Here is a 57,671-nt window from a genome sequence, read left to right as displayed (position 1 = left end):
TCGACGCCGTGAGCGCGCCGGATGTGGAAATCGCCCGCGCGGTGCAGGCCTCGTGCGCTTTGCCGTTTCTGTTTCGCCCTGTTTGGCTGGATGTACCCACCGCGCCGGGCGACTACTTCGATGGGGGCTGCACGTTGAATACGCCAAGCCCGAGCTTGCTCGCGCCGGCCGATGCGCTGACCGCGTTTCCCGATGGCGGCGAGCTGGTGTTCCTGTTTGAGCCGCCGTCAAAACGGCGCTGGCTGCAAGCATGGTTGGGGAAGTTATTCGACTGGGCGAGCGGCACCGCATCGGCGACGGCGTCGGCGTGGCTGCGTGCTCAACTGGCTCGGCCGGTGACCGGCCGGCAAGTGGTGCAGATTCCGCTACGTTTGCCGCAGGGCGATTACACGACGGCGACCACGCGCCTCACTTTGCGCCAAGAGGAGCGGGGCTGGCTCCGTGACAGCGCGCGCCTGGCGGTGGCGCGGTTCTGGCGCGGCTACCGGCGGACGCGGGAGTGGCGCGACTACGATAGCGTGTTCCAGGCTTTGTTGGCGATGCGTGACGCGGATTTTTCCCGTCTGCTTCGGCATGGTTTGGCTGGGAGGGAACACGAGGCGCTGGCGTCGGCCGCGATGTTGCGCGAGCGCGTCGCAGCGGCCTTGCGCGAGGTCTGCCAGTCGCCTGCGGGGAGCATGGGGTGGCATCATCTGGAGGCGCTATTGGTGCCGTTGGACGATGGCGATGATGCCGACCGACGGCGCTATCTCTTCGATCGCTTGCACCGGTTATCCTGCCGCGCCGCGCGGCAAACGCTCGATCTGGCGCTCTTTCGTCCGCCGGCGGCGCGCAGCCGGCTGGAGCGGGGATGGCTGGTCGATCAGGAACGCCGGGTCGTGCGCCGCCTGACATGGGAGATCGAACGGCAATGGCCTTATCCCGCGGCGCGCCGGCTCGCGCGCCTGTCGACATTGCCGGCGTTGCAACACGAACTGGAGAGCCTGTTGGGACAGCATCGCGCGGACGTTATCCGCCGCTGGCGGCACCACGATGCGGTGCGTCAAGCCGAGCGGTGGATCGAGGAGATTCGTCGTCTGCGTCAAGGGCGCGGCCATATCTGGAGCGGAGTGACGACCTTTGCGCAACAAACGGCAGGAAATGACGACATGTAACTTGGTTGTCACTTTTTAGGCATAGAGTCTGAAACCGATTTCTAATGGGTTAGGTTTTGATGAATATGTCATTAACCGCGGAAATGAAATCGGCGCTTTGCGAGGAAGTCAGCTGCGACGAGCTCGACAGCATTATCCGAGAGCGTCGCCTTTTCCCGGTCTATCAACCGATCGTCGACTTGCATAGCGGCGTCACGTTGGGGTACGAGGGGTTGATTCGCGGTCCGGCTGACAGCTTGTTGCATATGCCGGCCGATCTGTTTCGGCAGGCGGCGCACTGCGGTCGGTCGGTCCAGCTCGACCAATGCTGCCGACGCGTCACCATGGAACGTTTTGCCGAGCTGCAATTGCCGGCCCGGCTGTTCCTCAATATCAATCCCGAGTCGCTGTTGTCGCCGGATCATCGTCCGGGACGCACCTTGGCCTATCTGAAGCAGATCGGGCTCGAGCCGGAACGCATCGTCATCGAATTGACCGAAACGCTGCCATTCTCCAGCTACGATGCGCTGCGCGAGGCGGTGGACTATTACCGCCGCAGCGGTTTTCACATTGCGCTCGACGATCTGGGCGAAGGTTATTCCAACCTGCGTTTGTGGTCGGAGCTGCGGCCGGACTTCGTCAAACTCGACAAGCATTTCGTGCAGAACATCCAGCGCGATCCGTTTAAAGAGCAGTTCGTGCGCTCGATGGTCGACATGGCGCGCCAGGCCGGCACGCTGTTGATCGCCGAGGGGATCGAATCGGCCGCCGAATTGCGCCTGCTGCGCAATTTGGGCGTCAAATACGGACAGGGCTATTTGATTGCCCGGCCGGAAACCGCGCCGGACACGCCGTCGCAGCATTCGATCGGCGGTATTGTCTGGAGCGGGGAGCGCCAGCGCGCCAGCGCGCGCCAGATTGTCGCCCGCGATCTGCTGATCGAGGTGGCACCGCTCACGACGGTGGACACCAACGAAACGGCCTACCGGCTGTTTGCCGAGGATCAGGACTGCTTTGCCATTCCGGTGGTGGATGCGGGGCGCCCGGTCGGTTTGCTGCGGCGCAATCACTTTCTGGAAAGCTTTGCCCGCCCGTTCAACCGCGAGCTGTATGGCAAGAAAAGCTGTACCGTGATGATGGAAAAGCACCCGCTCATCGCGTCCGCCGATACCGATATCACTACGTTGTCTTCGCTGGTCTTGGCCGGGGGCAAGGATTATCTGGCCGATGGCTTCATCCTGACGGAGGATGGCGCTTATCTTGGCATGGGCACTTGCTACGATCTGATGCGCAAGATCACCGACATGCAGATCAGCGCCGCGCGCTATGCCAACCCGCTCACCGGCCTGCCCGGCAACGTGCCGATCAACGAGGCCATCGACCGGCTGATCGATACCAGCCAGGCATTCGTCGTGGCCTATGCCGATCTGGATCATTTCAAGCCCTTCAACGATCTGTATGGCTATGCCGCGGGCGACGAGCTGATCGAGCTGGTGGCGAACATTCTTTCCGAGGAGGTGGACGAGTCCGTCGATTTCGTCGGCCATGTCGGCGGCGACGATTTTGTGGTGCTCATGCAGTGCGCGGACTGGGAGCATCGGCTGCGCAAGGTGTTGTCCGCGTTCGACCAGGCCGTGCCCTATTATTTTTCTCCTGAGCATTTGAGCGAGCAGGGGTTTTATCTGGCCGATCGCCGCGGCGAAATGACGTTTTTCCCGCTGACGTCGTTGTCCGTGGGCGTGCTCAAGGTGTTGCCCGGGCAATTCCGCAGCCATGTGGAAATCGGCGCCGCCGCCGCCGAGGCGAAGAAGATGGCTAAAAAGCAGAGCGGCAGCAGCCTATTCATCGAACGGCGTCAGCCGGGGATGCCCTTCACCGTGGCGGATTGAGGGCCGTTCGCAAACGACCCTCGGCCGCCCGCGTCTCAGCCTTGCTCCGCTTGTGCCGTCAACGTGTGTCCGGCATGGGCGGGCAGCCGCCGCGTCGGCAATACCGACAGCAGGGAAAACAGGCCGATGATGACGAACGCCGGCCAGAAGTCGCCGCTGACGAGCGTCGCGTGACCTTGCAGCCGGCTGCTGCCCTCCAGCACCAGGCCGGCGATGGTGACCCCCAGCCCCAACGACAATTGCTGCATGACGCTGGTCAGGCTGGTCGCCTTACTGATGTCCTGATCGGTGATATCCGCATAGATGATCGTGTTGAGGCAAGTGAACTGCAGCGAGGGGAACAGCCCGCCGAACAGTACCACGGCCATCATCAGCCACAGCGGCGTGGCGGCGGTGAACAGGCCGTAGCCCGCCAGCACCAAAGCGCTCAAACAGGCATTGACCATCATCACCCGCCGGTAGCCGAAGCGCTGCAACACCGCCGCGGCAATGGTTTTCATCGTGATGGCGCCGACGGCGGAGGCGCAGGTGACCAGCCCGGCGACGAAGGCGTTGTGTCCCATACCCACCTGTAGCGATAACGGCAGCAGAAAGGGCGTGGCGCCGAGTCCCAGCCGAAAGAACGACCCGCCGAGCACACTGGCGCGCAGGGTGGGGATGCGCAAGAGGCGCAGGTCCAGCAAGGGCTCCTCGGTCCGTTCCGCATGGCGCCAATAGCCGATAAGCAGTGCCGCGCCGCCGGCGCATAACAACCCTATCCAAGGCGCGGGCACGAGGCCGGTGCCGACCAGCGCGAGCCCGAGCATCGCCAGCGCGCTGCCTATTCCCGACAGCAAGAAGCCGGGCCAATCGAGCGGCGGACAGTTTTCCTCGCGCCAGGCCTGCAGATAGCGGCTCGATAGCCACAGCCCCAGCCCGCTCAATGGCAGATTGATCAGAAAGATCCAGCGCCAGTCGAAATACGTGGTGATGAAGCCGCCGACCGGCGGGCCGATCACCGGTCCCAACAGCGCGGGAATGGTCAGGTAGCCGATGGCACGGATCAATTCCGATTTGGGTACCGTGCGGAAAATGACGATCCGTCCCACCGGCACCATCATGGCCCCGCCGATCCCCTGTAGAAACCGTGCCAGCACGAAGCCCGTCAGCGTCTGCGATACGGCGCAGCCGAGCGACCCCGCCATGAAGACCACGATCGCCGCGCTGAATACGCGGCGCGCGCCGAAGCGGTCGGCCATCCAGCCGCTGATCGGAATGAAAATGCCGAGTCCCGCGACGTAGGCCGTCAGCGCGAGCTTCAAGGTCACGGGGCTATAGCCGAGTTCGTGGGCGATCGCGGGCAACGATGTGGTAATGACGGTGGCGTCCATACTTTCCATCAGCATGGCGCAAGCGACGATCAGCGGGACGAGCATGGATGACTATGTAAGTGTTTTCTGACGGCAGGCGCACAGTCTGAGCTTGCCGTGCGGGTTTGGCAATGTGAAAACCGTGTGCAAAGTTATTTTATGCTGTTGTCAAAAATATTAAGCATGCGCTAATCTTTTTAGACACCCATCGATCAGCGAAAGGTCTTTATGCTGCAATGCGCCCGCCAGCCTCACGTCGATTCTTATTACGCCGCCACCGCCACGCCCTGGGTGACGCGGCCGCCGCTGGATGGCGATGCCCGTTTTGACGTCTGCGTGATCGGCGGCGGCCTGGCAGGGGTGTCGACCGCGCTGAATTTGGCCGAGCGCGGCTTCAAAGTGGGATTGCTGGAGGGGTCGCAGATTGGATTCGCCGCCTCGGGCCGCAACGGCGGGCAGGTGATCAGCGGCTTCGCCTGCGATATGGATACTTTGCGCCGCCAGGCGGGCGACGAGTATGCCCGGGCTTTCTGGGATATGTCGGTCGAGGCGGTGGAAATCATCGACGCGCGCGTGAAACAGCACGCGATCGACTGTGATTGGACGCGCGGCTATTGCACCGTGGCGGTCAAGCCGCGTCAGCTGCGCGCGCTCGCCGCCTGGCAGCGGGAAGCGGAGACCCGCTACGGGTATCGTCAGTACGATTTCTGGGAGCGGGACCGTCTGCGCGGCGAACTGGCCAGCGAGCGCTACGTCGGCGGCTTGTACGATCCGCTGGCGGGGCATTTGCACCCGCTGAACTACACGCTGGGTCTAGCGCGCGCAGCCGAAGCGGCCGGTGTGACGATTTTCGAGAACACGCCGGTGCAGTCCATCGTGCGTGCACCGTCTCCGCAGGCGGTTACGGCGAGCGGCACCGTCAGCTGTCAGCATCTGGTGCTGGCGTGCAACGTGTTCGGCGGTCGTTTGGCGCCGGAATTGGCGTCGCGCATCATGCCGGTGGGGACCTACGTCATCGCCACCGAGCCGTTGGGTCCGGCGCGGGCTCGCTCGCTCATCGCCAACAACATGGCCGTGTGCGACAGCAACTTCGTGCTCGACTATTATCGGCTGTCGGCGGATCAGCGCGTGCTGTTCGGCGGCAAGGTCAGCTACACCGGCCGCGAACCGCGTCAGCTGGGGCAGGCCATGCGGCAAGACATGCTGCGGGTGTTCCCGCAGCTTGCCGATGTCCGTATCGACTACGCCTGGGGCGGTTTCGTCGACATCACGATGAGCCGGGCGCCGGATTTTGGCCGACTGGACAAGTCGATCTACTATTTGCAAGGTTTCTCCGGCCATGGCGTCAACATTACCGGCATCGCCGGCAAGATGCTGGCTGAGGCCATCGCGCAGGAAAGCACGCGTCTGGAGCTGTTTTCCCGCTTGCGCCATCGGCCGTTCCCGGGGGGCACGCGGTTTGCTGCGCCGGCATTGGCGTTGGGCATGCTGTATTACCGGCTGATGGATTACTTGTAACCGCTGAAGTCTGTCGTGGCAGTATCCCTCCTATTATTGTGGTTGCGACTTTCCATGCTGTAGGGATATGACGGATAATCGACAGCAAACTTTAATGTTGGCGGAGAAACCATGAAGAACACGATCCAAGCCCAGCACACGACGCCATGGTACCGGCAGCGTTGGCCATGGCTCCTGATGTCGATTCCCTTTGCCTCGATCTGTGTGGGCAGTTATTTCGCCTACATCGCCACGCATGGCGCCGATCCGATGGTGCAAGAGCAGTATTATGCCGCGGGCCAGGCGATCAACTCGGTGATCGACGCGGGCAAGGCCGCGCAGCAAATGGGACTGTCCGGCCAACTCACTTTGCAGGGAACGAGCGTTTCGCTGACGTTGACAGCCCGCGGCGCCGAACCGCTGCCGCCCGTATTGACGCTGCAGCTCTCGCACCCGACCATCGCCACCCTGGATCAAACGCTCACGCTGGTGGCGGGCTCTCCGGGCCATTACAGCGGTGAACTCAAACCGACCAGCGCCACGCGTTGGGATCTGACGCTGACGCCGCAGGACAAGCGCTGGAGCTTGTCGGGCGAATGGAACCGCGACGAGGGCAGCCAAACCGCGTTGACACCGACGGATATGCGCGAAGCGCAAAACTGACGCAAGGCGCACGGCGCATGGGCGACATCGAGAAGGTACCGGCCTTGGTGGTTTGCCACGATTGCGACCTGGTGCAACGTCGCGGCAAGCCCTCCCGCGGAGAGCGTGCGCAGTGCGCACGCTGTGGCGCGGTGCTTCAGCGCGGTCCGGGCATGAGTCTGCAGGCGCGCGCCGCGCTGGTGCTGACAGGGCTTGTGGTGTTCGTTCTTGCCAATGTCTTCCCCTTGGTCGTCATGAGCGCGCAAGGCGCGCGGACCGCCACGACGCTCGTCGGCGCGGCGTTGGCACTCTGGCGGCAGGGCATGGCGCCCGTCGCCTTTCTGGTGATCGCCACCGCGTGGTTCGTGCCGTTGGCGGAGCTGCTGGTGCTCGGCTATCTGTTGTTTCCCCCATTGTGGCGTAGGGCGCCGCCCGGCTTCGAACGCATTTTGCGCGTCTTGCATTATTTGCATCCGTGGGGCATGGCGGAAGTCTTTCTGATGGGCGTTCTGGTGGCGCTGGTCAAGCTCGCGCATTTGGCGGACGTCGTCATCGGCCAAGGTCTGTGGGCTTTTTGCGTGTTGATTCTCTTGTTGGCGCTCAATGCCAGCCAATTCGATTCCGAGGGGTTATGGGCATGTTGCCGCGCGCTGAAAACAGCCTAGCAGGCACGACGCTCCGTCTGCTGTCCTGTCCGGTCTGTGGTCAAACGACCCGTCATGACGGCGCGAGAACGCTGGCGTGTCCGTGCTGCGGCACATCGCTGGCGGTGCGCAAGCCCGACAGCTTGAGCCGAGCCTGGGCGTGGCTCGTTGCCGCCACGCTGTGCTACATCCCGGCCAACGTGCTGCCGATCATGGAAACGCGCACGCTGTTCGGCCGGCAGGACAATACCATTCTCAGCGGCGTGGTGTACCTATGGTTGGACGGCTCCTGGCCGTTGGCGCTGGTGGTGTTCATCGCCAGCATCCTGGTGCCTTTGCTGAAAATTCTCTGTCTGAGCTTTCTGATGCTATCTGTCCATTTTCGCTGGCGCTGGGCGCCGTTGCAGCGCACGCGGCTCTATCGCCTGCTGGAAGCGGTGGGGCCGTGGTCGATGTTGGATATCTACGTGGTGGCGCTGTTGGTTGCCTTGGTGCAATGGCAGAGCTTGGCGATGATACAGGCCGGACCGGGCGCGCTGGCCTTTGCCGCCGTGGTGGTGTTGACCATGCTCTCCGCGCATGCCTTCGACCCCCGCTTGATTTGGGACGCCGCCGAGGAGGACCGTGCATGACTGAACCGCCGATGAACGATCTGCCGGATGCCCGCGTGTCGCCGCGGCGGCGTTTCCACCCCTCGCTGGTTTGGCTCGTCCCGTTGGTGGCGGCGCTCATCGGCGGATGGCTGGTGGTTTCGGCGGCGCTGTCGCGCGGGCCGGCGATCACCATTGCCTTCGATTCCGGCCAGGGGCTGGAAGCGGGCAAGACACGCATCAAATTCAAGGACGTGGACATCGGCGAGGTGACGTCGGTCACGCTCAGTCCCGACCGGCGTCATATTTTGGTCGAAGCCCGGTTGGTGCGCGAGGCCGCGCCTTATCTCGTGACCGACAGCCGGTTTTGGGTTGTCCGGCCGCGAATCAGCGGCGGCACGGTTTCCGGGTTGGATACCTTGTTGTCGGGCTCGTACATCGCCATGGACGTCGGGCACTCGACGCGATCCAGCGACACGTTCACCGGGCTTACCGAGGCGCCGATCGTCAGCGGCGACAGGCCTGGCCGGCAGTTCACCTTGGATGCGGAGGATCTGGGTTCGCTGGAGGTCGGTTCGCCCGTCTTGTTTCGGCGCGTGCCGGTTGGTCAGGTGGTCGGTTATCGCCTGACGCCGGATGGCCGCAGCGTGGCCGTCACCGTGTTCGTCAACCAGCCCTACGACCGCTATGTGACCGGCAATAGCCGCTTCTGGCATGCCAGCGGGATCGACGTCAGTCTCGACGCCACGGGTATCAAGTTGGCGACGCAATCGCTGGTGGCGGCCACCCTGGGCGGTGTCGCGTTCGACACGCCGGATATCGACGCGCAGGCGCCGGAAGCAGCGTCGGACCACTTGTTTGTGCTGGCGCGCGATCATGAGCAGGCGTTGCGTAGCGGCGAGGCGGACGTCAAACGCATTCTGGTTCGCTTCAGCGATTCGGTGCGCGGGCTGGCGGTGGGGGCGCCGGTGGATTTCCGCGGCCTGGTCATCGGCGAAGTCGCCAGCATTGCGTTGGATGCCTCCACGACCATCGGCCGCCCGCAAATGCTGGTCGGCATGCAGATCTACCCGGGCCGGCTCACCGCGGCGGCGGGCGGCCGTCCGGTCGCGCAGCGGCTGGACGACGCGCAGGTGGCGCGGGCTGTGGCCAAGGGCTTGCGCGCCCAGTTGCGCACGGCCAGCCTGCTGACGGGGCAACTGTATGTGGCGCTCGACTATTTCCCCGATGCGGCGCCCGCAGCGCTGACGCATGTCGGCGGCGTGGCGCTCCTGCCCAGCATGGCTGGCGACACGAGCGAGCTGCAACATAGTCTGACCCGCATCGCCCGCAGCATCGACCGCATGCAGCTGGACGTCTTGTCGGCCGATACGCGCCGCACGTTGCACACGCTCGATGGCGCCTTGCACCAAGCCGACGGACTGATGAGCGACGTGCGCGGCCAGGGGTTGCCGCAATTGTTGAACACGCTGCAAGCGCTGCAGCAAACACTGGATAGCGCGCGTCAATCGTTGCGCCCGGATGCGCCGCTACAGCAAGATTTGCGCGATGCCGCACGCCAAGTGGCCGCTGCGGCGCAGAGCGTCCGTCACTTGTCCGATACCCTGCAGCGCCACCCTGAGGCCTTGCTGCGAGGGAAACCTGGAGATGCGCCATGACCTTCGTGCGGGTCTTGCTGTGTTGCCTGCTGTTGTCGGCCTGCGCCTCGGCGCCGGTGGACTATTATCGCTTGCAAACGCATGGCGACGTAGCTGGCGGTCATCCCGCCGCTGGACCCGTGCTGCAGGTGGGGCCGGTGTCGCTACCGCCGTGGCTCGACCGGCCCGAGCTTGTGCGTACCGATGCCAGTGGGCGGGTGGTGCTGCTCGCGCGCGCCGAGTGGGCGGCGCCGCTGCCGCAGTTGATTGCCGCGGCGTTGGCGCAAGGCATTGGCGCGGATCTGCGCTGGGGCCAGGCGCGCGCCTGGCCGTCGACGATGCCCTATGCCGCCGATTGGCTGGTGACGCTCGACGTGCGCGACTTGACCGCCGGCGCGGACAGCTTGCGGCTCGATGCCAGTTGGCGCGTGCTGCGTGACGGCCGGGTGCTGGCCTCGGGTTCGCTGACGCGCGAGGAGCCCTTGCACGGTGGCGACGCCGCCGCGCTCGTGGCGGCGCACGATCAGGCGCTGACCGATCTGGCGGCGGCCATGGCCGCGTCTCTCAATACGATTTCACCTTGAAGCTGTTTTGTTCCTGGCGCCAATCTCTTACAATACGGGCCTATTCGATTGTAAGAAAGGCGATCCTGTCGGCGTCACGGGTCGCCTTTATTGTTGGGAGTTCAGATGGAACCGGTACGTCTTTCCAAACGCCTTGCCGAGTTGGGTGTTTGTTCGCGCCGCGAGGCCGACAGCTATATTGAGCAAGGGTGGGTCAAGGTCGATGGGGAGGTGGCCGTACTCGGGCTGAAGGTGCTGCCGCATCAGAAGATCGAGGTGGACGCGCGCGCGCGCGCCGCGCAGTCGGCACGCGTGACGATCCTGCTCAACAAGCCGGTCGGTTATGTGTCCGGCCAGGCGGAGAAGGGGTACCCGCCGGCGGTGACGCTTGTCACCGGCAGCAGCCGCTGGGTGGGCGACACTGCTCGCCAGCGCTTTACGCCCGGGCATTTGAAAGGGTTGGCGCCGGCCGGTCGGCTGGATATCGATTCGGTGGGTTTGCTGGTGCTGACTCAGGATGGGCGTATTGCCAAGCAGTTGATCGGCGAGAACTCCCAGGTGGAAAAGGAATATTTGGTGCGGGTGACCGGCCAGCTGATTCCCAATGGCCTGGCGCTGCTCAACCATGGCTTGTCGCTGGATGACGAGCCCCTGATGCCGGCGGAAGTCGGCTGGCAAAATGAAGATCAGCTGCGGTTTGTCCTGCGTCAGGGAAAGAAGCGGCAGATCCGGCGTATGTGTGAACTGGTTGGCCTGCGGGTAACGGGTTTGAAGCGGGTGCGCATCGGCAAGATCATGCTCGGCAATCTGCCGCCGGGGCAATGGCGCTATCTGCGCGACGACGAATCGTTTTGACAGGGTGGCGCGGCGGCGGGCCGCGCTCTAGCGGCCTTTTCGGATGGGCAAGCAATGCTGGGCGGGCTGATACGCAAGGTATTCCAAACCGGCGCGGTGCCAAGCGCCGACGAGGCGCAAGCGATCGACCGGGTGGTGGCGGCGACGGATGCGCGGCTCGCGCTACTGCCTGGATTTCGCAAGGCGCTGCTGCCCGGTGTGCGTATCAGCAGGGATTACGTCGCGTCGCTCGTCCGCGACTGGCCCGCGCCGATGGCGCTGTCGCTGTTGTCCTTTACGCTCGATCGCCGTATCGGTTTGTTTTTCTCTTCTCCTGCCAGTCTTCGGGCGGCGCTCGCGCGCAGCGAGTCGCTGTTGGCCTTTTTTCACACCCCCTCTCTCGGCGACGAAGCGGTGGCGCTGTTGGTGATGCAGCGCACCGATACGCAACGCTACGGGCTGGAAAGCCACAATGGCGAATTGCGCGGCGACGTGCCCCAGGTCGTGGTGAGCTTCGATCATCAGCGCGTGGTGCTGCCCGCGGCTTCCTGGGACGCGCTGCGCGCGCAGGCGGTGCTGCGCGGACAAGACATGATTGCGCATGTCATTGCCCGCCGGTTGTCGTTGCTGACCCAGGAGCGCAGCGAACTGGAGAGCGAGTTGACGCGTATACGTCTGCGGCTGGCCTCGCTGGCGCATCCCGAAGCCTTGCTCATCGACGCCATGCCCGCCGACGATCCGTTGCCGCACGATCAAGCCGGGTTGCTGGCGCGGCAGGCGGCCGCTCAGACGCGGTTGACCGAGCTCCGTGGCGTGACCGAGTTGAGCGGCCTGTTGGAATTGGTGGCGCACATGCTGACCCATCCCCAGGATTATTTCCGCCTGGAAAAGGAGACGCTATGCCTCGACCGCATGGGCGTCTTGCGGACGGGGCAGGGCGAGGATGCGGGTACAGAGATCTGTATGGAGACGCTGCATCTTTCCGCCGGCGAACCGATGCGCCAAGTGGTGCTGCCGGTGCGGATTGACCGTCGGGCCATGGATGAACTCATGCGCAGTACGATGGCGGAATAGGGTTTGTGTAAGAATATTCTGCTAATTGGGTAAGATTTAAGTGTTTCCTCGGCGGTTCGCTGTTCCGGCCCGCCGGATATCGCCATGATGACACCCCTGTCATTTTTACCGGGGAAGTCATGCTCTTGCTGGATCGGAACGAAAACCGCCTTGGCCTGGCCCCTGCGACGCGCGCGCAAATGATTGGCGCGAGCCGCGCAAGCTGGCGTTATCCAGAACAGGAGACTTGGCGCTTGCAACAGGCGCTGGCCAATGTTCACGGGCAGTCGCCGGAGCGTGTGCTGCTTGGCGCCGGCTCGACCAGCGTGCTGCTCGCCGTTCTGGCGGACCGGTTGCAGTCGGGCCGAGCCACGTTGTTCCATCCGTTGCCGGTGTATGCGCCGGTATTGGCTTTTCCCTCGCCGCTCAAGGCCTATCCGGTCGGGCCAACGGCGGACGGACGGATCGATTTGCCCCGCTTGCGCCAGCGGGTCGAGCAGCATCAAGGCGACGCGGTGGTCTATTTGAGCAATCCGGATTGTTATTCGGGCGAGGTCTTGCCGCGCGAGTCGTTGCTACATTGGATCACCCAGTCGGGACCGCGCGTCTTTTTCATCATCGACGAAGCCTATATCGAATTCATGCCCGACCACGGCCAGCGCTCGCTGATCCGTCGGCAAAGCGCGCTGCCGCGCAATCTGCTGGTGTTGCGTTCATTTTCCAAGGCCTATGGCATGGCCGGTTTGCGCGTCGGCTATGCGGTAACGCGCAATGCCCGTCTGGCGGCGCAATTGCGCGTGCCGCTGGCCACCGGGATGAATCTGCCGGGGGTCATGGCGGCGTGCGACGCGCTGGAGGATGCCGCCTGGCTGGAGCACTCGCGCTTTTTGCTTGAGGTGGCGCGTTCGGCGCTGTTGGAGGGGTTGTCCGAACTGGGGATCGCGACGCGTCACGGACCGACGAATTTTGTCCTGCACGAGGTGCCGTGCGACCTTTCGGTTTTTCGCGCACGGTTGCATGAGCAGAGCGTGCGGCTGGCATTTCCTCAAGGCGAACTGTCCAGCTGGTGTCGGGTCAGCGTCGATTGTTTTGCGTCGGTGCAGGCGTACCTGACGCTGCTGCGAAGCGTTTGCGGTTGAAGATGCCGGCATGCAATAAAAAAACGCCACATGGTTCACGTGGCGTTTTTTCTGGTGACAAAGTCTTAGCCGGCGCTTTGTTGGCGCGGCGCGCGCTTGTTGTAGCCGCTGCCGCTGCCACTGCCTGACTTGCGCGGGCCGCCGTAGCCGCTGTTGCCTTGGCCATGCTGGCGACGCTGTCCGTTGTTGCCGCCGTTGCCGTTGCGTCGCTGACCGTTACCGCTCTTTTGCGGGCGGCGGGTCGGCTCCAGGCCCTCGATGACGCCTTCGGTGATGCGGCGCTTCAGGTATTGCTCGATGCGGCGCACGCGGTGGAATTCCTTGGTTTCCGACAAGGTGATGGCAACCCCGTCGCGACCGGCGCGGCCTGTGCGGCCAATGCGGTGCACATAGTCTTCCGCTTGTTTGGGCAGGTCGTAGTTGACCACCAGGTCGATGGTCGGCACGTCGATGCCGCGCGCGGCGACGTCCGTGGCGACCAGCACCTTGATGCGGCCGCGGCGCAGATCGTTCAGCGTGCGGTTGCGCCAGTTCTGCGGCATGTCGCCATGCAGGCAGGCGGCGGAGAAGCCTTGGTCGGACAGCTTGTCGGCCAATTCCTCGGCGCCGATCTTGGTGGCGGTGAAAATCACGGCCTGATCAAAGCCGGCTTCGCGCAGCACGTGATCGAGCAGGCGATCCTTGTGGGCCGTATTGTCGGCGTAGAGCAAGTGCTCCTCGATGTTGCCGCCGCTTTCCGCGCGCGCGATTTCGACGCGGCGGGCATTGCGGGTCAATTTGGCCGCCAGCTTGCCGACCACGCCGTCGAGCGTGGCGGAGAACATCAACGTCTGACGAGACTCCGGTGTGGCGCGCACGATGGTTTCGATGTCTTCGATGAAGCCCATGTCCAGCATGCGGTCGGCTTCGTCGAGCACCAGCACTTCCAGGCGCGAGAAATCGACGCGGCCCTGGCGCATGTGGTCCATCAAGCGGCCCGGGGTGGCGACCATGATGTCGACCGGACGCGCCATGGCGCGGACTTGATAACCGAAGGAGGCGCCGCCGACCAGGCACACGGTGCGCAGCCAGCGCAGGTGCGTGCCGTATTCGGTGGCGTTCTTCTCAACTTGCTGCGCCAATTCGCGCGTCGGCGTCAGCACGAGTACGCGCGGGCCTTTGCCGGACGCGGCGGAGCGTTGGGCGAGTTTGACTAGCGACGGCAGCAGAAACGCCGCGGTCTTGCCGCTGCCGGTCTGTGCCGAGACCAACAAATCTTCGCCCGCGAGCGCCGCGGGAATGGCTTCGGCTTGAACCTGGGTGGGTTCGGTATAGCCGGCCTCGTCGAGGGCGCGGAGAATCAGGGGCGAAACGCCCAGCTCGGAAAACGTCATGATGTCCTTTCGATCCGGAGGTGTCCGGATGTCACTTGGCGGTTGTGCGGCTTCACTTGGATGTTTGAATAGCCGCGCGGCTCATCGGCACCAACCTGGCAAGCGGCGAACAACAACGGTCCTAGAGCGGGACATCTCGTGGACGAAGCCTGGAAAACGGTTAGGGACGATGAATACAGCAGAGTTCACCGCGCAGAAGCTTGAAACGAGATGCGCGGCGAAATGCAAGGAAAGGGAAGATACGCTAAATAAAACCGTCTGGCAAGTAAAACGGTAAAAATTGCTTTATAAGTGTTTGATTCTATATAGTGTGTGTCGCATTGGCGTTAAAGCCGTGCGCGATTTGCGCACGGCGGCGCCTCATTCGCGGTTGGCCAACAGCTGGCCGGCCAGCTTGCGCACCACTTCAATGCCGAAGGGTTTGTCGCAAATCGCGGATACCCCGGCGGCTTCCACCGCGGACAGCCGGCCTTGGTTGTCCTCGCTCGACACCATGATGATCGGCACCGAACTTTGCATGCTTTCCTTACGGATAAACTCGACGAGCGCGCGGCCGTCCATTTGCGGCATGTTGTAGTCGGTGAAAACCAGGTCGAACAGCTGCGCGTTAAGCATCGGCACCGCTTCCAGGCCATTGTTGGCTTCGTAAATTTTTTCAAAGCCGATCTTTTCCAGGATGGTGCGAATGTGGTGCCGCGCGGTGCTGCTGTCGTCGACCAGCAAGACCGCGAGGTCGGCGAAGTCGGCGCCGACATCGATACCGAGATCGAGCGACTCGGCATTGAGAAAATCCAGCGTGTTTTCCAATGCCATGGTGAGCTGCGCTTGGGTGAAAGGCTTGGGCAGGATGGCCATGGTGCCCGCTTGTCGGACCGGGTCGAGGTAATAAGGGTTGGTTTCGCTGGAAATCAGGATGTAGGGCAAATCCGCCCAGGCCGGCGTGTCGCGCAGCGTGTAGACCAGATCGGTGCCGGTCATGTCGGGCAAGTAGAGCGCGCTGAAGATCAGGTCGGGTAGTTTGGTGCTGAGCGCGTCGAACAGTTTGGCGCCGCTTTCATACACGGTGACCTGGTCGATGCCGCGTTCGGCCAGCGCGGCCTTGATGATTTGCGCCTGCACGTGCGACGGTTCGACCAACGCGGCAATTAAGTTCTCCACTTCCAGCATGGCCAGTTCCCTTCATCGCTTGCTTTAAAATGAATTTAGACCAGCATACTGCAAGCGCCAACCGCGATACTGATTTAAGTCATGGTCGCGGCCGGCGAGAGAAGAGGGTGCCGGCCCGGATTGCGGGCCGGCGGAAGGCGGAGCGGACTTAGGATTGGTGGTACGCGGAGACGGTTTCGACTTCCTCGCGCGAGCCGAGGAACACCGCCACGCGTTCGTGCAACGCGCTCGGCTGAATGTCCATGATGCGCTGATAGCCGTTGGTGGCCAGACCGCCGGCCTGCTCGATGACGAATGCCATCGGGTTGCCTTCGTACATCAGTCGCAGCTTCCCTGGTTTTTCCGGCTCGCGCGCGTCGCGCGGGTACATGAAGATGCCGCCGCGCGTCAGGATGCGGTGCACTTCGGCCACCATCGAGGCGATCCAGCGCATGTTGAAGTCGCGGCCGCGCGGCCCGGTCTTGCCGGCCAACAGCTCCTCGACGTAGCGCTTGACGGGGGCTTCCCAGTGGCGCTGGTTCGACATGTTGATGGCAAATTCGCCGGTCGTTTCCGGAACGCGCATATCGGGATGGGTCAGGACGAAGCTGCCCTGCTCGCGATCGAGGGTGAAGCCATGCACGCCGTTGCCGAAGGTGAGCACGAACATGGTTTGCGGGCCATAAATGGTATAGCCGGCGGCGACCTGCGCATTGCCGTTTTGCAGGAAATGGGTTTCGCGCGGCGCCAGGTTGCCGTTCGGATTGTGCAGAATGGAGAAAATGGTGCCGACGGAAATGTTGACGTCGATATTGGACGAGCCGTCGAGCGGATCGAACAGCAACAGATAGTCACCCTTCGGGTATTCGCCCGGGATGTGATACGGCAATTCCATTTCCTCGGATGCCATGGCCGCCAAGTTGCCGCCCCATTCGTTGGCGTCGAGCAGATAGTCGTTGGCGATAACGTCCATCTTCTTCTGTGCTTCACCCTGGATGTTGCCGGTACCCGCTTCGCCCAGTACGCCGGCCAGTGCGCCCTTGTTGACGGCGAAGCTAATGGCCTTGCAAGCGCGGGCAATGGTTTCAATCAGGAGGCGCAGATCGGGCGGCAGCGAGCCCGCCTTGCGTTGTTGCTCGATGAGAAAGCGGGAAAGTGTAATGCGGCTCATGGCATTCCTTAGTTTTGTCGCGGCGGAAACATGCCGTGTGGCCCCGATTATAGCGCAGCCGGCGCTATTGCCCCATATCCTCCAGCCAGCGGCAGAAGGCCGTGACCGTGGGGTCGTCGCTGCCGGCGCGCGGAACGATCCAGCAGAAGTCGCGCACCGGGACCACGGGGGTTGCCAGCGGGGCAAGCAGCAATCCCTGATCCAATAGCCGCCGCGCCATGGGGAGCGGGCCGAGTACGACGCCCAGGCCGTCGCAGGCGGCCTGCAGCGCCAACGAGAAGCGGTCGAAGTGCATGGCGCCGGCCGGTTTCAGTTCGGCGACGCCGGCGAGCGTCAGCCAGCGCGGCCAGGCGGTCGGACGCGTGTCGGCATGCAGCAGCGTGTGCGCGGCCAGGTCTCCCGGCGCGCGCACCGGCAAGCGGGTGAGCAGCGCCGGGCTGGCCAGCGGTAGCTCCCATTCCTTGAGAAACGGGCGGGCGATGTGGCCTGGCCAGTCGCCGGGGCCGCGCCGGATGGCGATGTCGAATGGCGCGTCCAGACGGCGGATGTCGCGATCGGACGTGACCAGGTGCAGTTCAAGATCGGGGAATTGCTCGCGAAACGCCGCCAACCGCGGCAACAGCCAATAACTGGCAAAGGTCGGCGTGGCGTTGATCGACAATCGGCGCTGGCGGTCCGGCTGCTGTAACTGCGCGGTCGCGTTGGCGATCAGATCGAGACCGTCCTGCACTTGGACGAGATAGCGCCAGCCGGCATCGGTCAGGCGTACGCGCCCACCGCTGCGTTCGAACAGCGGCTGGCCCAGCCACTCTTCCAGTTGCTTAATCTGTTTGCTCACAGCGCCATGGGTGACAAACAGCTCGGCGGCCGCGGCGGAAAAGCTTTCCAGCCTAGCGGCGGCCTCGAATACGCGCAATGCGTTGAGCGGCGGATAGGTGTTCATATTGTGATTTTATCTCACAGTCCATGTGGCGAATACTCGTTTGAATGCCGGCCATGAAAGGCGTAATCTTCAAAACACTACAAAAGCATAAAAAGGGGTGAAGAATCCCTCCTTATGCAAAACAACGGATATCCCGCCGGATGCCCAGCGTGCCGGCCAACCCAGCAAAGAAGGTCCATGTCATGTTAGAAGCCTACCGTCAGCATGTCGCCGAGCGCGCCGCGCTGGGCATTCCGCCCCTGCCGCTGTCCGCCAAGCAGGTCGAAGAACTGGTTGAGCTGTTGAAAAATCCGCCCAAGGGCGAGGAAGTCGCGCTGGTCGACCTCATTACCCATCGCGTGCCGCCCGGCGTGGACGACGCCGCGCGCGTCAAGGCCTCGTTTCTGGCCGCGGTGGCCGAAGGCAGCGTCAAATGCCCGTTGATTGCCCGCGCGCGCGCGACGGAACTCCTGGGAACGATGCTCGGCGGCTACAACGTCAAGCCGCTGGTCGATTTGCTCGACGATGCCGAGGTGGCGCAGGTGGCCGGCGAGGCGTTGAAGAAGACCTTGCTGATGTTCGACGCCTTTCATGACGTGAAGGAAAAGATGGACCAGGGCAATGCCGTGGCGCGTGCCGTGGTCCAGTCGTGGGCCGACGCCGAGTGGTTCACCTCGCGGCCGGAGGTGGCCAAGAAAATCACCGTGACCGTGTTCAAGGTGCCGGGCGAGACCAATACCGACGATCTATCGCCTGCGCCGGATGCCTGGAGCCGGCCGGATATTCCGCTGCACTATCTGGCGATGCTGAAGAATACCCGCCAGGGTGCGGCGTTCGTGCCGGAAGAAGACGGCAAGCGCGGCCCGATCCAATTCATCGAAGACTTGAAGAAGAAGGGTCACTTGGTGGCTTACGTCGGCGACGTCGTCGGCACCGGCTCGTCGCGCAAGTCGGCCACCAACTCGGTGGTGTGGGCTACGGGCCACGATATCCCCTTCGTGCCGAACAAGCGCTTCGGCGGCGTGACGCTCGGCGGCAAAATCGCGCCGATCTTCTTCAATACGCAAGAGGATTCCGGCTCGCTGCCCATCGAGGTCGACGTGTCGAAGATGGACATGGGCGACGTGCTCGATATCTATCCCTACGACGGCAAGATCGAGAAGAGCGGCGCCGTCGTTGCCGAATTCAAGCTCAAGAGCGACGTGATTCTGGACGAGGTGCGCGCCGGCGGTCGTATCAATCTGATCATCGGCCGCGGATTGACCGCCAAGGCGCGCGAAGCGCTGGGCCTGGCGGCCTCGACCGTGTTCCGCCTGCCCAAATCGCCGGTCGATAGCGGCCGCGGCTTCACGCTGGCGCAAAAGATGGTCGGCCGCGCCTGTGGCTTGCCGGAAGGACGTGGCGTGCGTCCGGGCACGTATTGCGAACCGCGCATGACCACGGTGGGCTCGCAAGACACCACCGGGCCGATGACGCGCGACGAGCTGAAGGACTTGGCTTGCCTGGGCTTCTCCGCCGACATGGTCATGCAGTCGTTCTGTCATACCGCCGCGTATCCGAAGCCGGTCGACGTCAAGATGCACAAGGAGTTGCCGCTGTTCATCACCAGTCGCGGCGGCGTATCGCTGCGTCCGGGCGACGGCATCATTCACAGCTGGCTCAACCGCTTGCTGTTGCCGGATACCGTCGGCACCGGCGGCGACTCGCATACCCGTTTCCCGATCGGTATTTCGTTCCCGGCCGGTTCCGGTCTGGTGGCGTTTGCCGCCGCGACCGGCGTGATGCCGCTCGACATGCCGGAGTCGGTGCTGGTGCGCTTCAAGGGGCAGTTGCAGCCTGGCGTTACCTTGCGCGATTTGGTCAACGCAATCCCGTTGTATGCGATCAAGCAAGGCCTGCTGACAGTGGCCAAGGCCGGTAAGAAGAACGTTTTCTCCGGTCGCATCCTGGAAATCGAAGGTCTGCCCGACTTGAAGATCGAACAGGCCTTCGAATTGACCGATGCCTCGGCCGAGCGTTCGGCCGCCGGCTGCACGGTGCGGTTGAACAAGGCGCCGATCGTCGAGTATCTGCGGTCCAACATCACGCTGATGAAATCGATGATCGCCAACGGTTATCAGGATGCACGCACGCTGGCGCGCCGCATCAAGGCGATGGAGGATTGGATCGCGCATGGCGTGTTGCTGGCGCCGGACGCCGATGCCGAATATGCGGCGGTCATCGAGATCGATTTGGCGGATGTCAAGGAACCGATCGTGGCCTGCCCGAACGACCCGGACGACGTGAAGGTCATGAGCGACGTGGCGGGCACCAAGATCGACGAGGTATTCATCGGCTCATGCATGACCAATGTCGGCCACTTCCGCGCCGCCGGCAAGCTGCTGGAGGGCAAGGTGGACATTCCGGTCAAGCTGTGGGTTGCGCCGCCGACCAAAATGGACGCGCAGCAGCTGACGGAAGAGGGCTACTACGGCATTCTCGGCCGTGCCGGTGCCCGGATGGAAATGCCCGGGTGCTCGCTGTGCATGGGCAACCAAGCGCAGGTGCGCGAGGGGGCGACCGTCATGTCGACCTCGACCCGGAATTTCCCCAACCGTCTCGGCAAAAACGCCAACGTCTTCCTGGGCTCGGCCGAATTGGCGGCGATTTGTTCCAAGCTGGGGCACATCCCGACGGTGGAGGAATATCACGCCAATATCGGCATCATCAATCAGAAGGCCGGGGAGGTGTATCGCTATATGAACTTTGATCAACTCTCCAGCTATGCTGACGAGGCGGAATCGGTCAAGGTCTGAGCTGCACGGCGGTAATGACGAAGGCGGGGGAAACCCCGCCTTTGTTTGCGCCTGGCTCGTTCCCCGCCGGGGGTGGACATGGGGAGGAGGGGCGGGGGAACGAGTCATGGCGGTTGATGGCGACCTCAGCCTGCCATGCCTGACGCGGAGGACCTCGAATACGCGGTCATGGCGGATCGGTTGCGGATGCGATGAGGATCGTTGCCATTGGTTTACCTTCTGTGGGTGAGTGTGCTTGTAATCGATTACATTCAAACTATATCGCCTTGTTATCCCAGGGAGTAGGGGGCGGCGGCGATTCAAGCTTAATCTTACCGATGATGAAGAAGTGCTTGTCGGTGAGGTGATCGGCGAGGCGTAATTTGACTTGCGGTACGCTTGTCGGCAGGGTTTGAGTGAAAACGATTCCTTTTTGTTTGCGCCGCAAAGGCCTTGCGCAGCGCGGGGCGCCCGCTTGATTAAGAAAAAACGGTACAATTTGCATCTATTGAGCCGAATGGGTCTGCGGTGGGCTCGCGTGGCCCGTTTTTTTCTCTCTTCGATTCGTGGGTGTTCGTGTGTCTTGGCTTGTTCTGTCGGTAGTGATCGGTGCAATGGTGTGGCTGGGTTTGACCGGGCGGCTGGTGCCTCTGTGGCGGCGGACTGTGGGCTGGTGGCTGGATCCCGATCCCGCGCGCGGCGGTGAGGACGCGTGGTTGTCTCGGGCCGAACCGGAAGCCGAGCCCGATACGAAGGCCGTGGTCGATGCGCCTCTGCCTGTCGGGCGTTGGGCCGAACCGGTCGATGCCGTCCTCGCGGCGTCCCCACCGGTTGATGCCGTGCCGGTCGATCTCCCGGTGCTCGATCAGCGCACGCTGCGCAGCAATGTGATGGGCCGGCTCAGAACGCCGGTGGCGAAGCCGGCGCCGACGGCCCCGTTGCCGGTAATCGGGCCGGCGGAAGTGGAACAGAATTTACAGTCGATAGGCTCGCGTCTGCGTGACGGCGGCGACACCACGGGCAGCGAACGCGTGCTGCCGGTCATCGGGGCGGCCGAAGTGGAGCAGAACCTGTCGTCTATTGGCGCGCGCTGGCGCGATGGCGGCGAGGCGCTCAACGCCGAGCGCATCCTGCCGGTGATCGACGCCGATGAAGTGCGCGAGAGTTTGCGGCAGATCCATGGTCAGCGCTGGCGCGACCGTGGCCGCGCCGGCGGCGACACGTCGCCGGCTGTCGCCGAGAACGTGCCCGTCTCGCCGTTGTTGCGTCAACCCGCCGATATTCGCCGCTCAGCGAGTTTTGTCCCTGCGCCCAGTGCCGAGCCGCCGGTGGCAGAGGCAGAGGACGCGTTCGTGCCGCCGGCAAGCGTCCCCCGCGCCGCGCCGCCTCGCCCGGCTGCCCTGGAAATCCATCCCGCCGTGTCGACGCGGACGTTCTCCGTTGCGCCGGAGCCCGTTACGCGGCCGGTTATTCCCGACATTCAGCCGGCCATGCGCGCACCCCAATCCGTGCCTGTAGCGCCTGCTGCGGCGATGCCGATGCCACGCGAGTCGGAAGAGGCGACGGCGTCCGACGTGCGGTCGCCCTTCACCGCCGATGAGGCGGCCAAGCTGATCTGGACGTCGATCGAGGAGCGGCCCGAGATCGTACGCGAGGCGCCACCGCCGTTCGCCGCCGAACCGGAGGTCATCGCGCCGCCCGCGGCGGCGCCACAACCACAGCCGAAACCGCAATCCGTCTTGCGCGACTGGTCGCCAAGCGATTTGCCGAGCCTTGCCTTGCTGCGGCCGGCGGAGGCGCAGCAGGTGCGCGAGGACGAGGACGCGCTGATCGAGCGCGGTATCGTCATTGAAGAAAAATTGGCCGAGTTCAAGGTCAAGGTCAGTGTGGTGGACGCTTACGCGGGGCCGGTGATCACGCGTTTCGAGGTCGAGCCGGCAGTCGGCGTGCGCGGCAGCCAAGTGGTGAATCTGGTCAAAGATCTGGCGCGCGCCTTGGGGCTGGCGTCGATCCGGGTGGTGGAGACGATCCCCGGCAAAACGTGCATGGGGCTGGAGCTGCCCAATCCCGTACGGCAGATGATCCGCCTGTCAGAGATTGTGTCATCCGACGCCTTCACCGATTCCTCTGTCCGGTTGACGCTGGCGTTGGGTAAAGACATTACCGGGGAGCCGGTGGTCATGGATTTGGCGCGTGCGCCGCATCTCTTGGTTGCCGGCACCACCGGTTCGGGCAAGTCGGTCGGCGTCAATGCCATGATTCTGTCGCTGCTCTACAAGTTCACGCCGCAGGACGTGCGCTTCATCATGATCGACCCGAAGATGCTGGAGTTGTCGGTCTATAACGACATTCCTCATCTGCTCGCGCCGGTGGTTACCGATATGAAGCTTGCGGCAAACGCGCTTAACTGGTGTGTCGGCGAGATGGAAAAGCGCTACCGCTTGATGAGCGCGCTTGGCGTGCGCAACCTGGCGGGTTTCAACGAGAAGGTGGGGGCGGCACGCGCCGCCGGCATGCCTTTGACCAATCCGTTCACGCTCACGCCAGAGACGCCAGAGCCGTTGGAAACGCTGCCGTGCATCGTGGTGGTGGTCGACGAATTCGCCGACCTGATGATGGTGGCCGGCAAGAAGATCGAGGAGTTGATTGCCCGTCTGGCGCAAAAGGCGCGCGCCGCCGGCATCCATCTGATCTTGGCGACCCAGCGGCCGTCGGTGGATGTGATCACCGGTCTGATCAAGGCGAACATCCCGACGCGTATCGCTTTCCAAGTGTCGAGCAAGGTCGATAGCCGCACGATTCTGGATCAGATGGGCGCCGAGGCGTTGCTGGGGCAGGGCGACATGCTGTACCTGCCGCCGGGCAGCGGTTATCCGCAGCGCATTCACGGCGCGTTCGTTACCGACGACGAGGTGCACGCGGTGGTGGAAACGCTCAAGTCGTTCGGCGAGCCGGATTACGTCGAGGGACTGTTGACCGGCGAGGCGGAGTTGGAAGAAAACGCGGCGGGCGGTAGCGAGCGCGCCGCCGCCGAGTCCGACCCGTTATACGACGAGGCGGTGGAAATCGTGCTGCGTACCCGGAAAGCGTCGATTTCGTCGGTGCAGCGCCATTTGCGCATCGGTTATAACCGCGCGGCGCGGCTGATCGAGGAAATGGAAGCGGCGGGTTTGGTCAGCGGCATGGAAAGCAATGGCAATCGCACCGTGCTGGTGCCGGATCGTTCGAATGGAGGCTGAGCCATGCCGCAACTCGACGCATTGTTGAAGATGGTCGACGGGCCGCGTGATAACGCGCTGTTGCGCTTTGCCGTTGCCGGCGAATGCGTGAAGGCGGCACGGCTGGCGGAGGCGGAACGTCACCTGCGCCAGGCGCTGGCGTGGCAGGCGGATTACACCGCCGCGTGGAAACTGCTGGGAAAGGTGTTGACGGCCGCCGGCGAGTCGGCCGCCGCGGCCGATGCCTACCGCCAGGGTATCGCCGTCGCGGCGGCGCACGGCGATATTCAGGCGCAGAAGGAAATGGCGGTCTTCCTGCGCCGGCTGATACCGGCCCCGAAGGGCTGACCTGGTAAACGGCCATCTGCGTCGTTGGGCGGCTTGGCCTTAGAATGACTAAGGTTTGCAGACAGGCCCTAAACGCTCATTCGCTGGCCGTCATGCGCCGGTAGACGTCTTGGTCCAGCCGCTCCATCAGCCGTTCCGGTTTGGACAGCGGGGTGAAGCCATAACCCGCGTACAGGCCGTGGGCGTCCGCAGTGGCGAGCATGAAGCGGCGCAAATTTTGCAATTCCGGGTAATCGAGAATGTAGCGCATCAGCGCCTTGCTGATGCCTTGACCACGCCAGCCGGGCAAGACGAATACATCGGCCAGATAGCCGAAGGTGGCGCGGTCGGTGATGACGCGGGCAAAGGCCACGAGCGCGCCGGTTTCGTCGTAGCCGCCGAAGCAGAGCGAGCCTGCCAACGAGCGGTCGAAGACGGCGCGCGGCAAGCCGCGCGCCCAGTAGGATTCCTGGCTGAGATAACGATAGATCGCATCGCGGTCGAGCCGTTCGGGGCGGGTGTCGAAAATGATGGCCATCATCAAACCTAAAAATATTATTTAGGCTTGTAGCATACCGCAACGGCCGTAAGTTACATCAGACGCATCTTGCGCGCCTTGCCCTTGATGGGGCACGCGGTCAACCGGCTGAAGTGTTTCTCCGCAACGTCGCGCTGTAGTGCGACATAGCTCGTGAATTCCCCGATCTGGATTTTGCCGATCGTCTGTCCGTCGAGCCCGCCATCGCCTGTGAGCGCCCCGAGGATGTCGCCCGGACGCAGCTTTTCTTTTTTGCCGGCGGCGATGCAAACGGTCACCATCGGCGGCGTGAGCCGCCCCGCGCCTTTGGCCGTCAACGTCGCGCTGTCGTGCCATACCGCCGGCGCCTGCTGATAACGCGCGATTTCGTCGACCCAGCGCTGATCCGCCGCGGCCGCGAGCGTGAGTGCGATACCCTGCTGGTCGCCGCGCCCGGTCCGGCCGATGCGGTGGACATGCACCTCGGCGTCGCGCGCGACGTCGACGTTGATCACCATGTCGAGCGCTTGGATATCCAGCCCGCGCGCCGCCACGTCCGTTGCCACCAGCACCGAGACGCTGCGGTTGACGAAGCGCAGCAGGATCTCGTCGCGCTCGCGCTGCTCCAGTTCGCCATAAAGCGCCAGCGCGGCGAAGCCCTGATCGGTCAGCGCGGCGGCCAGCTCCCTGCAGTGAATCTTGGTGTTGCAGAACGCCAGCGTCGAGGTCGGGCGGAAATGCAGCAATGCCTTGGCCACGGTGTCGTTGCGTGCGCCGGCGTCGATTTTGTAGAAGCGCTGCTCGATTTGGCTTGCCGCATGCAGCGACTCGACTTTGACTTCCAGCGGGGCGCGCAGGAACGGCGCGGACAATTTGCGGATGTTATCCGGGTAGGTAGCGGAAAACAGCAGGGTCTGGCGCTTTTTCGGGCAGGCGCTGACGATGCCGGCGATATCCTCGAAAAAACCCATGTCGACCATGCGGTCGGCTTCATCGAGCACGAGCGTGTGTACGGTCGACAGGTCGATCGTGCCGCGGCCCAAGTGATCGCGCAGCCGCCCCGGCGTGCCGACCACGACGTGCGCGCCGTGCTCCAGCGAGCCGATTTGCGGCCCCATGGGGCTGCCGCCGCACAACGTGAGCACTTTGATGTTGTCGATGTGACGCGCCAGCCGCCGCAGTTCCTTGGCGACCTGTTCGGCCAGTTCGCGCGTCGGACAGAGCACCAGGCCCTGGATGGCGAACCAGCGCGGGTTGATCTTTTCCATCAGCGGGATGCCGAAGGCCGCGGTTTTGCCGCTGCCGGTCTTGGCCTGAGCGATCAGGTCGCGGTTGGCCAGCGTGGCGGGCAGACTCTCGGCCTGAATCGGCGTCATCGACTGATAGCCGAGGCTTTCCAGGTTGGCGAGCATCGGGCCGGACAGGGCGAGGGCGGAAAAAGCGGTTTTATTCACAGGCACTTAGCTTCTGGGTAAAAGGCGCACAGTGTAGCACGTCCGGCCGCCGCCATGCGCCCCGCGCGCGTTGGCAAGCCGCCGCTAACGCCAATCCCAGCGCTGCCAGGTGGCGTTGCGCACCGGCGCAAGCGCCTGAACGCCAAGGCCGCCATCGATCGAGAGATGCGGCTGGCCCGGCCCGCCGCTGATCAGGTTGCCGTTCCCGCCGAGCCGCCAGTGCTGTCCGGCCGTATTCGGCTGGCACGGCGACAGGGTGGCGCCGGCGTTGTGCGGAGACGGCGTTAGGCAATGCCCCGCGTGCGCCGTGCTTTCGATCAGGCCTGCCGGCAGCGCGCGCCACTGCTGCAATGGTTCGCCCGGCCGGCAAAACGCGGCCTTGAGGCGGGTGTCGGCACTGAGTGCCGGCGGCGCCTGCAGGCAGCGGTTACCGCCATAGCGCGACACCAGCTGCCGCTCTGGCTGCGATGCCGGATGAGCGCTGGTTTGGCGCCGGGGGGCGACCCTGAGCGTTAGGGCTGGCGCCTGAACGGCTTGTCCATCGGCGTCGGCAAGTGTCAGCGACAGTTTGGCGACCCCATGAAAGCTGCCCGGTTTGACCGTCAAGGTATAGTGATGCCGGTTGGTGCGGTCGATGATGGTGCGAAATGGCAAGGCGTTGCCATATTCGTCGCGCCAGACCATCTTGTCGGATGTGAGCGCCGGGTGGCCGAGGCGAAGTTGCGCTTGGCCGAGGCCGCCTTGGTCGATGACAAGCTGCGGCACGTTCCAGGCGGTTTCCGGGCGCGGCATGCGGCGGCCGGACGCTTCGCCGGCGGGGTAGTAGGCATTGATCGCGGCGATTTCCCGCCGCGTCAGGCCGAGGTGTCCACGGTCGATATCCTCGTGGAAGAATCCCAGCGCATGTTGTAGCTCGTGGCGCGCCACGCCGGGCGTTTCGCATGTTCGCTGACTTGGCGGACGTTGCACCAAAAATAGCGTCTGCGGCCCGCCCAGCCGGCCGACGGTGGCCTCGCCGCACAAGGTGGGACGCTTGGGATCGACGGGGCGGGTCTCGATGACGACATAGTCCGTTTCCTTATCGCGCTCCTTGAAGCGCACATGGGTGTCCTGCTCGATGTCCCGCATGGCTTCGCGGATCGCGGCTTGCGTGCGCGCCGTCGCCGAGGGCGCAAAGGCGAACATCAGCGTGTTGCGCGGCCAAGTGCTGGCGCCATAGCCGGCGACGGCGTTCGCGCCGATGTGGCGCTTGCCGCGCCGCCCACCGGGTTCCGAGGCATTGCGCCGCTGATCCGCCTGTGCGCGCCGCCAATCCGTGACCGGCATGCGGATGAAGCCCTGCCATTGAATCATGGCGTGTTCGCCGAGCTGCATGTCGCCAAGCACGGCCATGCCATCGATCACGCAGTAGCGCAAAACGCGTTCGGTGCCGGCGATCTTGGCGCTGGCGGTTTGTTGGCAGGCAAGCACCGGCACGGCCGCCGCGAAGGGAAGGGCGGCCGCGACGAAAAACGGCAAGGGTCTGAACATGGTTTCTCCTGGATGGTTGGCAATGGCCGCGAGGCGAATAACGCCGCGCGGCCATGTGTTTTAACCGGTTTATCCAGGAGAAAATCCCGCCGGCGGCGCAGGCCTCCGGCAGGTTCCGTTTTGCCCGTCAGCGGGCCCAGGCGTGGTGCTTAGATAACCCAAAGGTCGGTGAAGCGATTCACCGGGGTGGCCAAAAGCCTTGCCGGGTCGCTGCATAGATCGAAAATCGCCTGTTGCTGCTTTTCCGGGAAGCGGCGGGCCAGATTGACGCGGAACTTGGCTTCCAGCAGCGGAATGCCGTCACCGCGCCGGCGCTGATGGCCGATCGGATATTCGCAGACCACCTCGGGCAGCACGCTGCCGTCGTCGAGTTCGACGGTGAGGGCATTGGCGATGCTGCGCTTGTCCGGATCATGGTAGTCGCGGGTGAATTGCGGATCCTCGACGCAGACGATCTTGGCGCGCAGCGGGTCGATGCGCGCGTCGGCGGCCACGTCGTTTTCGTAGTCGGCGGCGGTCAGCCGGCCGAACAACAGCGGTACCGCCACCATGTACTGAATGCAGTGGTCACGGTCTGCCGGGTTGGCCAGCGGTCCCTGTTTGTCGATGATGCGGATGCAGGCCTCGTGGGTGCGGATGGTGACCTTGCGGATGTCCGCGGCGGTCTTGCCCATTTCGCGCAGCTGCTTATTGAGGCTCATCGCGCATTCAACGGCGGTTTGACTGTGGAATTCGGCCGGGTAGGAGATCTTGAACAACACTTTTTCCATCACATAGCTGCCGTAAGGGCGCTGGAAGGCAAACGGTTTGCCCTTGAACAGCACGTCGTAGAAGCCCCATACCGGCGCGGTCAGCACGCCGGGCACCCCCATCTCGCCTTTGAGCGTGAACAGCGCCAAGCGTACCGCGCGGCTGGTGGCGTCGCCGGCGGCCCACGATTTGCGCGAACCGGTGTTGGGCGCGTGACGGTAGGTGCGCAGGCTCTGTCCATCGACGAAGGCTTGCGACACCGCGTCGGCGATTTCGCGTTCGGTCGCGCCCATCAGTTTGGCGCATACGGCGGCGGAGGCGGCCTTGACCAGCACCACATGATCCAGACCGACCTTGTTGAAGGCATTTTCCAGCGCCAGGCAGCCTTGGATCTCGTGCGCTTTGATCATGGCTTCCAACACGTCCCTCATGGTCAAAGGCGCATCGCCGCGGGCGAGGCGCTCGCGGCTGATCCAGTCGGCGGTCGCCAGGATGCCGCCCAGATTGTCGGAGGGGTGGCCCCATTCGGCGGCGAGCCAGGTGTCGTTGAAGTCGAGCCAGCGGATCATGGCGCCGATGTTGAACGCGGCTTGCACCGGGTCGAGCTGGAACGAGGTGCCTGGGACGCGCGCGCCGTTCGGCACCACGGTGCCGGGCACGATCGGCCCCATCAGCTTGGTGCAGGCGGGGTACGACAACGCTTCCAGACCGCAGCCCAGCGTGTCCATCAGGCATAGTCGCGCCGTGTTCCAGGCGTCGGCGGAGTCGATGGCGACATTGGCCACGTAGTGGGCGATATCCTTGAGCACCTGATCGTGCTCGGGGCGGGTGTTGGAGATGTGTGCGGACATGGGGTTTCCTTGGCTAGCGATCCTTGAGCGGAACGAAGGTTTGCTCCTCCGGCCCGATGTAGTTGGCGGACGGGCGGATGATCTTGCCGTCCTGGCGCTGTTCGATGACGTGCGCGCTCCAGCCGCTGGTGCGGGCGATGACGAACAGCGGCGTGAACAGCGCGGTGGGCACGCCCATCTGGTGGTAGCTGACGGCCGAGAACCAGTCGAGATTGGGGAACATGTGCCGGGCCGACCACATCACCGTCTCGATGCGTTCGGCGATGTCGAAGAGGCGCATATTGCCGCTTTGCTCGGATAGGTCGCGCGCCACGCGCTTGATCACCTGATTGCGCGGGTCCGACTCGGTGTAGACCGGATGGCCGAAGCCGATGATCACCTCCTTGGCGGCGAGGCGCTGCAGAATGTCGGCCTCCGCTTGGGTCGCGTCGGCGTAGCGGCTTTGGATTTCGTAGGCCACTTCGTTGGCGCCGCCGTGTTTGGGGCCGCGCAAGGCGCCGATGGCGCCGGCGATGGCCGAGTACATGTCGGAGCCTGTGCCGGCGATGACGCGCGCGGTAAAGGTCGAGGCGTTGAATTCGTGCTCGGCATATAGATTGAGCGAGGTGTGCATGGCGCGGACGTGTTCCGTCGCCGGCGTCTTGCCGTGCAGCAAGTGCAGAAAATGGCCGCCGATGGTGTCGTCGTCGGTTTCGGTGTCGATGCGGCGGCCGCTGTGGCTAAAGTGATACCAGTAGAGCAGCATCGAGCCGAGGCTCGCCAGCAGGCGGTCGGCGATGTCGCGCGCGCCGGCTTCGCCATGATCGTCCTTTTCCGGCAGCATGCACCCCAGCGCCGAAACGGCGGTGCGCATCACGTCCATCGGGTGGGTCGCGGCGGGCAGGCCCTCCAGGACGCCGCGCACGGCGGCGGGCAGCCCGCGCAGTCTTTGCAGACGGGTCTTGTAGGCGGCAAGCGCGACGCGGTCGGGCAGGCTGCCGTGCACCAGCAGATAAGCCACTTCCTCGAACTCGCTCTGCCCGGCGAGATCCAGAATATCGTAACCGCGATAGTGCAGGTCGTTGCCGCTGCGGCCTACCGTGCACAGAGCGGTGTTGCCGGCGGCGACGCCCGAGAGCGCGACGGATTTTTTCGGTTTTCCAGCCAGTACGGCTTCTTGCATCGATTTCTCCTTCAGTGCAGGCGTCTGTTTATTGGCCCTGGCTTTGCGCGAACAGCGCGTCCAGTTTTTGTTCGTAGTCGTGATAACCCAGATGTTGGTATAGCTCCGCGCGGGTTTGCATCGTCGCGAGCACGTCGCGCTGGCTGCCGTCGCGGCGGATGGTTTGATAGACGTTGAGCGCCGCCTGGCTCATGGCGCGGAAAGCCGACAGCGGGTAGAGGACCAAGCCCACGCCGGCATCGCGCAATGTCGCCGTGTCATAAAGATCGGTGGCGCCGAATTCAGTAATATTGGCCAGGATCGGCACGCCGGTCGCCTCGGCGAAGCGGCGGTACATGGCCAGATCGGTCATCGCTTCCGGGAAGATCATGTCGGCGCCGGCCTCGACGCAGGCGACGGCGCGCGCCAGGGCTGCATCGAGGCCCTCGACCGCCAGCGCGTCGGTGCGCGCCATGATCACGAAATCGTTGTTTTGGCGTGCGTCCACGGCGGCGCGGACGCGGTCGACCATTTCGTCCTGGCTGACGATGGCTTTGTTGGGGCGATGGCCGCAGCGCTTTTGCTGCACCTGGTCCTCGATGTGCACGGCTGCCGCGCCGGCTTTTTCCAGGCTTTTGACCGCGCGGGCGATATTGAAGGCGCCGCCCCAGCCGGTGTCGATGTCGACCAAGAGCGGCAGCGGACTCGCATCGGTGATGCGCCGCACGTCGATGAGCACGTCTTCCAGCGTGGTGATGCCGAGATCGGGGATGCCGCAGGAGCAGGCGGCCACGCCGCCGCCGGACAGATACAGCGCCTTGAAGCCGCTGTGTTCGGCCAGGAGCGCGGCGTAGGCGTTGACGGCGCCGACGACTTGCAGCGGACGCTCCTCTTCAATGGCTTGGCGGAAACGTAATCCAGGGGTGCTCATGCGCGGCTCCATGACGTAAGAAATTGAGGGAAGGGGGACCGTTGATTTAATCGATCATCTCAGTCAAATGTCATTCTAGCAAGTGCTTGGTATAATGAGAAGCAACGCCATGCGCCATTCACCTTTGTGAGCGGCTCTGCTAAGGTTCTCACTTTCCCTTCCCGACTCTGGGAACTTCCCAACAGGCGTAGTGGTCTAGCTACAGCCCGCTACGCAAATTTAGAAAGAAAATCCCGTGGGCTATTCAGGGAGCATTAAAAACGAATGAGTGATCGTGATATCGATCAACAGCTGGTGGCACGTGCTCAAAAAGGGGAAAAAAGAGCCTTTGATCTGCTGGTTGCGAAATATCAACGGCGCCTGGCCCGTCTCTTGTCACGCTTTCTACGCGATAGCGCCGACATCGAGGACGTGACCCAGGAGGCCTTTGTCAAGGCGTACCGTTCGCTGCCCGCCTTCCGCGGGGAGAGCGCGTTCTACACTTGGCTTTATCGCATCGGCATCAATACGGCTAAGAATTTTCTCAGCGCCAGCGCTCGCCGCCCGGTTGTGCACGCCGACTTCGAGGATGAAGACGGCGAGAGCTTCGACCTGGCCGCGCAGTTGCCGGACCTGAACACGCCCGAATCGGCGTTGATGAACAAGCAGATTATCGCCACCGTGAACGCGGCGGTGGAGCGTCTGCCCGAAGAATTGCGGACGGCCATTTCCTTGCGAGAAATGGACGGGTTGTCTTACGACGAAATCGCAAAGGTGATGGACTGTCCGATTGGCACAGTACGTTCGCGGATTTTCCGTGCGCGCGAGGCGATCGCGACCGAGTTGCGGCCGCTGCTGGATACGGCCAAAAACAAAAGGTGGTAGAGAGGTGGTAGAGATGAGACAGAGCATTTCCGAACTGATGGACAGCGAGCTTGGCGAAAACGCCGCCGCGCAAGTGATGACCGCCATCGAGGCTGACGCCTCCCTGAAGCAGGCCTGGAATGACTACCACTTGATCGGCGATGCCATGCGCGCCAACGCGCACGTCAGCATCGACGTGCGCGGCCGCGTATCGGCGCGGCTCAAGGAGGAGCCCACCGTGCTGGCGCCGCGCCGCTGGCATGGCGCCCAGCGCGTGCGCATGGCGGGCGCCGCGGCCTTGGCCGCCAGTGTGAGCTTCGCCGCCGTCGTGGCTTGGCAGCAGCTGGCGCGTCCTGCGCATACCGCGGTGGCGGTCAATGCCCAGGCTCAGCAGCAGGTGGCGCTGTTGCCGGTCTCCAGCAGCAACGCCGATGCCTATTTTCTGGCGCATCAGGAGCTGACGGCGGATCAAGGCCTGGTGCAAGTGTCGTACAGCCGGAGGGCTGCGCACTGATGAGGAAGATTGCGCTGGGATTGACTCTGTTGGCTTTGCCGTTGGCGGCGTTGGCCGACGACGACTGGTCGTTGTTTCAACGGGTGACGGATGCGGGACGCCAGCAGCCGATGAGCGGTACCTATCTGCATCAAATGAAAGACACGCTGGAAACCTTCCATATCGTGCGTCTTGGCGGCCCCGGGTCGGTGCAGGAGCGCCGCGTGGCGCTCGATGGCCCGCCGCGGGAAATCGTGCGCAACGGCGAGGCGCTGACCTGTTTCGCGCCGGACAAGCGTTCGCTTTTGGCGGCCAAGATCAGCGCCATGCGCTTATTTCCGGCGTTGATGTCCGATGATGTGGCGGATATCTCCCAGTCGTATACCCTGCGCAAGCTCGGCCCGGACCGGGTCGCGCAGCGGGACTGCAACTGGATCGAGGTACGCGCCCGCGATCAGCAACGCTACACCGAACGGATTTGCGCGGATCAATCCACCTCGTTGCCGTTGAAGATGATGACGCTCTCGCCGCGCAACGGCGACGTCATCGAGCAATACACCTTTACCCAAATCGACCTGACGCCATCGCGCGACAAAAGTCAGCTTAAGCCGCAATACAAGCTGAGCAATCAATTGCGCGGACCCGCGCAACCGCCGCAGTCCGCCGACGGGGCCGCCAGCCATACCGACGTCGCCGGTCTGCCGTCGGGGTTCAAAATGATTCGTTCGATACAACGGACCCTGCCGGGCGGCAATAGCACCCAACTCGTGCGCCACATGGTGTACTCCGATGGACTGGTGATGCTGTCGCTGTTCGTCGAGCCGATCCCGCAGGACATGCCCTCGGCGCTGCGCCGGGTGCAGAGCGTGAACCTGCATGGCGCCATCAATATGGCGACCAACAGCCAGGGCGATCAGATGCTGACGCTGGTGGGGGATATGCCGGAGCCGACGCTCGCCGCGCTGGTGCGCGGTCTGCACATCGTTCCCCGTCCTTGATGTCCGTTTGAGGCTGGGCGCGCCAATGGCGCGCCCTTATTGTGAGTTCGTTTTTCCGTGTTGGAGGGAAAGCATGTCATTGAAGCGTTGGATGGCCATTGCCGCGTTGGCAACCTCATTCTTCTGTGGCGTCTCGTCGGCGGCTGACGTGACCGGCCTGCCGGACTTTACCCGTATCGTCGCGGCCGAGGGGCCGGCCGTGGTCAACGTCAGCACGTCGCGCATCGAACGTCAGGCGGCCAACGGCTTGCCGGATGCTTTCGGCAACGACCCTTTCTTCGAATTTTTCCGCCGCTTCGCGCCGCCGCAAATGCGCGAGCGCGAGGTCGGGTCGCTGGGTTCCGGCTTTATCATTTCCGCCGACGGTTATGTGTTGACCAATGCGCACGTTGTGGCCAAGGCGGAAAAGATTACCGTGACGCTGACTGATAAGCGGGAATTCAAGGCGCGCCTCATCGGCTCCGACGAACGCACCGACGTGGCGTTGTTGAAAATCGAGGGCGCCAACTTGCCGTTGGTCAAGCTCGGCAAGTCGTCTAGCCTGCAGGTCGGACAATGGGTGCTGGCCATCGGCTCGCCTTTCGGCCTCGACAATAGCGTGACGTCGGGGATCGTGTCGGCGCTGGGGCGTCAATTGCCCGATGATAGCTACGTGCCGTTCATTCAAACCGACGCGGCGGTCAACCCCGGTAATTCCGGCGGCCCGCTGTTCAATATGAATGGCGAAGTGGTGGGGATCAACTCGCAGATCCTCAGCCGCTCCGGTGGTTTCATGGGTATCTCGCTCGCGATCCCGATCGATGTGGCGTTGGAAGTGGCCGATCAGTTGAAGGCGCATGGCAAGGTCGCGCGCGGCCGTATCGGTGTGACCTTGCAGCCGCTTACCAAGGAACTGGCGGATTCCTTCGGTCTCGCCCGTCCTGACGGCGTGCTGGTGGTGCAGGTTGACCCCAAGGGCCCGGCGGCGCGCGGCGGTCTGCGCGTGGGCGACATCATCACCGCGGTCAACCAGCAGCCGGTGGGCAATAGCGGCGACCTGCAACGCGTGATCGGCATGGCCAAGCCGGGGACGCGATTCAATCTGCAGATATGGCGCGACAAGGCATCGCATCAAGTGGCGCTGGTAAGCGACGAGTTCAAGGAAACGCCGGCCGACAGCGAATCGTCCGACCCTTCGTCGCCCCCGAGCAGCACCGATCGTAACCTCAGCCAAATCGGCTTGGTGGTGAGTCCGCTCACGCCGCAGCAGCGGCAGCAGCTGGGTATCACCTTCGGCGTGCTGGTGCGCGCGGTCAGCGCCGGCAGCGCGCGCGCCGGGCTGGCCCCGGGCGACGTGATCGTCGGCATCGCCGGCGAACCGCTGACGTCGGTGAAACAGCTGGAGTCCGCCATCCAAGGCGGCAAGGGCAGTCTGGCGCTGCAGGTGATGCGGCAGGGCAATCTGATGTTTATCGCCATCGCGCTGGAGCGCGGCGAATGACGCTGACCCTTTATTTCCGCGAATACTGCAGCTTGTGCCACCGCATGCTGGCCGAACTCGCGCCGTGGCGAGAGCGCTATGGTTTCGAGCTGGAAATCCGCGACGTCGACGACGATCCGGCGCTGACCGAACGCTTCGATGAACTGGTGCCGGTGTTGATGATGGGCGAGACCGAAATCTGTCATTACCACCTCGACACCGAGCGTTTGGCTGCACATCTGCGGGAAATCAGCTAAAATCCGCGCCAGTGTAATTATTTAGCGGCACGCCTCAGTGGCCGGGCTCGTCCCGGCCGCGTGCCGTTTTTGGCTGTCGAGGGCAGGCGGAACCTGCTCTTATTTTTCCCGGATTCCGATGAAACATATTCGCAACTTCTCGATCATTGCCCACATTGACCACGGCAAGTCCACGCTCGCCGACCGCTTCATTCAATATTGCGGCGGGTTGGACGCGCGCGAAATGAGCGCGCAGGTGCTCGACTCGATGGACATCGAGAAGGAGCGCGGCATCACCATCAAGGCGCAAACCGCGGCCTTGCAATACAAAGCACGCGATGGCCAGGTCTACCACCTGAACCTGATCGATACCCCGGGACACGTCGACTTCTCCTATGAAGTCAGCCGCTCGCTATCGGCCTGCGAGGGCGCGCTCTTGGTGGTCGACGCGTCGCAGGGCGTGGAAGCGCAGACCGTGGCCAATTGCTACACCGCCATCGACCTGGGGGTGGAAGTGGTGCCGGTGCTCAATAAGATCGACTTGCCCTCGGCGGAGCCCGAACGCGTGAGTCAGGAAATCGAGGACATCATCGGCATCGAGGCGGTCGACGCGGTGCGCGCTTCGGCCAAGTCCGGCATCGGTATCGAGGATATTCTGGAAACGGTGGTCAACAAGATTCCGGCGCCCAAAGGCGATCCGGCGGCGCCGCTGAAGGCGCTGATCATCGATTCGTGGTTCGACAACTACGTCGGGGTGGTCATGCTGGTGCGCGTCGTCGACGGCGCGTTGCAGCCCAAGGACAAGATCAAGTTCATGGCTACCGGCGCGGAGCATCTGTGCGAGCAAGTCGGCGTATTTACGCCCAAATCGGTGCAGCGAGACCAGTTGTCCGCCGGTGAGGTGGGGTTCGTCATTGCCGGTATCAAGGAACTGAAGTCGGCCAAGGTCGGCGACACCATCACGCTGGCGGCGCGCAAGGCGAACGCGGCGCTGCCGGGCTTCAAGGAAGTGAAACCTCAGGTGTTCGCCGGTCTGTATCCGGTGGAAAGCCACGATTACGACGCGCTGCGAGACGCATTGGAGAAGTTGCAGCTCAACGACGCCTCGCTGCAGTTCGAGCCGGAAGTGTCGCAGGCGCTGGGCTTCGGCTTCCGCTGCGGCTTCCTGGGGTTGTTGCATCTGGAAATCGTGCAGGAACGGTTGGAGCGCGAGTTCGACATGGATCTGATCACCACGGCGCCGACCGTGGTCTATCAGGTGCTGATGAAAGACGGCGAGCTCATCGAAGTGGAAAACCCGTCGCGCCTGCCCGATTTGTCGAAAATCGACGAAATTCGCGAGCCCATCATTACTTCCACCATCCTTGTGCCGCAAGATTATGTCGGTTCGGTGATGACGCTGTGCAACCAGAAGCGCGGCGCACAGCGCAATATGCAGTATATGGGCCGTCAGGTGATGCTCACCTACGATATGCCGATGAATGAAGTGGTGATGGACTTCTTCGACAAGCTCAAGTCGACCAGCCGCGGCTATGCCTCGCTGGATTACGAGTTCAAGGAGTTCCAGACCGCCGACCTCGTCAAGCTGGACATCCTGGTCAATAGCGAAAAGGTCGATGCGCTGTCGTTGATCGTGCACCGTTCGACCTCGATCTACCGCGGCCGCGAGCTGGCCGCCAAGATGCGCGAACTGATTCCGCGGCAGATGTTCGATATCGCGATTCAGGCCGCCATCGGCAGCCACATCATCGCGCGCGAAACGGTCAAGGCGCTGCGCAAGAACGTGCTGGCCAAATGTTATGGCGGCGATATCACCCGTAAGAAAAAGCTGTTGGAAAAGCAAAAGGCCGGCAAGAAGCGCATGAAGCAGGTCGGCAACGTGGAAATTCCGCAGGCGGCATTCCTCGCCATTCTTCAAGTAGGGGATAAATAAGTGTCGGGCAATTATTTTTGGGTTTTCGTGGCACTGGCGATCATCGGGCTGATGCTGACCGTATTCGGCGGCAAGAAACAGCCGGGCGCCAAGGACTTTCCGCCTTCCGTGCAGTGGGGCGCGCTGTTCGTGGTGATCGGTGTCTTCGGCGTGCTATCCCAGTACATCAGCTTGACCGCGGTGCTGCTGCTGTTTGTGGTGATCACTGGCGCCGTCTACGCGCTCGACAAGTGGCTGTTGGCGAAAAAGCGCGCCGAGCGCGAGGCCGAGGCGAGCCTGGTCGTCGATTATTCGCGGGGCTTTTTCCCGGTGATCTTGGTGGTGTTCCTGCTGCGTTCCTTTTTGGTCGAGCCGTTCACCATCCCGTCGAGCTCGATGCGCCCGGGGCTTGTGGTCGGCGACTTTATCCTGGTCAACAAGTTCATCTACGGTATCCGCGTGCCGGTGCTCAATAACGTGTTGATTCCGGTGGGGCAGGTCGAGCGTGGCGACGTGATGGTGTTCAACTTTCCGATGAACCCCCAGATCAATTACATCAAGCGGGTGATCGGCCTGCCCGGCGATGTGATCGAGTATCGCAACAAGCGCCTGACGATCAATGGCCAGCCCGTCGCCGACGTCAAGGATGGCACTTACGATTACCTGGAGCAGGGCGTGGCGATGATTCACAACGACCGTTACCAGGAGCATCTTGGCGCCAAGAAGGTCGAGGTGCTGAATATCCCGGACGCGCCGACGCTGGTGCCGTCGCAGGTGATGGACTTCCCCGATCGGGATCAATGCCGCTACGACGATAACGGCTTCGTCTGCAAAGTGCCGACCGGCAGGTATTTCATGATGGGCGACAACCGCGACAATAGCTTGGACGGCCGCTACTGGGGCTTCGTCGACGATCGTCTGGTGGTGGGCAAAGCGTTCTTCATCTGGATGAACTTCTCCCAGCCTAGCCGTATCGGTAGCCTCGTCCGCTGAGCGGGCGCGATTTTTTCATGCTTTACGCGCGCTGTATTATCATGGCGTATGCAGGCACCCAACTTACTCCGGCTCGACCCGCAGGTCGGGCCGGCAACCTTTTGAACTGAATCATGGTGACCCCCCCAGAAACCCGTTTTCGCCGCCTCTCCGAGGCCCTCGCTCATGCTTTCAAAGATCCCGTGCTGTTGCGCCAGGCGCTGACGCACCGCAGCTTCGGCACCCCCAATAACGAGCGTTTCGAATTCATTGGCGACAGCATTCTCAACTACACCGTGGCGCGCATGCTGTACGATCAGTTTCCGACGCTGACCGAAGGCGAGTTGTCGCGGTTGCGCGCCAATCTGGTCAATCAAAACACCTTGGCCGAGATTGCCCACGAGTTGCAGTTGGGCGAATACCTGTTCCTGGGCGAAGGGGAGTTGAAGAGCGGTGGTTTCAACCGCCCGTCGATTTTGGCCGACGCGCTTGAGGCGATCTTCGCCGCGGTCAGTTTTGACGTTGATTTTTCCTGTGCCGAACAGGTCGTGCGCAAGCTGTACGACGCGCGCGTGCGCGCCATCGATCCGACCCGGCACGCCAAGGACGCCAAGACCCGCTTGCAGGAAGCCTTGCAGGCACGCAAGCTGCCATTGCCGAAGTACCGGATTCTGACCCAGAACGGCGAGGCGCATGAGCAGTGGTTTTGCGTGGCGTGCGATCTGGGCGATCTGGTGATCGAAACCACGGGCGAAGGCGGTAGCCGCCGCGCCGCCGAGCAGCAAGCCGCCGAGGCGGCGCTCGAACAACTGACGCGACATTTTGCCAAAGGCAAGCATTCTCGATGACTGATACCACCTTCCACTGCGGCTTTGTCGCGATCGTCGGCCGTCCCAACGTCGGCAAATCGACGCTGATGAACCACCTGATCGGCCAGAAGATCAGCATTACCTCGAAAAAGGCGCAGACCACCCGTCACCGCGTCACCGGCATCCGTACCGAGGATGACGCGCAATTCGTATTCGTCGACACGCCGGGTTTTCAGACGCACCATCGCAGCGCGCTCAACGACGTGCTCAATCAAAGCGTCAGGGACACCCTGTCCGACGTCGATTGCGTGCTGTTCGTGGTCGAGGCCATGCGCTGGACCGATGCCGACCGCGACATCCTGCCGCTGTTGCCGAAGAACAGCCCGGTGATCCTGGTGGTCAACAAGCTGGACCGCGCCAAGGATAAGCCTGGGTTCGCGGAATTCATCGCCCGTGTCGAACAGGATTTCGCTTTTGCCGGCGTCGAGGCGGTCAGCGCCAAGCACGGCCAGCGCTTGGCGGAACTCTTGCTGCAGGTGCGGCCGCATCTGCCCGAATCGGTGCCGCTGTATCCGGAAGACATGGTGACCGATAAGAGCGAACGCTTCTTGGCGGCCGAGATCGTGCGCGAAAAGCTGTTCCGTTACCTGGGCGAAGAGCTGCCCTACTCGATGAACGTGGAGGTCGAGCAGTTCGAGCTCGATGGCGCGTTGCGCCGTATCTACGTCGCCGTGCTGGTCGATAAGGAAGGGCAGAAGAGCATCGTCATCGGCAAAGGCGGAGAGAAGCTGAAGAAGATCTCCACCGAGGCGCGGCTCGATATGGAAAAGCTGTTCGACGGCAAGGTATTTCTGCAAGTCTGGGTCAAGGTCAAGAGCGGTTGGGCCGATGATGTGCGTTTCCTGAAGGAATTCGGCCTCGATTGAGAGCGGATGCCATGAACCCAGGCAAGGTCGACCGCCAGCCAGCCTACATCCTGCACGCCCGGCCCTACCGGGAAACCAGCCTGCTGCTGGAGATTCTGACGCCCGACCACGGCCGGCTCGGCCTCGTGGCGCGCGGCGCGCGCCGCCCGCGCGCCGAGTTGCGCGGCTTGCTGCTGCCGTTTCAGCCGTTGACCCTGTCCTGGTTCGGCAAGAACGAAGTGCGCACGCTGCACGCGGCGGATTGGCAGGGCGGGGTGCGGCAATTGGCCGGTCTGCCGCTGATCTGCGGGTTTTATCTCAACGAATTGCTGATGCATCTGCTGGTGCGCGAAGACCCGCATCGCGACATTTGGCGCTGTTACGACCGCACCGTGCGCGGCCTGGCGGCCGGCGAGCCCCCAGGGGCATTGTTGCGGCGTTTCGAGCTGGCGCTGGTCGGGCATCTTGGCTATGCGCCGACCTTGGATGAAGACGAGGACGGCGCGGCAGTCGACGCCGCGCGCTGGTATGTCTGCCAGCCGGGGCAGCGGCCGGCGCCCGATCGCGGCTTTGAGCCGGACAACCACCAGGCGATCGTGTCCGGCGCCACGTTGCTTGCCATGGCCGCCGACGATTTTTCCGCTGAGCAGACGCGGCGCGAGTCGCGCGGCCTGTTGCGGTTGATGCTGGAGGCGCTGCTGGAGCCGGACGTGCGTCTGGCCTCGCGCGAGCTGTTGCAATCGCTGGCGCCGCAAGTGGAACAGGAGCCGGAATGATTCTAGGCATCGGCACCGACATGGTGGAAATCGCCCGCATGGCGGCGTTGCTGGCGCGCCACCCCCATGGTCCGGCTCGCCATATCCTGGCGCCGGGGGAACTCGACGATTGGCGGACGGCCGAAGATCCTGCGCGCTTTCTGGCCAAGCGCTTTGCCGTCAAGGAAGCGTTCGCCAAGGCGCTCGGCACCGGACTGCGCGCGCCTGCCGTGCTGCCGGCCATCGCGCTCGAGCACGACGCGTTGGGCAAGCCCCGGCTCGTGCTTGCCGATGCGCTGGTCGACTACCTGCGTGTGCGCGGCGTGACCCGGCACCATGTATCCCTCAGCGACGAGCGGCTTTATGCCCTCGCCTTTGTTGTGCTGGAGGGCGCGGACGCCGCGTCCCCACTGGAGACGACATCATGACACAACCTCTGAATAGCGCGCGCGGCCCGGTCATGGTCGGCGTGGATGGCCTGACCTTGACCGAGGCGGAGCGCCAGCGCTTGCGCCATCCGCTGGTCGGCGGGGTGATCCTCTTTCGCCGCAATTTCACCTCCGTGGCGCAAGTGACCGCATTGTGCGCGGAAATCCGCGCCGTGCGCACGCCGGCGCTGTTGATCGCCGTCGATCATGAGGGCGGGCGCGTGCAGCGTTTCTTGCAGGGTTTCACCCGCCTGCCGCCGATGCAGGCCTTAGGCGCGTTGTGGCGGACCGACCCGGTGCAAGGCATGCAGCAAGCGGAAAACGTCGGTTACGTGTTGGCGGCCGAGTTGCGCGCCTGCGGCATCGATCTGTCGTTTACGCCGGTGCTGGATCTCGATTGGGCGAAGAGCGCCATTATCGGCGACCGTTCGTTCGGTCGCGATCCGGTCGCGGTGGCCGCATTGGCGCTGGCCTTGCGCCAAGGGCTGCAACGTGGGGGCATGGCTTGCTGCGGCAAGCATTTCCCGGGGCATGGCTGGGTCGCGGCGGATTCGCACCTGGCGCTGCCGGTCGACGAGCGTTCGCTGGCCGATCTGCGTTGCGAGGACTTGCTGCCGTTCGCGCGCCTATCCGCCGCCGGCATGGAGTCGGTGATGCCGGCGCACGTGGTCTATCCCCAGGTTGACGCCCAGCCGGCGGGCTTCTCCCGCGTTTGGCTGCAGGACATCTTGCGCGGACAGCTGGGCTTCGACGGCGTGATCTTCTCCGACGATCTAGGCATGGAAGGGGCGGCGCAAGCCGGCGGCTTCGTCGAGCGTGGCCGCGCGGCATTGGCCGCGGGCTGCGACATGGTGCTGTTGTGCAACCGCCCGGATATGGCCGACCAACTGCTGGCCGAACTGACGCCCCCGGCAAACGACGCGCTGTCGCGCCGCTTGGCGCGGATGCAGGGGCGCGGCGAGTCGTCCGATTGGCAGTCGCTGATTCGTTCCGACGCGTTCGCGCGCTGCCGGCAGGACGTATCGCGCCTGGTGCCGGCGCAATACGCCGCGACCGGCCCCGCCGTCGGGGAAGCTTCCTGACCCCGCTGTCTTCTTGGGCGATTGCCTCCTACGGACCCGGACGCGTCTTCGTGTAGGGTGCACTCGCCGAAGGCAGTGCACCACGCCTGCTCTCGCGTTGGGTAGCGTGCGTTCGCGAAGCAACGCACGGCCTGCGAGCGCCTACCATTCTTAGCTTATCCAGATTTTGAACCGCTGCTGCCATTTGAGATATTCGGTATAGGAAATGGCCAGCGGCGTGTTTTGCGCGTTAGAGGCCGCTACCGTAGCGTGACGCTTGGCCTGTGTGAGTTGCCAGCAATGGGCCGGTGACCAGCACGGCGCGGCGAGCGCTGGGTGGGGCATCATGGCGACGAATAGCAAGCCGGCGCCGGCGAGTGCGCATCCGGGGTCGTAGGGAGCAATCGCCGCGCAATGCGCGGCATTGCGCCAACGCCGTTAGTCCCTGGCGTCGCAAAGCCGGGGCTATCCCTAGGTCGGTGACGAGTGTCAGGATTTCCCCCCTGTTTTGACGGTTGTTGATCGTGCGTCCGTCAACCGAACCGTGCGCCCTTGACGCGCTCTGCCTTGGTCCCTAACCTCCGTCATCGTTGCGACTTATAAAGAAGCAACACGAGGCTTGACGGTCTCGATGCTTATGAGCACGGGGAAATCATTGTGCTCAGTTGTACGTCGACCTGCTTTTTTTGGCGGGCCGGCGAAGGACACCGGCGGGTTTCGGCTCGCCGGTGTGCCGGAATAAGCACCGGTCCGTCAACCTTCGCTCGGCCTGCCGCCTCCTTACGGCAGCTCCTCCATGATGTAAGCCGAAGGAGTTCGATCTATGGCATACCGACGTACCCTCACACCCATCGAGCGCGATTTGCGCGATATCCAGTTCACCGTCAATCAATTGGTGCGGCAACTGGCGCCAGCACCACGGCGACGGCTCAACCCGGAAGCGGCGCGTAGTCTGTTGGCCGCGGTCAGTTATAAGCTCGATGTCGTACAAGCCGCCTTGCGCAGCTAAGCGTTGGTGACGGATCCCGCCCGGTGGCGCCGCCGGGTGTTTGAACTGTTTAATGCAGCTTGTGATTCCACCAGAGTAGCAGCCTGTTCGAGGCGCCGTCGTCATGAGATTGCGGTGCAGTGCCTGCGGCGAGTGCGTCCTAGAGTTTCCACAGCCGTCCGAGGTAACCCGGACGCACGCCGGAGAGCTGCGAAGAGCAGGGTTCGAGCACTTTGAAGGCGGGATTGCGCGCTTCGCGGATCAGTGGTTCGGCGTAAGCGGGGCCGTCGATCTTGCGCAGCGCCGCGACCTGCGGCGTGCTGGGTTTGTTGCCGCGGTAGGTGACCACGCCGATCTCCTGGCTCGCCAGCTTCACGAAACTGCCTGGCGGATAGATCCCCAACTCCTTGATCAGCAGCGTGGTGAACGCCTCGTCGAACTCGGCGTCCTTGCGCTGAAAAATCTGTCCTAGCGCGGTCGCGGGCAATAGGGCGGAGCGGTAGCGGCGCGGCGTCAGCTTGGCGCAGACGATGTCGGCGAGGTGCAGAATGTGCGCCGGCGGCAAGATCTGGTCACGCTTGAGGGCAAACGGATAGCCATTGCCGACCCACGATTCGTGATGGGTTTGCACCAGCGTGTGCCACAGCTCGTCCTCGACGCCGGCCTCGCGCAAAATCGCCGACCCCAGCAGCGGGTGGGACTTGATTTCGTCCTGCTGCGCGGTGCTCAAGGCTTCTTGCTGAGCGAACAATTCGTTTTGCAGTTCAACCTGGGCGATGTTCATCGTCAGGGCGGCGCACAGCAAGATTTCCCGATGATGTGGCGGCAGCGTCATGCGCCGCGTCAACAGCGCCAGCAAGGCGGCGGTATGTACGGCGTGAGCGGGCGCATATTCGCGAAACGGCGCGAGCAGTATCGCCGCGACGACGGCATCGGGTTGAGTTTGTGCGAGCTGCAGAATGCTTTGGGCGACGCTCTGCACCGAACCGGAAAAGTCCTTGACGTGCATGGCCTGGCGCAAGAGCGCGCGCGTGCGCAGATAAAGATGGGACATTTCGTCGAACGGGCCGGGCAGCAAACGCTTGTCTTCCGCGGCGGTGTCGCTATAAAAACCCTCGTCGGTCTTTTCTTCCGTGACGAATTGGGTGACGCCCACGCGTTCCAGTTTGCGCTTCTGCTCGTCGGTCAGAACGTAATGACCTTTTTTCATCAGCAGGAAGCCGCGATCGGCGAAGACGTCGAACGGCAGCGACTGGCCGACCTCGATCAGGTCGCCAGGAACCCTTGCCTGCTGAATGCGGCCATGCTTGTCTGCCATGTCGTCGATTTCCCGCTCTGCACGTGTCGTTGTGCTCAACATTTTACTGACACTGGCACTGTTGGAATAGCCCGGACAGTTGTTCTATGTCATTTAGCTGATGCGCCGGTCACGCCTTGAGGTCACTCCACTGCTTTTGCAAGCGTTTGAGCGATACCGGGTAAGGCGTTTTGAGCTCCTGGGCGAATAGCGAAACACGCAACTCCTCGATCTGCCAGCGGAAATCGGCAAGCTGCTGCGGTGTGTCGCCTTGCTGGCGGTGCTCGTCCATGCGCGCTTGCCACATATCCCACATCTGGCGGATTTCCGCCGCGCGTTGTCCGTCGCGCTGCGGGTTCGCCGGCTGTTTGTCCATGCGCAGGCTCATGGCTTTCATGTAGCGCGGCAGATGTTGCAGCTGCGGCCAGGGGGTCGCGGCGAGAAAGCCGCGGTAGATCAATGCGTCGAGCTGTTGGCGTAGCTCAAAGCCCAGCCGGTGCTTCTGCAGGCGCATCGATAGCACTTGGTATTCCTGGGCAATTTGTCCCAGATATTGCATCACCGCTTGGGTGACGGCCGGCAGGCGCGTGCGTGCGCGCGCCTTTTGCTCATTGAAGGGCTTTTCGCTGCGCGGCAGCGGATCGTCGCCGATGAAGGCGCGATCGCAAATGGCGGCGATCGCGTCGGCCAGAAGCTCGTCGGCATTGGCCACCGCCCGCAATTGCAGCGCGATGGGCGTCATGCCAGGCAAGCCTTTGTTCATCTGCTTCATCTGTTCTTTGAGCTGCAGTTGCAACAGACGGATGACGCCGCCGCGATGGGCGCGTTCGCCGGCGGCCTCGGTGTCGAACAGGCGCAACGCGATGCGCTCTTGCTCGATGGTCAGCGCCGGATAGCCCGTCAACTGCTGCCGGCCGCGCGCGAATTGGATCGTGGCCGGCAAATCGCCGAAATCCCAGCTCGTCACGTCGTCGCGCTCGAACTCGGCCGACGTGTCGCGGAAGGTGAGTTGCGCCGCCTGGCCGAATTGCCGTTGCAGCTGGAGCAAATCGCGGCCGGTGCCCAACTCTTGCTTGCCGTCGTCGATGACGCGGAAGTTGAACAGCAGGTGCGGTGGCAATTCCGCTTGGGCGAAGGCGTCCGGACCGGGGTGCTCGCGCGTGGCCTTGGCGACGAAATCCGCCAGCTGGCTGGAGAGCGGTTGCGCCATATCGGGCTCGGCGGCCAGGAAGCGGGTGACAAAGTCGGGCACCGGCACGCAGTTGCGCCGGATTTGCTTCGGCAGCGCCTTGATCAGCGCCTGCACTTTTTCGCGCACCATGCCTGGCACCAGCCATTCGAAGCGCGCCGGTTCCAAGCGATTGAGCAAGGCCAGCGGCACGTCGACCGTGACGCCGTCGAGCGGATGGTTGGGTTCGAAGCGGTATTTCAGTCTCAGCCGGCCGTCCTCGCTATCCAGCCATTCGGGGAACTGGTTGGCGGTCACATGCTGGGCGGCATGTCGCATCAGTTCTTCGCGGGTCAGGAAAAGCCTTTTCGGTTCCTGTTGCTCGATCGCCTTGCGCCAGACCTCGAAGCTCGCGGCGTCAACCACTTCCGCGCCCAGGCGCTCGTCATAGAAGGCGAACAGCGCGTCCTCGTCCACCAGCACGTCCTGGCGGCGCGACTTGTGTTCCAACTGCTCCACTTCACGGATCAGATGCTGATTGTGCTGGAAGAACGGCGCCTGGCAGACGTACTCCATGGCGACCAGCGCGCCGCGGATGAACAGCTCGCGCGCCTCTTGCGGCGCGATGCGGCCGTAACTGACCGGCCGGCGCGGCACCAGCGTCAAGCTGAACAACGTCACGCGCTCGCTCGCCACCACTTCGCCCCTGGCTTTTTCCCAGTGGGGATCGAAGTAGTGATATTTGACCAGATGCGGCGCCAGTTTCTCTACCCATTCCGGCTCGACTTTGGCGACCGAGCGGGCATACAGACGCGAGGTTTCCACCAGTTCGGCCGCGACCAGCCATTTGGGCCTGCTCTTTTTCAGGCCCGAGCCGGGGAAGATCAGGAAATGGCTGCCGCGCGCGCCGAGATAGTCGTCGCCTTCGGTCGACTTCATGCCGAGGTTGCCGATCAGCCCCGTCAGCAGCGCCTTGTGCAGGTTTTCGTAGGCGACCGCGTCCAGCTTTTGTTTGGCTTTCTCCGTCGCCGGCTGATTCGTGGGCTGAGGTTCGGCGCGAAAGCCGAGTTCGGCGGCAATCTCGGCCAGCTGCCCATGCAGTTCGCGCCATTCGCGCATGCGCATCCAAGACAGGAAATGATCGTGGCACAGATTGATCAGCTGGCGCGTCGATTTCTTGTGTTTGTAGGCGTCATCGTAAAAATCCCACAGATGCAGGAAGGAGAGAAAATCCGACTTGTCGTCGACGAAGCGGGCTTGCGCCCGCTCGGCCGCGTCGCGCGCTTCGAATGGGCGTTCGCGCGGATCCTGGATCGACAGGGCCGAGGCGATGATCAGCATCTCGCGCACGCAATGGAAATCGCGCGCGGCCAGCAGCATGCGCCCCAGACGCGGATCGGTCGGAATACGCGCCAGCTCCTCACCGATTTGCGACAACTCGCCGCTGTCGGTGAGCGCGCCAAGCTCGGTCAGCACCTGATAGCCGTCGGCGATTTGGCGCGAGGAGGGCGGTTCGATGAACGGGAAGGCATCGACGCGGCCAAGCCGCAGCGCGGCCATGCGCAAAATCACCGCCGCCAGGTTGGCGCGCAGAATTTCCGGATCGGTGAATGCCGGGCGGGCGTTGAAGTCGTCCTCGCCATACAGGCGGATGCAGACCCCGGCCTCCACCCGGCCGCAACGCCCGGCGCGCTGGCGCGCCGCGGCCTGCGAGATTTTTTCCACCAGCAACTGTTCGATCTTGGCGCGCGGGCTGTAGCGCTTGACGCGGGCGAGGCCGGTGTCGATGACATAGCGGATGCCCGGCACGGTCAGCGACGTCTCGGCCACGTTGGTGGCCAGCACGATGCGGCGGCCGCCGCTCGGGCGGAAGATGCGCTGCTGATCCTCGTTGGAGAGGCGCGCGAACAGCGGCAGGATTTCCAGGCCGCGCAAGCCCGCTTTGCGCAGCTTTTCGGCGGTTTCGCGAATCTCGCGCTCGCCGGGCAGAAACACCAGAATGTCGCCCGACCCGACCCGCATCAGCTCCTGCGCCGCCTCGACCACGGCGTCCTCCATCTCCATCTCGCGCTCGTCCTCGTCGCGTTCGGACAGTGGGCGATAACGCATTTCCACCGGGTAGAGCCGGCCGGAGACCTCGATGACCGGGGCGTTGTCGAAGTGGCGCGAGAACCGGTCGGCGTCGATGGTGGCCGAGGTAATGATGATTTTCAGATCCGGACGGCGCGGCAACAGCTGCTTGAGGTAGCCCAGCATGAAATCGATGTTTAGGCTGCGCTCGTGCGCTTCGTCGATGATGATCGTGTCGTAGGCTTCCAAGTAGCGGTCGGTCTGGGTTTCCGCCAGCAGGATGCCGTCGGTCATCAGCTTGACCACGCTCTTTTCCGATAGCTGGTCGGTGAAGCGCACTTTGAAGCCGACATGCTCGCCCAGCTGCGAGCCGAGCTCCTGTGCGATGCGGGTCGCGACCGAGCGCGCCGCCAGCCGTCTTGGCTGGGTATGGCCGATCAGCCCGTGCACGCCTCGGCCCAATGTCAGGCAGATCTTGGGAATTTGCGTGGTTTTGCCTGAGCCGGTTTCGCCGCAGACGATGACTACCTGATGGCGCGCGATGGCATCGCGAATGTCTTCCAGCTTTTGGTTGACCGGCAGGCTGTCGTCGAACGTCGGCGTGGGCAGATGCGCGCGCCGCGCGGCGACGCGCGCCTGCGAGCGCGCGATCTGCGCGTCGATTTGAGCGATGAGCCGGTCCGCCGGCTGCCCTTTGTGCGCACGCGCCTCGGCATCGCGCAGCTTGGCCTGCAGCGGCCGACGATCACGGATCAGACAGTCGGCCAGGGCGGTTTGGTAGGCTTGCGGGAGGCGTTCGGATTTCATGCTGCGAGGGTCTTGGCGATCAAAAACGGCAATTATAGCACTGCCGCCGTGATCGCTTGCGCCCCCTAGGCCGCCGCGCTGGAGAACTGATGCATCGACCGGCCGAGCTCGGCCATCAGACCGTCCAGCGTCTGAATGGCTTCGGCGATCGTATGCACTTCGCTGGTCAGCGTGCGGGTTGAGTCGCCCACCGCGGTGATGTCGTTGGCGAATTGAGAGAAACCTTGATTCTGCCGTGAGCCGGCCGCGGCGACCTCGGTGAGAATGCCCGCCAGCTCGCGCGTGTCGCGGATGATGTCGCCCAATTGCAGCTGGGCCGACGCGCTGTTCTCCTTTCCCGCCTGCATCTGGCGGTTGCCGTCGCGCATGGCGTCGATGGCTTGGCTCGTGCCGTCGACGATCAACTGGATTTTCTGCTCGACGCCTTGCGTGGCCTGTTGAGTGCGCTCGGCGAGCTTACGTACTTCGTCGGCCACGACGGCGAATCCGCGTCCGCTCTCGCCGGCGCGCGCAGCCTCGATCGCGGCGTTGAGCGCCAGCAGGTTGGTTTGCTCGGCGATATCGCGGATCAGCTGCACAATGCTGCTGACTTCGCTGCTGCGTTGGCCCAACTCTTCCAGCCGCTGGGCGGCCAGCGCGATCACGCCCGAGGCTTGGCCTAGCTGGTCGACCGCCTGATCCATCGCCTGGCCGCCCTTATTGGCTTGTTCTCCGGCGCTTTGCGCCATCGACGTGGCCGAGAGCGATTGCTCGGTATTCTGCCCGGTCACCACCGCCATCTGCTGTGCCACGACCACCATGTCCTCAGCCCGTTCGCGCTGCTCGGTCATGGTCTGCGCCATCTTGCGCGTCGACTGGGCGATGTCGCGGCTCGCGTCGGAGGCATCCTGGATCGAGCGCGTCACTTGCGCGAGCATGGTCTTGATCGCCTGGCTCGCCTCGATGGCCTGGCTGCGGGCTTCTTCCAGCTTGGAGAAGCTCTGCACCTTGGCTTTGTCGTAGGACATGGCGAGCACCAGCACCATCAAGGTCAAGCCGGCCAACGATTTGGCCTGCAGCTTGGGGATGAGCGCGTGGTCGATCGGTACCGCCGGCAACCAGCCTGCTTGGCCGGAGAGCAGGAAAAAGCCGCCGATGGCACATAGCGCCAACAGCGTCCAGACGACGCCGGAGCGCCGGCCGCTGACGAAAATCGAAGTGAAGGGGATCGAGGCGAACCAGACGATGCTGGTCGACATGATGCCGCCGTTGACGTACACCATCCAGCACACCATGCAATACATGGCGCCGATGATGAATTCCGCGGTAAAGCGCAACGCGCCGGTGAGTTTGAGGATAAGCGGGCCCGACAATAGGGCGAGTCCGCCGCAGACGATCCCCCAGCCCATGGCCGGGTGGTTGAGCTGGAAATATTCGATGGCGAATAGCGGGGCGATGATGCCCGCCAAAAGCGCCACGCCCACGACGGTGCGGGCTTTAATCGACTGCTCGGGGGATTGCTGAATCGAGTCGGGGATGAACCATGCGGTGAGTTTGGATGCTGCCATCGCGTGTTTGCTCCTCCATGCGCTGTGTGTTTGCCGTATCCCATATGAATATATTTTTTCAGGAACTTTAAAACAAATGTTTGCTTGGAGCAATGGCTCGATCGCAGATGTCGCTGTTTGTAAACGCAAAAAACCCCTGCCTTGGCAGGGGTTTTGGCCGAAACAAGAAAGCGTTACTGCTGCGCGGCTTGCAGCGCGGTCAGTGCAATGGTGTAGACGATGTCGTCCACCAGCGCGCCGCGCGACAGGTCGTTGACCGGCTTTCTCAAGCCTTGCAGCATCGGGCCGACGCTGATGACGTTGGCCGAACGCTGTACCGCCTTGTAGGTGGTGTTGCCGGTGTTCAGATCCGGGAAGATGAACACGGTGGCGCGACCGGCGACTTCGCTGCCCGGCGCTTTCTGACGAGCCACGCTTTCAACCGAGGCGGCGTCGTATTGCATCGGGCCGTCGATGATCAGGTCAGGACGCTTTTCGCGCGCGATGCGCGTCGCTTCGCGCACCTTCTCCACGTCGCTGCCGCTGCCGGAGCTGCCGGTGGAGTAGGAAATCATCGCCACGCGCGGCTCGATGCCAAAGGCCTTGGCCGAATCCGCCGATTGAATGGCGATGTTGGCCAGTTCTTCCGGGGTCGGATCCGGGTTGACCGCGCAGTCGCCGTAAACCAGCACTTGCTCCGGCATCAGCATGAAGAACACGCTGGAGACGAGACCGGCGCCCGGCGCGGTCTTGATCAGTTGCAGAGCCGGGCGGATGGTGTTGGCGGTGGTGTGCACGGCACCGGATACCAGGCCGTCGACATCGCCCTCCGCCAGCATCATGGTGCCGAGGACGACGCTGTCTTCCAGTTGCTGCTCGGCCATCGGCGCGGTCAGCCCCTTGCTCTTGCGCAGTTCGACCATCGGTTCGATGTAATTGCCGCGGATCTTGTTCGGATCGAGGATTTCCAGCGAATCCGGCAGCACGATGCCTTGGGTTTCGGCGATGCGCTGGATTTCGATCGGATCGCCCAACAGCACGCAGCGGGCGATGTGCTTTTCGTGGCAGATGGCGGCGGCACGGATGGTGCGCGGCTCGTTGCCTTCAGGCAGCACGATGCGCTTGTCGGCCTGACGCGCCTTTTCGCGCAGCTGATAACGGAAGGCCGGCGGCGGCAGACGCGGCTCGTGCGGTTCGCCGACGAATTGCTTGAGCTTGTCCGCGTGCAGGTTTTCGGCAACGTGGTCGATGACGCGTTCCATGCGCTCGGTATCGTCCTCCGGCACCGCCTTGCCCATCTGGGCCAATAGGCTGCTGGTTTCGAAGGTATTGAGCGCGCTGATCATCACCGGCAAGTTGCTGCTGAAGGCTTGCTGGCACAGCTGCATGATGCGCGGGTCGGGCTGCGATTCACAGGTGAACACCAGGCCTGCCAGCGGCACGCCGTTCATGCTGGCCATGGCGGCGGTCAGGATCACGTCCTCGCGATCGCCGCTGGTGAGCACCAGCGCGCCCGGCTTGAGCAGATGAATGATGTGCGGCGCGGTACGCAGCGTCACCACGATCGAGTTGACGCGGCGCTCGCTGATCTGTCCGGCATGGGTAATGGTGGCGTTAAGGTGGCGCGCCACATCGAGCGTGCGCGGCGCCTGCAGGTCGGTGCGTTCCGGAATGACGCCCAGCACCGGCAGATCGATGTCCCGGGCCCATTGGCTGCCGGAGAGCAGTTGCGTGCGCAATGCCTCGGCATTGCGGCCATGGCTTTCGCGGTTGAGGATCACGCCGGCGATCTGGCCGCCGTGGCCGCCAAACGATTGCACGCTCAGATCGATTTGTTCGGCGATCTCGTGATCGGTCAATTGTCCGACCGAGCCCACCAGAATCGTCTGCGCTTCGAGGTTGCGCGCGATCTTGGTGTTGAGAAAGGTCGAGAAAACGTGTTTCTGGTCCGGCACCAGGCCTTCGACGACGACGACGTCGACTTTCTGGCTGGCTACCTTCCGATACAGCGTGACGATTTCTTCCATCAGCTGGTCGACTTGGCCTTGGCCCAGCAGTTTTTCCACATGCTCCATCGGGATCGGCTGCGGCGCGTCGGCGCGGCAGATGGCACGAGCGAAGTGGGTGGAGCGCTCGGTTTCCTGGTCGTCGTTACCCTGGGCGATCGGCTTGACGAAGCCGACGGACAGGCCCGCCTGTTCCAGCGAACGAATCATGCCCAGAGAGACGGAAGTCAGACCAACGTCGAAGCCGATGGGCGCCAAAAAGAATGTATGCATTGTTCGAGTCCTTGAAACCGGCTCGCTGCGGGCGAGCCTGTACGATCAAACGCTTTGCTGCAATGTGCAGGCAAGATCCACGGGCGAGAGGTTTCCCTCAGGCGAAATGGATAACGAAAAAGTCGGTTGTCCGACAAAATCGCCAAAAACCATGTCATTCAAGTGGATTTTTACCATCTTGTTCTCTCTGAGCGCGGGGGTAGCATGCTGTGCCAGGCCTTATTCGATGCTGCGTTGCAGTATAGCGCATCCACCGATGCCTTCTCCCCGATGGTCCAACATGTCCCGCGCTCGAGCGCAACGAGAGCACTATTTACGCCAACGACGGCGTGCTGTGCAGAGGGCGGAACGCATGATCGTATCGAGGTTGATGCATATCAAGCTGCATGCGCATGTTGTGTTGCACAAAAGCGCCAATATTAAATATCTCTAAATCATTAATGTTGGCGCAATTTGTTGCTTGCACATGGAGTTAAATATTTGATGATGAAGGTGTTTTTTAACTATTTTTGGTTCTTAAATTGGGTTTTTGCAAATTTTTTTGATGGAGTGGCTGCATTTTTGATTTTTTTAAAGCAAATCACTTGCCCTTTGGATAAAGTCAGGCCAGAATTCAAGCCCTGCGTGTGTAAAGGGGTTTTTTCCTAAGCATCGGTAGGTTCCGTAAACTCGTTTTAGGCGAGATTCGGCTGGTCTTATACTTCTTACTCTGGAGGTGTGGGAATAATGTCTGATCTGGCTTCCTCGCAGCTGTTGCAACCGGCTGCTGTCCAGCTTCCCATCAATACGTATTTCGACTCCGCCATTTATCGGCTGGAGCAAGAGCGTCTGTTCGCCGACGCGCCGGTCTATTATGGCCACGAGCTCATGGTTCCCGAAGAGGGGGACTATCACACGATCGAGTGGCTCGATCACGGCAAAATGCTTAAGCGCGCCGGCGGCGAGGTGCTGTTGTTGTCCAATGTCTGTCGTCACCGGCAGGCGCGCATCTATCAAGGGCGCGGCAACGGCAATCACGTCGTGTGCAATCTGCACGGCTGGACCTATGACAACCGCGGCCAGTTGATCGGCGCACCGCTGTTCCCGGAAACGCCGTGCCTCAACTTGGGTCAAACGCCGCTGACGTCCTGGCATGGCATGCTGTTCGATGCCAAGCGCAACGTGCAGGATGATCTTGCCCGGCTTGGCGTGGCGCAGTACATGGATTTTGCCGGCTTCGTCTACCACAGTACGCATGTCACCGAGTACGACTTCAACTGGAAGACTTTCATTGAAGTGTATTCCGAGGACTATCACGTCGATCCGTTCCATCCGGGGCTCGGTAATTTCGTCAATTGCGCCGACCTGAAGTGGGAATGGGGTAATCAGTACCATGTGCAATCGGTCGGCATCAAAAATAGCCTCAGCCGGCCTGGCTCCAAGGTGTATGGGGAGTGGCACAAGGAAGTGCTGCGGCGCTATGCCGATAAATGCCCGGAATTCGGCGCGTTGTGGCTGACGTACTACCCCAACATCATGGTCGAGTGGTATCCGCACTCTCTGGTGATCAGCGTGGTCGTGCCGCGCGGGCCGGAGAAGTGCACGGTCATCACCGAGTTCTTCTATCCGGAAGAGGTGGTCTATTTCGAGCCCGAGTTCATCGAGGCCGAGCAGGCCGCCTATTTCGAAACCGCCAAAGAAGACGACGAGATCTGCTATCGCATGCACCAGGGGCGCCGCGCGCTATGGCTGGACGGCCGTAGCGAGGCAGGCCCGTATCAGTCGCCGACCGAAGAGGGCATGCAGCATTTCCATGAGTTCTATCGGCGCAAGATGGGCGACTTGCTGCGGACCTGACAATGGCTTTGCACGTGATAGGCTTTCGTGCACAATAGAAAAGGCGTGGGTTTCCACGCCTTTTTTGTTGATGCGATGATCCGTTTAGCGCATTTCCTGCCGAGTGTGTTTCTTCTGACGGCGCAAGCCGCCTTTGCGGCGGCGCCGCCCGCCCAGCCGATGCGCCTGGAGCGTGCTTCCACGACCTATCTATACGCCGATCCGATCAGTGGATTGCAGTTGACCGTACCCACCGGTTGGCGAGTGCGCGCCGAAACCTTGAATGGCATCCGTCAATTGCGCGTCGTTCCCCCTAAGGCAGACCAACGCGAGCGTGCCGCCATCGACGTCACGATTCGCCTGCGGCCTTGGCTCTCCGGCGAGACGCTGGCCAAGCTCGCGGCCGATTATCGCGAGCAGGACGGCGACCGCGAGGCGGCGCAAACGGTGCATTACCAACCCAAGGCCGGCCGGCTGGTGTTGGATTATCGCGAAGGGCGCTATGTCTCCGACCAGCTGTGGATCGTGCGGCGCAATTTGCACATTTTCCAACGCGAGGATAAGCGGCGGGTGTTGGAGGCGCGCTGCGCGGCCAACGCCTCCGAGTTCAAGTCGTATCGTAAAAATTTGCAGTTACTCTGTTATTCGGCGCAATTCGCCAAGGGACGTCTCTGACACCGCGGCGCTTTGACGCTAGAATTCAATTACCGGGTTGATTTTCAGGAGCTGAATAGATGATCTCGATTCGTGAACAGTCGTACGGACTGGATGTGGCGTTGTTTAACGAGTTCACCCTGGCCGATTTCAAGCTGTTCGAGGAAGCGCTGTTGAAGCGCGCGGGTGAGATCGGCCATCCCCATGTTCTGCTGGATTTGTCCGAACTGAAGGATTTCACGCTGGATATGGCGTTGGAGGAGCTGCGTTTCGTGCGCGCGCACGACAAGGATTTCGGCCGCGTGGCGGTCGTGGTCAGCGATGTCTGGATCAAGCTGGCGGCGCATTTGGCCGGGCTCGTCACGCGCGGGCATTCCGAGTATTTCGATAGCGTCGCCGCGGGTCAGGCTTGGCTGTCCAAACCGTGACGTCACGGTAATGCGTTGTTTTGCAAGGCCGGCTCGTCCGGCCTTTTTGCTGTCTAGGGTCTGCCGGCCAATTTTTTGCGGCAGCGGCCGTTGTCAGATCCTGGTGGGTGCTTGATTTTGTCGCCGAACCGGCTACAGTAACGCCTTCCCCCAAAACACAAGATATTGCCGATGTTGCCCAGTATTGCCAGCCGGATTGCCGCAGAATTGCAGGTGCGAGAAAACCAGGTGGCCGCGACGGTCGAGTTGCTCGACGGCGGTGCCACCGTGCCGTTCATTGCCCGTTACCGTAAGGAAGTGACCGGCGGGCTCGACGATACACAGCTGCGCAAGCTGGATGAGCGCCTGACCTACCTACGCGAACTCGATGAGCGTCGCGAGGCGATACTGAAATCGATCGCCGAGCAGGATAAGCTGACGCCCGCGCTACAGCAGGCCATTCTGGCCGCCGACAATAAGACGGTGCTGGAAGATCTGTATTTACCGTATAAGCCGAAGCGCCGCACCAAGGCGCAGATCGCCCGCGAGGCCGGTTTGCAGCCGTTGGCCGAGCTGCTGCTGGCCGACCCGGCGCGGGTGCCCGAGGAGGCTGCGCAGGCTTATGTCGATGAGCGTCGGGGTGTGGCCGACGCGCGCGCGGCGCTGGATGGCGCGCGCGCCATCCTGATCGAAACCTTTTCCGAGGATGCCGGGTTGCTCGGCGCGTTGCGCGAACGATTGTGGCGCGAGGGCGAGCTCGCGGCCGAGGTGGTGCCGGGCAAGGAAGCCGAGGGCGCCAAGTTCGCCGACTATTTCCAGCACCGCGAGGCCATCCACGGCATGCCGTCGCATCGGGCGCTGGCGCTATTGCGCGGTCGTAATGAAGGTGTGTTGCAGCTGGCGCTGAAATATCAGCCGGACGATACGCCCTCCGCCGAGCGCAGCGTTTACGAGCGCGCGATGGCCGAGCATTTTTCCGTGGCGGACCGCGGCCGTCCCGCCGATAAATGGCTGCTGGATTCGGTCCGTCTATGTTGGCGCGCGCGGGTCTTTCTGTCGCTGGAGTTGGAGTTGATCTCCCGCTTGAAAGAAGCCGCTGAGGCCGAGTCCATCAAGGTATTTGCCGGCAATCTGCGCGATCTGCTGCTGGCGGCGCCGGCCGGCCGGCGCGCCACCATCGGCTTGGACCCGGGATTGCGCACCGGAGTGAAGGTCGCCGTGGTGGACGATACCGGCAAGTTGTTGGAGACCGCCACGATTTACCCGCACGCGCCGCGAAACGATTGGGATCGTGCGGTTGCGGTGCTGGCTCAGCTAGCGGCGCGCCATCGTGCTGAATTGGTTGCGATTGGCAATGGCACGGCTAGCCGGGAAACGGACAAGCTTGCGCAAACGCTGATGCGGCAACATCCGGAGCTCAAACTGACCAGCGTCATGGTGTCCGAGGCCGGCGCATCGGTTTATTCCGCCTCCGAATTGGCGGCCAACGAATTTCCGGAGCTGGACGTGAGTCTGCGTGGCGCGGTATCGATCGCCCGTCGTCTGCAAGATCCGCTGGCGGAGCTGGTGAAGATTGACCCCAAGTCGATCGGCGTTGGTCAGTATCAGCACGACGTCCATCAGGGGCAGCTGGCCCGTGCGCTCGATGGCGTGGTGGAGGACTGCGTCAACGCGGTTGGCGTTGACGTCAATACGGCGTCCGTTCCGTTGTTGACTCGCGTGTCGGGGTTGAATCACACCTTGGCCGGCAACATCGTTGCTCACCGCAACCAGTTCGGTGCTTTTGGTTCGCGCGCGGATCTCAAGAAAGTGCCGCGGCTGGGCGATAAAACGTTCGAGCAAGCGGCCGGTTTTCTGCGCGTCATGGATGGCGCCAATCCGCTGGATCGCTCGGCGGTGCATCCTGAAGCTTATCCGGTGGTGGAGAAAATCGTGGCGCGCTCGGGGCGGGAAGTGAGTAGCGTGATCGGCGACAGCCCGTTTCTTCGTGCGTTGCGGCCGGCCGATTTCGCCGACGAGCGTTTTGGTCTGCCGACGGTGATGGACATTCTCAAGGAGCTCGACAAGCCGGGGCGCGATCCACGGCCGGCCTTCCGTACCGCGGTGTTCCAAGAGGGCGTTGAGTCCTTGACGGACTTGCTGCCGGGAATGCAGTTGGAAGGCGTGGTCACCAACGTTACCAATTTTGGCGCTTTCGTCGATATTGGCGTGCACCAAGACGGGCTGGTTCATATCTCCGCTTTGTCGAAACGTTATGTCGACGATCCGCGCACGGTCGTGAAAGCGGGGGACGTCGTCAAGGTCAAGGTGTTGGAAGTGGATGTGCCGCGCAAGCGCATTGCGTTGACCATGCGCCTCGATGACGAGGTGGGCGCGCGCACGTCGGCGCGAGGCGCCGACGCCGGCAAGCCGCGTCAGCGCCAGCCGTCGGCAGCGCCGGCGGCGGATACCGCCATGGCGGCGGCTTTTGCTCGCTTGCGCAAATAGCCGGGCCAGTACAGAGGCGGATTCTGAAAAAAGCGCAATTCATGCTTGACCGTCAGTTTCCGTCTCTGTATAGTGCACACCTTCGCTGCAGCAACACAACGCAGCACCGCTCTTTAACAGAACAGAACAACCGATAGGTGTGAGTGCCGGGGGAGCCCGACACTTGCACTGCAAGAGACAGAAAGTAACCTTCGGGTTTCTTTGAAGTCCTTGCGTGCCAAAGTACG

General features: G+C 62.9%; 47 protein-coding genes (1 of these 47 running past the window's edge). 31 read left to right on the top strand and 16 right to left on the bottom strand.

Translation table 11 applies throughout. The features are described from left to right. Positions 1 to 1,154 carry the 3' portion of a patatin-like phospholipase family protein gene (locus JOZ06_RS07455; protein WP_293230754.1) on the top strand. It extends 667 nt beyond the left edge of the window, so only the last 1,154 of its 1,821 coding nucleotides appear in the window; its start codon lies off the left edge, out of view; it ends in the stop codon at positions 1,152 to 1,154. A 59-nt stretch (positions 1,155 to 1,213) separates the two neighbouring features. Then, on the top strand, positions 1,214 to 3,022 hold the full coding sequence (locus JOZ06_RS07450; RefSeq protein ID WP_293230752.1) for a GGDEF domain-containing protein: 1,809 nt from the start codon (positions 1,214 to 1,216) through the stop codon (positions 3,020 to 3,022). A gap of 35 nt (positions 3,023 to 3,057) precedes the next feature. Here the strand turns inward: JOZ06_RS07450 and JOZ06_RS07445 are convergent, their stop codons facing one another. Next, complete coding sequence (locus JOZ06_RS07445) at positions 3,058 to 4,437, bottom strand: MFS transporter (RefSeq protein WP_293230749.1); 1,380 nt, start codon at positions 4,435 to 4,437, stop codon at positions 3,058 to 3,060. 162 nt (positions 4,438 to 4,599) lie between these two features. Here JOZ06_RS07445 and JOZ06_RS07440 point away from each other — a divergent pair, with 162 nt between their 5' ends. The 9 genes from JOZ06_RS07440 to JOZ06_RS07400 all read left to right on the top strand — a co-directional run bounded on the left by JOZ06_RS07440 (position 4,600) and on the right by JOZ06_RS07400 (position 12,970). Continuing rightward, positions 4,600 to 5,889 carry an FAD-binding oxidoreductase gene (locus JOZ06_RS07440; RefSeq protein WP_293230746.1) on the top strand — a complete coding sequence of 430 codons (1,290 nt, stop codon included), beginning with the start codon at positions 4,600 to 4,602 and terminating at the stop codon, positions 5,887 to 5,889. Between the two features lie 111 nt (positions 5,890 to 6,000). Beyond that, complete coding sequence (locus JOZ06_RS07435; protein ID WP_293230743.1) at positions 6,001 to 6,531, top strand: FixH family protein; 531 nt, start codon at positions 6,001 to 6,003, stop codon at positions 6,529 to 6,531. A 17-nt stretch (positions 6,532 to 6,548) separates the two neighbouring features. Then, positions 6,549 to 7,175 (top strand): paraquat-inducible protein A, encoded by a 627-nt coding sequence (locus JOZ06_RS07430; protein ID WP_293230741.1) that lies wholly within the window; start codon positions 6,549 to 6,551, stop codon positions 7,173 to 7,175. Further along, a complete protein-coding gene (locus JOZ06_RS07425; RefSeq protein ID WP_293230738.1) occupies positions 7,148 to 7,786 on the top strand; it encodes a paraquat-inducible protein A in 639 nt (212 codons plus the stop codon). Before JOZ06_RS07430 ends, JOZ06_RS07425 begins: the two co-directional genes overlap by 28 nt. Then, positions 7,783 to 9,402, top strand: coding sequence for an MlaD family protein (locus JOZ06_RS07420; protein WP_293230734.1), 1,620 nt, complete (start codon positions 7,783 to 7,785; stop codon positions 9,400 to 9,402). The genes JOZ06_RS07425 and JOZ06_RS07420 overlap by 4 nt, the downstream gene beginning before the upstream one ends. Continuing rightward, the gene (locus JOZ06_RS07415; RefSeq protein WP_293230731.1) at positions 9,399 to 9,965 is read left to right on the top strand and encodes a membrane integrity-associated transporter subunit PqiC; all 567 of its coding nucleotides are present in this window, start codon (positions 9,399 to 9,401) and stop codon (positions 9,963 to 9,965) included. Before JOZ06_RS07420 ends, JOZ06_RS07415 begins: the two co-directional genes overlap by 4 nt. Before the next feature lie 105 nt (positions 9,966 to 10,070). After that, on the top strand, positions 10,071 to 10,799 hold the full coding sequence (locus tag JOZ06_RS07410) for a pseudouridine synthase (RefSeq protein WP_293230729.1): 729 nt from the start codon (positions 10,071 to 10,073) through the stop codon (positions 10,797 to 10,799). A 54-nt stretch (positions 10,800 to 10,853) separates the two neighbouring features. Then, the gene (locus tag JOZ06_RS07405; RefSeq protein WP_293230725.1) at positions 10,854 to 11,852 is read left to right on the top strand and encodes a hypothetical protein; all 999 of its coding nucleotides are present in this window, start codon (positions 10,854 to 10,856) and stop codon (positions 11,850 to 11,852) included. A 119-nt stretch (positions 11,853 to 11,971) separates the two neighbouring features. Then, complete coding sequence (locus JOZ06_RS07400) at positions 11,972 to 12,970, top strand: aminotransferase class I/II-fold pyridoxal phosphate-dependent enzyme (protein ID WP_293230723.1); 999 nt, start codon at positions 11,972 to 11,974, stop codon at positions 12,968 to 12,970. A gap of 65 nt (positions 12,971 to 13,035) precedes the next feature. Here JOZ06_RS07400 and JOZ06_RS07395 read toward each other — a convergent pair whose 3' ends face one another. The 4 genes from JOZ06_RS07395 to gcvA form a co-directional block, all read right to left on the bottom strand. Then, positions 13,036 to 14,343, bottom strand: coding sequence for a DEAD/DEAH box helicase (locus JOZ06_RS07395; protein WP_293230720.1), 1,308 nt, complete (start codon positions 14,341 to 14,343; stop codon positions 13,036 to 13,038). 360 nt (positions 14,344 to 14,703) lie between these two features. Next, positions 14,704 to 15,510: a response regulator gene (locus JOZ06_RS07390; protein WP_293230717.1), complete on the bottom strand. Its 807-nt coding sequence runs from the start codon at positions 15,508 to 15,510 to the stop codon at positions 14,704 to 14,706. Between the two features lie 148 nt (positions 15,511 to 15,658). Beyond that, positions 15,659 to 16,660, bottom strand: coding sequence for a class 1 fructose-bisphosphatase (locus JOZ06_RS07385; protein ID WP_293230714.1), 1,002 nt, complete (start codon positions 16,658 to 16,660; stop codon positions 15,659 to 15,661). Positions 16,661 to 16,724: 64 nt separating this feature from the next. Beyond that, positions 16,725 to 17,603: a transcriptional regulator GcvA gene (gene gcvA, locus JOZ06_RS07380; protein WP_293230712.1), complete on the bottom strand. Its 879-nt coding sequence runs from the start codon at positions 17,601 to 17,603 to the stop codon at positions 16,725 to 16,727. Positions 17,604 to 17,785: 182 nt separating this feature from the next. Between gcvA and acnB the strand changes: the two genes are divergently transcribed. Further along, on the top strand, positions 17,786 to 20,377 hold the full coding sequence (acnB, locus tag JOZ06_RS07375) for a bifunctional aconitate hydratase 2/2-methylisocitrate dehydratase (protein ID WP_293230710.1): 2,592 nt from the start codon (positions 17,786 to 17,788) through the stop codon (positions 20,375 to 20,377). Positions 20,378 to 20,633: 256 nt separating this feature from the next. Here the strand turns inward: acnB and JOZ06_RS07370 are convergent, their stop codons facing one another. Beyond that, positions 20,634 to 20,861, bottom strand: coding sequence for a hypothetical protein (locus JOZ06_RS07370; protein ID WP_293230707.1), 228 nt, complete (start codon positions 20,859 to 20,861; stop codon positions 20,634 to 20,636). 73 nt (positions 20,862 to 20,934) lie between these two features. Between JOZ06_RS07370 and JOZ06_RS07365 the strand changes: the two genes are divergently transcribed. Continuing rightward, entirely contained in the window at positions 20,935 to 23,595 is a 2,661-nt protein-coding gene (locus tag JOZ06_RS07365; protein ID WP_293230704.1) for a DNA translocase FtsK, read from the top strand. 3 nt (positions 23,596 to 23,598) lie between these two features. After that, positions 23,599 to 23,922 carry a hypothetical protein gene (locus tag JOZ06_RS07360; RefSeq protein WP_293230701.1) on the top strand — a complete coding sequence of 108 codons (324 nt, stop codon included), beginning with the start codon at positions 23,599 to 23,601 and terminating at the stop codon, positions 23,920 to 23,922. 76 nt (positions 23,923 to 23,998) lie between these two features. On the opposite strand, the gene JOZ06_RS07355 is transcribed toward JOZ06_RS07360, so the two are convergent. The 6 genes from JOZ06_RS07355 to prpB form a co-directional block, all read right to left on the bottom strand. Further along, positions 23,999 to 24,442: a GNAT family N-acetyltransferase gene (locus tag JOZ06_RS07355; protein WP_293230698.1), complete on the bottom strand. Its 444-nt coding sequence runs from the start codon at positions 24,440 to 24,442 to the stop codon at positions 23,999 to 24,001. A 50-nt stretch (positions 24,443 to 24,492) separates the two neighbouring features. Then, positions 24,493 to 25,872, bottom strand: a complete 1,380-nt coding sequence (dbpA, locus tag JOZ06_RS07350; protein WP_293230695.1) for an ATP-dependent RNA helicase DbpA — start codon at positions 25,870 to 25,872, stop codon at positions 24,493 to 24,495. An 84-nt stretch (positions 25,873 to 25,956) separates the two neighbouring features. After that, entirely contained in the window at positions 25,957 to 27,402 is a 1,446-nt protein-coding gene (locus tag JOZ06_RS07345) for a M12 family metallopeptidase (RefSeq protein ID WP_293230693.1), read from the bottom strand. 149 nt (positions 27,403 to 27,551) lie between these two features. Next, entirely contained in the window at positions 27,552 to 29,003 is a 1,452-nt protein-coding gene (locus tag JOZ06_RS07340; RefSeq protein WP_293230691.1) for a bifunctional 2-methylcitrate dehydratase/aconitate hydratase, read from the bottom strand. 13 nt (positions 29,004 to 29,016) lie between these two features. Beyond that, a complete protein-coding gene (prpC, locus tag JOZ06_RS07335; protein WP_293230689.1) occupies positions 29,017 to 30,165 on the bottom strand; it encodes a 2-methylcitrate synthase in 1,149 nt (382 codons plus the stop codon). A gap of 28 nt (positions 30,166 to 30,193) precedes the next feature. Then, the gene (gene prpB / locus JOZ06_RS07330; RefSeq protein WP_293230687.1) at positions 30,194 to 31,075 is read right to left on the bottom strand and encodes a methylisocitrate lyase; all 882 of its coding nucleotides are present in this window, start codon (positions 31,073 to 31,075) and stop codon (positions 30,194 to 30,196) included. 264 nt (positions 31,076 to 31,339) lie between these two features. Between prpB and rpoE the strand changes: the two genes are divergently transcribed. From rpoE to JOZ06_RS07265, 13 genes are all read left to right on the top strand, one after another. Further along, positions 31,340 to 31,939 (top strand): RNA polymerase sigma factor RpoE, encoded by a 600-nt coding sequence (gene rpoE, locus JOZ06_RS07325; protein WP_293230685.1) that lies wholly within the window; start codon positions 31,340 to 31,342, stop codon positions 31,937 to 31,939. Positions 31,940 to 31,952: 13 nt separating this feature from the next. Then, complete coding sequence (locus tag JOZ06_RS07320; protein ID WP_293230682.1) at positions 31,953 to 32,432, top strand: sigma-E factor negative regulatory protein; 480 nt, start codon at positions 31,953 to 31,955, stop codon at positions 32,430 to 32,432. Then, positions 32,432 to 33,409: a MucB/RseB C-terminal domain-containing protein gene (locus tag JOZ06_RS07315; RefSeq protein WP_293230680.1), complete on the top strand. Its 978-nt coding sequence runs from the start codon at positions 32,432 to 32,434 to the stop codon at positions 33,407 to 33,409. Before JOZ06_RS07320 ends, JOZ06_RS07315 begins: the two co-directional genes overlap by 1 nt. A 73-nt stretch (positions 33,410 to 33,482) precedes the next feature. Next, positions 33,483 to 34,889 carry a DegQ family serine endoprotease gene (locus JOZ06_RS07310; protein ID WP_293230677.1) on the top strand — a complete coding sequence of 469 codons (1,407 nt, stop codon included), beginning with the start codon at positions 33,483 to 33,485 and terminating at the stop codon, positions 34,887 to 34,889. Further along, positions 34,886 to 35,125: a glutaredoxin family protein gene (locus JOZ06_RS07305; RefSeq protein WP_293230675.1), complete on the top strand. Its 240-nt coding sequence runs from the start codon at positions 34,886 to 34,888 to the stop codon at positions 35,123 to 35,125. The genes JOZ06_RS07310 and JOZ06_RS07305 overlap by 4 nt, the downstream gene beginning before the upstream one ends. 118 nt (positions 35,126 to 35,243) lie before the next feature. Next, positions 35,244 to 37,037 carry a translation elongation factor 4 gene (gene lepA, locus JOZ06_RS07300; RefSeq protein WP_293230672.1) on the top strand — a complete coding sequence of 598 codons (1,794 nt, stop codon included), beginning with the start codon at positions 35,244 to 35,246 and terminating at the stop codon, positions 37,035 to 37,037. Further along, a complete protein-coding gene (gene lepB / locus JOZ06_RS07295; RefSeq protein WP_293230670.1) occupies positions 37,038 to 38,009 on the top strand; it encodes a signal peptidase I in 972 nt (323 codons plus the stop codon). A gap of 113 nt (positions 38,010 to 38,122) precedes the next feature. Further along, positions 38,123 to 38,836 carry a ribonuclease III gene (rnc, locus tag JOZ06_RS07290; protein WP_293230668.1) on the top strand — a complete coding sequence of 238 codons (714 nt, stop codon included), beginning with the start codon at positions 38,123 to 38,125 and terminating at the stop codon, positions 38,834 to 38,836. Continuing rightward, positions 38,833 to 39,723 carry a GTPase Era gene (gene era / locus JOZ06_RS07285; protein WP_293230665.1) on the top strand — a complete coding sequence of 297 codons (891 nt, stop codon included), beginning with the start codon at positions 38,833 to 38,835 and terminating at the stop codon, positions 39,721 to 39,723. The genes rnc and era overlap by 4 nt, the downstream gene beginning before the upstream one ends. An 11-nt stretch (positions 39,724 to 39,734) precedes the next feature. Next, complete coding sequence (recO, locus tag JOZ06_RS07280) at positions 39,735 to 40,478, top strand: DNA repair protein RecO (protein ID WP_293230662.1); 744 nt, start codon at positions 39,735 to 39,737, stop codon at positions 40,476 to 40,478. Next, the gene (acpS, locus tag JOZ06_RS07275; RefSeq protein WP_293230659.1) at positions 40,475 to 40,885 is read left to right on the top strand and encodes a holo-ACP synthase; all 411 of its coding nucleotides are present in this window, start codon (positions 40,475 to 40,477) and stop codon (positions 40,883 to 40,885) included. Before recO ends, acpS begins: the two co-directional genes overlap by 4 nt. Continuing rightward, the gene (nagZ, locus tag JOZ06_RS07270) at positions 40,882 to 41,967 is read left to right on the top strand and encodes a beta-N-acetylhexosaminidase (protein ID WP_293230657.1); all 1,086 of its coding nucleotides are present in this window, start codon (positions 40,882 to 40,884) and stop codon (positions 41,965 to 41,967) included. The genes acpS and nagZ overlap by 4 nt, the downstream gene beginning before the upstream one ends. An 802-nt stretch (positions 41,968 to 42,769) precedes the next feature. Next, positions 42,770 to 42,955 (top strand): hypothetical protein, encoded by a 186-nt coding sequence (locus JOZ06_RS07265; protein WP_293230654.1) that lies wholly within the window; start codon positions 42,770 to 42,772, stop codon positions 42,953 to 42,955. Between the two features lie 139 nt (positions 42,956 to 43,094). On the opposite strand, the gene JOZ06_RS07260 is transcribed toward JOZ06_RS07265, so the two are convergent. The 4 genes from JOZ06_RS07260 to pta form a co-directional block, all read right to left on the bottom strand. Then, entirely contained in the window at positions 43,095 to 44,252 is a 1,158-nt protein-coding gene (locus JOZ06_RS07260; protein WP_293230651.1) for an HD domain-containing phosphohydrolase, read from the bottom strand. 109 nt (positions 44,253 to 44,361) lie between these two features. Further along, positions 44,362 to 48,276 carry an ATP-dependent RNA helicase HrpA gene (hrpA, locus tag JOZ06_RS07255; RefSeq protein ID WP_293230648.1) on the bottom strand — a complete coding sequence of 1,305 codons (3,915 nt, stop codon included), beginning with the start codon at positions 48,274 to 48,276 and terminating at the stop codon, positions 44,362 to 44,364. Positions 48,277 to 48,341: 65 nt separating this feature from the next. Further along, the gene (locus JOZ06_RS07250; RefSeq protein WP_293230645.1) at positions 48,342 to 49,823 is read right to left on the bottom strand and encodes a methyl-accepting chemotaxis protein; all 1,482 of its coding nucleotides are present in this window, start codon (positions 49,821 to 49,823) and stop codon (positions 48,342 to 48,344) included. Between the two features lie 173 nt (positions 49,824 to 49,996). Next, positions 49,997 to 52,081, bottom strand: coding sequence for a phosphate acetyltransferase (gene pta / locus JOZ06_RS07245; protein WP_293230642.1), 2,085 nt, complete (start codon positions 52,079 to 52,081; stop codon positions 49,997 to 49,999). 726 nt (positions 52,082 to 52,807) lie between these two features. Between pta and JOZ06_RS07240 the strand changes: the two genes are divergently transcribed. The 4 genes from JOZ06_RS07240 (at position 52,808) to JOZ06_RS07225 (ending at position 57,444) form a co-directional block, all read left to right on the top strand. Next, on the top strand, positions 52,808 to 53,917 hold the full coding sequence (locus tag JOZ06_RS07240; RefSeq protein ID WP_293230639.1) for an aromatic ring-hydroxylating dioxygenase subunit alpha: 1,110 nt from the start codon (positions 52,808 to 52,810) through the stop codon (positions 53,915 to 53,917). 75 nt (positions 53,918 to 53,992) lie between these two features. After that, positions 53,993 to 54,571 carry a hypothetical protein gene (locus tag JOZ06_RS07235; protein WP_293230637.1) on the top strand — a complete coding sequence of 193 codons (579 nt, stop codon included), beginning with the start codon at positions 53,993 to 53,995 and terminating at the stop codon, positions 54,569 to 54,571. 59 nt (positions 54,572 to 54,630) lie between these two features. Further along, positions 54,631 to 54,978: an STAS/SEC14 domain-containing protein gene (locus JOZ06_RS07230; RefSeq protein WP_293230634.1), complete on the top strand. Its 348-nt coding sequence runs from the start codon at positions 54,631 to 54,633 to the stop codon at positions 54,976 to 54,978. Positions 54,979 to 55,149: 171 nt separating this feature from the next. Further along, a complete protein-coding gene (locus JOZ06_RS07225) occupies positions 55,150 to 57,444 on the top strand; it encodes a Tex family protein (RefSeq protein ID WP_293230631.1) in 2,295 nt (764 codons plus the stop codon). The last annotated feature ends 227 nt before the right edge of the window (positions 57,445 to 57,671 follow it).

Origin of the sequence: Paludibacterium sp., from assembly GCF_019232825.1 — a bacterium.
Lineage (GTDB): Bacteria > Pseudomonadota > Gammaproteobacteria > Burkholderiales > Chromobacteriaceae > Paludibacterium.
Note: the sequence above shows the minus strand (reverse complement) of the source record. Positions and strands in the feature narration are given on the sequence as shown.

Coding starts and splice junctions, on each gene's coding strand:
- JOZ06_RS07450 (WP_293230752.1), top strand. CDS start 1,214: ATGAATATGTCATTAACCGCGGAAATGAAATCGGCGCTTTGCGAGGAA.
- JOZ06_RS07445 (WP_293230749.1), bottom strand. CDS start 4,437: ATGCTCGTCCCGCTGATCGTCGCTTGCGCCATGCTGATGGAAAGTATG.
- JOZ06_RS07440 (WP_293230746.1), top strand. CDS start 4,600: ATGCTGCAATGCGCCCGCCAGCCTCACGTCGATTCTTATTACGCCGCC.
- JOZ06_RS07435 (WP_293230743.1), top strand. CDS start 6,001: ATGAAGAACACGATCCAAGCCCAGCACACGACGCCATGGTACCGGCAG.
- JOZ06_RS07430 (WP_293230741.1), top strand. CDS start 6,549: ATGGGCGACATCGAGAAGGTACCGGCCTTGGTGGTTTGCCACGATTGC.
- JOZ06_RS07425 (WP_293230738.1), top strand. CDS start 7,148: ATGTTGCCGCGCGCTGAAAACAGCCTAGCAGGCACGACGCTCCGTCTG.
- JOZ06_RS07420 (WP_293230734.1), top strand. CDS start 7,783: ATGACTGAACCGCCGATGAACGATCTGCCGGATGCCCGCGTGTCGCCG.
- JOZ06_RS07415 (WP_293230731.1), top strand. CDS start 9,399: ATGACCTTCGTGCGGGTCTTGCTGTGTTGCCTGCTGTTGTCGGCCTGC.
- JOZ06_RS07410 (WP_293230729.1), top strand. CDS start 10,071: ATGGAACCGGTACGTCTTTCCAAACGCCTTGCCGAGTTGGGTGTTTGT.
- JOZ06_RS07405 (WP_293230725.1), top strand. CDS start 10,854: ATGCTGGGCGGGCTGATACGCAAGGTATTCCAAACCGGCGCGGTGCCA.
- JOZ06_RS07400 (WP_293230723.1), top strand. CDS start 11,972: ATGCTCTTGCTGGATCGGAACGAAAACCGCCTTGGCCTGGCCCCTGCG.
- JOZ06_RS07395 (WP_293230720.1), bottom strand. CDS start 14,343: ATGACGTTTTCCGAGCTGGGCGTTTCGCCCCTGATTCTCCGCGCCCTC.
- JOZ06_RS07390 (WP_293230717.1), bottom strand. CDS start 15,510: ATGCTGGAAGTGGAGAACTTAATTGCCGCGTTGGTCGAACCGTCGCAC.
- JOZ06_RS07385 (WP_293230714.1), bottom strand. CDS start 16,660: ATGAGCCGCATTACACTTTCCCGCTTTCTCATCGAGCAACAACGCAAG.
- gcvA (WP_293230712.1), bottom strand. CDS start 17,603: ATGAACACCTATCCGCCGCTCAACGCATTGCGCGTATTCGAGGCCGCC.
- acnB (WP_293230710.1), top strand. CDS start 17,786: ATGTTAGAAGCCTACCGTCAGCATGTCGCCGAGCGCGCCGCGCTGGGC.
- JOZ06_RS07370 (WP_293230707.1), bottom strand. CDS start 20,861: ATGCAAATTGTACCGTTTTTTCTTAATCAAGCGGGCGCCCCGCGCTGC.
- JOZ06_RS07360 (WP_293230701.1), top strand. CDS start 23,599: ATGCCGCAACTCGACGCATTGTTGAAGATGGTCGACGGGCCGCGTGAT.
- JOZ06_RS07355 (WP_293230698.1), bottom strand. CDS start 24,442: ATGATGGCCATCATTTTCGACACCCGCCCCGAACGGCTCGACCGCGAT.
- JOZ06_RS07345 (WP_293230693.1), bottom strand. CDS start 27,402: ATGTTCAGACCCTTGCCGTTTTTCGTCGCGGCCGCCCTTCCCTTCGCG.
- JOZ06_RS07340 (WP_293230691.1), bottom strand. CDS start 29,003: ATGTCCGCACACATCTCCAACACCCGCCCCGAGCACGATCAGGTGCTC.
- prpC (WP_293230689.1), bottom strand. CDS start 30,165: ATGCAAGAAGCCGTACTGGCTGGAAAACCGAAAAAATCCGTCGCGCTC.
- prpB (WP_293230687.1), bottom strand. CDS start 31,075: ATGAGCACCCCTGGATTACGTTTCCGCCAAGCCATTGAAGAGGAGCGT.
- rpoE (WP_293230685.1), top strand. CDS start 31,340: ATGAGTGATCGTGATATCGATCAACAGCTGGTGGCACGTGCTCAAAAA.
- JOZ06_RS07320 (WP_293230682.1), top strand. CDS start 31,953: ATGAGACAGAGCATTTCCGAACTGATGGACAGCGAGCTTGGCGAAAAC.
- JOZ06_RS07315 (WP_293230680.1), top strand. CDS start 32,432: ATGAGGAAGATTGCGCTGGGATTGACTCTGTTGGCTTTGCCGTTGGCG.
- JOZ06_RS07310 (WP_293230677.1), top strand. CDS start 33,483: ATGTCATTGAAGCGTTGGATGGCCATTGCCGCGTTGGCAACCTCATTC.
- JOZ06_RS07305 (WP_293230675.1), top strand. CDS start 34,886: ATGACGCTGACCCTTTATTTCCGCGAATACTGCAGCTTGTGCCACCGC.
- lepA (WP_293230672.1), top strand. CDS start 35,244: ATGAAACATATTCGCAACTTCTCGATCATTGCCCACATTGACCACGGC.
- rnc (WP_293230668.1), top strand. CDS start 38,123: ATGGTGACCCCCCCAGAAACCCGTTTTCGCCGCCTCTCCGAGGCCCTC.
- era (WP_293230665.1), top strand. CDS start 38,833: ATGACTGATACCACCTTCCACTGCGGCTTTGTCGCGATCGTCGGCCGT.
- recO (WP_293230662.1), top strand. CDS start 39,735: ATGAACCCAGGCAAGGTCGACCGCCAGCCAGCCTACATCCTGCACGCC.
- acpS (WP_293230659.1), top strand. CDS start 40,475: ATGATTCTAGGCATCGGCACCGACATGGTGGAAATCGCCCGCATGGCG.
- nagZ (WP_293230657.1), top strand. CDS start 40,882: ATGACACAACCTCTGAATAGCGCGCGCGGCCCGGTCATGGTCGGCGTG.
- JOZ06_RS07265 (WP_293230654.1), top strand. CDS start 42,770: ATGGCATACCGACGTACCCTCACACCCATCGAGCGCGATTTGCGCGAT.
- JOZ06_RS07260 (WP_293230651.1), bottom strand. CDS start 44,252: ATGGCAGACAAGCATGGCCGCATTCAGCAGGCAAGGGTTCCTGGCGAC.
- hrpA (WP_293230648.1), bottom strand. CDS start 48,276: ATGAAATCCGAACGCCTCCCGCAAGCCTACCAAACCGCCCTGGCCGAC.
- JOZ06_RS07250 (WP_293230645.1), bottom strand. CDS start 49,823: ATGGCAGCATCCAAACTCACCGCATGGTTCATCCCCGACTCGATTCAG.
- pta (WP_293230642.1), bottom strand. CDS start 52,081: ATGCATACATTCTTTTTGGCGCCCATCGGCTTCGACGTTGGTCTGACT.
- JOZ06_RS07240 (WP_293230639.1), top strand. CDS start 52,808: ATGTCTGATCTGGCTTCCTCGCAGCTGTTGCAACCGGCTGCTGTCCAG.
- JOZ06_RS07235 (WP_293230637.1), top strand. CDS start 53,993: ATGATCCGTTTAGCGCATTTCCTGCCGAGTGTGTTTCTTCTGACGGCG.
- JOZ06_RS07230 (WP_293230634.1), top strand. CDS start 54,631: ATGATCTCGATTCGTGAACAGTCGTACGGACTGGATGTGGCGTTGTTT.
- JOZ06_RS07225 (WP_293230631.1), top strand. CDS start 55,150: ATGTTGCCCAGTATTGCCAGCCGGATTGCCGCAGAATTGCAGGTGCGA.